We start from the raw sequence: 57,671 nt of genomic DNA on the forward strand, positions 1-57,671 counted from the left end.
GTCCCAGTGTGGCCGATCACCCTCTCAGGTCGGCTACGCATCGTTGCCTTGGTGAGCCGTTACCTCACCAACTAGCTAATGCGCCGCGGGCCCATCCCTAAGTGTTAGCCGAAGCCAACTTTCCTTCCAACACCATGAGGTGTTGGAAACTATTCGGTATTAGCACCGGTTTCCCGGAGTTATCCCAATCTTAGGGGCAGGTTGCCCACGTGTTACTCACCCGTCCGCCGCTAATCGTTGGGAGCAAGCTCCCTCAGATTCGCTCGACTTGCATGTATTAGGCACGCCGCCAGCGTTCGTCCTGAGCCAGGATCAAACTCTCCGAAAGATGTTTGATCTAGCTAAATTTTAAAGCAAATTGACGAGATTTTAAAAATCTCTTGTTTTTAGACTTGCTTGGCGTTTCGTTTTGTTTAGTTTTCAAAGAACAATCTGTTTTGTTGTCGTTTTGGCGACTTAACTATCATATCAAGTTAGCAACCTTTTGTCAACAACTTTTTTTTATTTAATGTTTGTGCATCCCGGTGTTTCCCGGTCAGCTAAATCAGTATATCAATTCCCAGGCAGGAATGCAACACTTTTTTATAAAAAACTATAAAACAAATATAATCAACTAATCGTATTAGCTTAAAGGTTTTAACTCTGCCTCTCTTATCATCTCCAATCTACAGATGAATGCTGTTATTAGCATGTATCAACTCCATATAAACAGCATAATATGATACGACCTCAAACCAATTTCTTTAAACAATCATTTATAAAAACAACACCTCTTTTAAAAAGAGGTGTTGTTAGTAAAAGCTATTTTGTATATACCAAATGTATTATCTCCTATTATTCTTCTTCAGGTGAATCCAGTGGTTCAACATCCGTGCCTTGTTCTGTTTGTTCTTCTGATTGTATTTCTGTTTGTTCTACTGTTTCTTCCTGCTCGTCATCCTCAGGAGAGTCTTCTTCTTTTTGTACCTTAGCTACTGTAGACACATATTGATCATCACCTGATTCAAGTCTGATCAATTTAACACCCATTGTATTTCTTCCTAAACGGGAGATCTGTCCAACATCCATACGAATAATAACACCCGCAGCAGTAATAACCATTAAATCTTCTTCACCTGTAACAGTTTTTACAGATACTAATGAACCAGTTTTATCGGTTATATTGCAGGTTTTAATTCCTTTACCGCCACGACTTTGAATTCTATATTCTTCTTCTCCGGTACGTTTTCCATACCCATTGCGAGTAACGATTAATATATCATCATTTTCTTCGAGTATATCCATACCTACTACTTCATCATTCTCGCTTAAAGTGATTCCTTTCACACCCGTTGCTGTACGTCCCATTGAACGCACATCAGTTTCTGGGAATCGGATCAATTGACCATCTTTTGTTCCAATGATGATGTTCCGGGTGCCATCTGTTAGTTTAACGGAAATCAATTCATCGTTATCACGCAAACCAACTGCAATCAATCCGTTATTTCTAATATTGGCAAAAGAAGATAATGGGGAACGTTTAGAAATCCCTTGTTTAGTAGTAAAGAATAAGAACCAATCGTCCACAAATTCTTCAACTGGGATAATTGCATTAATCCACTCATCTTTTTCAATTTCAAGTAAGTTTATAATTGGCAGACCTTTAGCTGTCCGTCCATATTCAGGTATTTCATACCCCTTCGAACGATATACTTTCCCTTTATTAGTAAAGAAGAGAATTGTATCATGCGTTGAAGTTGTTAGCAGATGCTCAACAAAGTCATCTTCATTGGTACCCATTCCCTGAATACCTCGTCCTCCACGACGCTGACTTCTGTATGTGGATGCTGGCAGTCGCTTGATATACCCTTTATTCGTTAAAGAGATAACGATATTCTCTTGAGGGATTAAGTCTTCATCCTCAATATGTTCCAGACCGGCCAAGACAATTTCTGTTCTTCTTTCGTCATTAAACCGTTCTTTAATTTCAGTTAACTCTTCACGAATTAAGTCAAGCAACTTTTCTTCATCAGCAAGAATGGCTCTTAACTCGCCAATCAATGTCATAAGCTCTTTATATTCGTTTTCGATTTTATCTCGTTCTAAGCCTGTTAACCTTTGCAGACGCATATCCAAGATCGCCTGAGCTTGCTTTTCAGTCAATTCGAATTTAGTCATTAATCCTTCTCTGGCAATATCAGTAGTTTGAGAGCCACGGATTAAGGCTATAATTTCATCAATATGATCAAGTGCAATTCGTAGTCCTTCTAAAATATGCGCTCTTGCTTCTGCTTTACGAAGTTCAAATTGCGTTCTTCTGCGAATAATTACCTTCTGATGTTCCAAATAGTAATAAAGCATTTGTTTCAGATTCAGAACCTTCGGCTGGTCATTAACAAGAGAGAGCATGTTGATGCCAAAGGTTGTTTGCATTGCTGTATGCTTATATAAATTATTTAAAAGTACGTTTGCATTCGTGTCTCTTCTTAATTCAATTACGATACGCATACCATTACGGTCTGACTCATCCCGTAAATCTGTAATACCTTCAATTTTCTTGTCACGTACCAAGTCTGCAATACGTTCAACCAGTTTGGCTTTGTTCACTTGGTATGGAAGTTCCGTTACAATAATGACCTGTTTACCGTTTTGTTTCTCTTCAATAAACGATCTTGCCCTTAACGTGATGGAACCACGGCCAGTTTCATAAGCTTTACGAATACCGCTTCTTCCTAAAATTTGACCTGCAGTTGGAAAGTCCGGACCCGGAATAATTTCCATCAATTCCTGTATGGAGATCTCAGGGTCTTTACTTAAAGCAAGCACACCATCAATGACCTCTCCTAACTGATGTGGAGGAATATTCGTAGCCATACCAACCGCAATTCCAGAAGAGCCATTTACAAGCAGGTTAGGAAAACGTGATGGAAGTACCACTGGTTCCTTTTCTGAACCATCGTAGTTGTCTCGGTAATCGATTGTATCCTTGTTTAAGTCTCTAACTAACTCCATTGATATTTTTGACATACGGGCTTCTGTATAACGCATTGCCGCAGCTGAATCACCATCAACAGATCCAAAGTTACCATGCCCCTCAACCAGCATATATCTAAGGTTGAAATCCTGAGCCATACGGACCATCGTGTCGTAGACTGCCGTATCACCATGAGGATGGTATTTACCGATAACTTCACCAACGATACGTGCCGATTTCTTAAATGCTTTATCCGACGTCATACCTAAATCATTCATAGCGTACAATACACGCCTATGCACAGGCTTCAACCCATCACGAACATCCGGAAGTGCTCTGGCTACGATAACACTCATAGCATAATCCAAGAATGATGTTCGCATTTCCTGACTTATATTTATTTCTTTAACCCTCGAGTTTTCCATTTCCGCCATGGAATTACCTCCTCTTATCCGCAAAATCCAGTTATACATGTAAAAAGACAGGATAGATGTTGTCTATCCTGCAGAAAAGATGTATGGATCGCTATTCCCCAATTCAATAACAATCCCATTGAAGTCATACTTAAAAATCAATCGAATTTATATATCTAGATTCTTAACTTGTAACGCATTTTCTTCAATGAAATTCCGACGCGGTTCGACTTTGTCGCCCATAAGCATTTCAAAGGTTTCATCTGCATCGATTGCATCTTCTAGACTAACCTGCAACAATGTTCTGTGCTCCGGATCCATCGTTGTATCCCATAACTGTGTTGCATTCATTTCACCCAAACCTTTATAACGCTGTAGACCAGGTTTTGGCTGGCTAGGGAGCTCACTCATAATACTTTCCAGCTCTCGATCATTATAAGCATACATTATACGCTTGCCTTGCTGTATTTTGTATAACGGTGGCTGAGCAATATAGATATAACCATTTTCAATAATCGGTCGCATATAACGATAGAAGAACGTCAACAATAAGGTTCTGATATGGGCACCGTCGACATCGGCATCAGTCATGATGACAACTTTATGATATCGTGCCTTCGTAATATCAAAATCCTCACCAATACCAGTTCCCAGAGCTGTTACAATCATTCTGATCTCTTGATTGCCAAGAATTCTATCCAGACGCGCTTTTTCCACGTTTAGTATTTTACCGCGTAAAGGCAAAATGGCCTGGAAGTGTCGATCACGGCCAGATTTTGCCGATCCGCCAGCAGAATCACCCTCAACGATGTAAATTTCGCTAATGGATGGATCTTTTGAAGAACAGTCAGCCAATTTCCCTGGTAAGTTGGAAATCTCCAATGCACTCTTTCTTCTTGTTAGCTCTCTAGCCTTTTTGGCTGCTGCTCTCGCTCTGGCAGCCATTAATCCTTTATCGATAATTTTTCTTGCGACACTAGGATTTTCAAGCATGAATTTCTCCATTTTTTCAGAGAAAATGGAGTCAGTAATCGTTCTTGCCTCAGAGTTACCAAGTTTAGTTTTCGTTTGTCCTTCGAACTGCGGATCAGGGTGTTTGATCGATACAATCGCAGTTAGGCCTTCGCGAACATCTTCACCGGTTAAATTTTGGTCATTTTCCTTGAAAATGCCGTATTTCCTTGCATAATCATTTATTACACGAGTTAAGGCTGTTTTAAATCCAGATTCGTGTGCTCCACCTTCATAGGTGTGGATATTATTGGCAAATGAATAAATATTACTTGTAAAACTATCATTGTATTGCAAAGCAACCTCAACAGAAATCCCATCTTTAGCACCCTCGACATAGATTGGTTCTTCGTGAAGTACCTCTCTCGTACGATTTAGATGTTCTACATAGGATTTAATGCCGCCTTCATAGTAATATTCATTTTCTTTACCATCTTCACGTTCATCCTTAATCGTGATTTTAATACCACGGTTTAAGAAGGCTAATTCCCTTAACCTTACCGCCAAAATCTCATATTCATATATAAGAGTTTCCGTAAAAATTTCACCATCAGGTTTAAATGTAATAGTTGTACCAGTACGATCGGATTCGCCTAAAATCTCAAGCTCGCCTTTTGGTGTACCTCTTTCAAAACGTTGAAGATGAATTTTCCCTTCACGTTCTACTTGGACAGACAATTCAGTAGACAGGGCATTAACAACTGAAGCACCCACACCATGAAGACCGCCGGAGACTTTGTAGCCTCCACCGCCAAATTTACCACCGGCATGTAAAGTTGTCATAATGACTTCTACTGCAGGACGGCCTACTTTTTCGTGTATACCAACAGGAATACCACGACCATTATCCTTAACCGTAATACTATTGTCTTTATTGATGAATACATTGATTTCATCACAATATCCTGCCAGTGCTTCATCAATACTGTTATCAACAATTTCCCAGACTAAATGGTGAAGCCCTCTGGAACTTGTGGAACCAATATACATACCAGGCCTTTTACGTACTGCCTCTAGCCCTTCAAGTATTTGTATCTGGTTTTCATCATAGGATTCTTTTTGTATTTCTTTTTGCTCCATTGTCAAACCATTTCACCTACACTTTTCATGCATTTATTTCGTATCTTATCGATTGTGTTACAACGTAGACATCTTTGCTGATTTTCTTTTCAAAGCAGTTAGTCCAATTGGTGAGAGATAGATGTGATGAACTGTAACCACAATTGATTTTGTATTACCTTCAGCCAGATCAATAACTTTATTTTCATCTAAAAATCTCTGTAATACAGGTGAATCTGTTAGCATTTTGGCATCAAGTGCCGTAACTAGTTCACTAGTCTTAATTACAGTATCATTTCCGACATGAAGATACATCTTAACCACCTCATTTCAATCTGGACATTGTTCCGCTTTTCACTTGAAAGGTTGCAGCTTCTCTCAATGTTTGATGATCGATTCCGTCTACACTTGTAGTCGTTACAAAGGTTTGTACCTTACCTTGAATGGTATTCAACAAATGCGATTGTCTGTAATCATCCAATTCAGATAGAACATCATCAAGCAAAAGAATTGGATATTCATTGATTTCTGAATGAATCAGCTCAATTTCAGCTAATTTTAAAGATAAGGCTGTTGTTCTTTGCTGGCCTTGCGACCCAAACGTTTGCACATCATGACCATTGACGAAGAATTGCAGGTCATCTCTATGTGGACCAATTAATGTTGTGCCTCGTTCTTTTTCTCTAGTACTTATTTTATCAAATTTTTCCTGAAATCTTTCTACTATTTTCGACAAGTCCATAGATTCTGATACCTCTATGGATGGTTTATATTGAATATCCAGCGTTTCTAGACCTCTAGAAATGCCTTTATGGATAGGTTTTGCCCAATTCTTAAGCAATTCAAGGAACTCAAACCTCTTTAAAAGAATTCTTGCAGCATAATGAATGAATTGGTCATTTAGAACCGCAAGCATAGCATCGTCAGCTCTTTTGCTCAGCTGTGCTTGCCTCAAAAACGCATTACGTTGATTGAGAATCTTTTGGTATTGGTTTATATCATGTAAATAAACAGGCGATACTTGTCCTATTTCCATATCTATAAAGCGTCTTCTGATTAAAGGGCTGCCCTTCACCAGGTTTAAGTCCTCCGGAGCAAACATAATCACATTCATATTGCCGATATACTGGCTCAAACGCTTTTGCTCCAAATGATTACTTTTAGCTTTTTTGCCTTTTTTGGAAATAATCAATTCCATAGGAAGAGGTCCTCTGTTTTTCAGTACTCTTCCCTCTATTTTAGCATATTCCTGGTCCCATCGAATAAGATCTTTATCATTGGAGGTGCGGTGAGATTTAGCCATGGCCAGTACATACATAGCTTCCATCACATTTGTTTTTCCTTGAGCATTTTCGCCCAGTATAACATTCACCTTATTTTCAAATTCGGCGGTCAGACTTTCATAGTTTCTATAATGTTGAAGACTAATCTTTTCAAGATACATATCTTTAGATCCTTTACTTTAATCCGTAATAATATAGGAACCGACATCCGGGATTTCAATACGGTCTCCAACCCGGAGCTTTCTGCCTCTGCGAACATCCAGTTCACCATTCACGTATACCTCATATTCTGAAAGAAACCATTTTGCGTTCCCGCCAGAGTCGATAATACTCGCTAATTTTAAAAATTGCCCGAGGGTAATATACTCGGTTTGAATACGTATTGATTCCATCATAATAATCCCACCTGTAAAAGTCTCTAAAAGTTTATTTTACTAAAAAATTTGGTTTTGCACAAAAAGAACCTGTTTCGATGCATATCCAAAAACAGGTTCTCAAAATTTTTAAATCAATATGTTCTAACAGGCAGTATTAACTGCAGCATACTATCGTCATCTACACCTTTAAGAACAAATGGTCTCATCGCTCCAGTAAAATTAATAGTCACTTCTGTTACATTCAAGGCTTTTAGGGCATCCATCATATATTTCGCACTAAAGGATATTTTTAATTCCTCTCCCTCAATCGTTTGAGTAACAATTTCCTCAGTTACTGTACCAACCTCTGGTGTATGAGAGGAAATTTCAATATAGGAATTTCCCATTGTAGAAAGCTTAACAACATTATTTCTGCTTTCTCTCGCTAATAAAGAAGCACGATCAATGGCATGAAGAAGTTCCTTTGTATTTATTCTAACATCTGTTTTGCTTTCATTCGGTATTAATCGAGAAGTGTCTGGATAATTACCCTCTAATAATCTGGAGAAGAATAATAAATTTTTTGATTTAAACAGTACCTGATTTTCTGTAAATATAATTTTTATTTCTTCATCCGTGTCATCGAGGATTTTACTTAATTCACTTAAGCTCTTTCCAGGGACGACTACACTGTAGCTATCACCATTCCCATTAATCACCGTTTTTCTCATAGCCAAACGATGGCTATCTGTTGCAATACAGATTAATTGCCCATCTTCTATGCGCCAGTTTACACCTGTCAACACAGGGCGTGTTTCTGAGGTGGACACTGCGAAAATAGTTTGACGGATAATATTTTTTAATAAATCGATTGGCATAGAATACATATGCTGTTCTTCCATTTGAGGAAGCTGTGGATAATCTTCAGCATTTAGTCCGTTTAGTTTATATTCAGCTTTTCCTGAACGAATAATTGTTTGCAGGTGTGCATATACTTCCAAATCAACTGTGCTCTCTGGAAGTTTTTTTACGATTTCAGCAAAGAAACGAGCCGGTAAAACGATTGATCCAGACTCTTTAATTTCAACTAGTTCATTGCCTTCTTCTTCTGCTGGAATGAATGATTCAATAGAGATATCAGAATCACTTCCTGTTAAAGTGACCCCTTCTTCATTTGCTTTAATTTTTATTCCAGTAAGAATTGGTATCGTTGTACGGGTTGATACCGCTTTAAGAACATCAGTAACACTTTGGACCAGACGGTCGCGCTGAATCGTAATTTTCATAAGTAATCCTCCCAGTATGATGATTGATTTTAGATACATATTTATTAATTTATTTATAAAAATAAAAGAAGAAGTAATAGTAGGGCCTGTGGAAATGTGGATAACTCAACTATTTGACCGAAAAACAGTCTATCCACATGTGGACAGACTGTGAGTAATCTTGATAGCAACTTAATTGATTATCAACAGTTAGTAACTGCTTCGTTGATCAGTGATTGTTAAGTTTTAAAGTAATTTCCTTAATATGATCCTGTAGCTGAGAATCGATTTGTAAAAGCTTAGATATTTTTTCATGTGCATGTATAACAGTTGTATGGTCACGTCCTCCAAATTCTTCACCTATTTTGGGCAATGAAGAGTCCGTAAGCTCTCTGGACAAATACATAGCAATCTGCCTAGGGAAGGCAACTGATTTTGTCCGTTTTTTAGCTTTAAAATCATCTAATTTTACATTAAAGTATTCTCCAACTGTCCTCTGAATATCCGATATAGCGATAATTTTTGGTTTCGAATTCGGAATGATATCCTTTAGAGCTTCGGCAGCTAAGTCTGCGTTAATATCCTTATTTATTAAGGAAGAATAGGCTACCACTCTTATTAGGGCTCCTTCGAGCTCACGAATGTTGGAATCGATTTGGTTGGCTATATAAATCATAACTTCATTCGAAATATCCAGTCGTTCAGCTTTTGCTTTCTTCCGCAGGATCGCAATCCTTGTTTCGAGATCTGGTGGTGTAATATCAGTAATCAGACCCCATTCAAAACGAGACCGCAACCGATCTTCAAGAGTCGGAATCTCTTTCGGAGGACGATCACTTGAGATAACGATTTGCTTACTTTCCTCGTGGAGTGCATTAAACGTATGGAAAAATTCCTCCTGAGTCGATTCTTTTCCAGCTAAAAATTGAATATCATCAATTAGCAGTACATCGACATTCCGGTATTTATTACGGAAATCTTCAGCACGGTTATCTCGGATTGAATTAATAAATTCATTTGTAAATTTCTCGGATGACAAATAAACCACTTTAGCTGATGGGTTGTGCTCCAATACATAATGGCCGATAGCATGCATTAAATGTGTTTTACCAAGTCCAACTCCCCCATAAATAAATAGAGGATTATAGGCTTTAGCCGGAGCTTCCGCTACAGCCAAGGATGCTGCATGGGCAAAACGGTTGCCGGAACCAATAACGAAAGTATCAAAAGTATACTTTGGTATTAATAAGGTTTGAGGTATCTCATGCTGATCGTCATCTGATTTTCTAACCCTTTTGGCCGGTGCTGGTAAATCATATTCTTCTTCCCTTTGGTTGTGAGGAATAATGAATTTAACTTCCAATTGTTCGCCTGTAGTTTCGTATAAAACCTCACCTATTACATCTGAGTAACGTTCCTCTAGCCAATCTCGGGCAAACTCGTTTGGCGCAATTACTGTGAGTGTATCCTTTTTTAAAGAATAAGCTTTTGTAGACTTCAGCCAGGTTTCAAAGCTTGGCTTGCTTATTTTCTTTTCTAATATTGATAATGAGTGCTTCCATAGCTCATCTATATTTTTCACTCGTCAATCCTCCTTCAAAGACAGCCAAACCACAATAAACTTGAATCAAAACAATATAAATAGGAAATGTATAAATATAAAAAACAATGTATAAGGAACATTATGGGGAATATAGGTTTTCGACAATATCCACTTCCTGTGGACAAAGTTATACGCTCCTGTGTAAAATCCTATCCACAGCTTATTAACAATCTGTGGATAATTATTTATGTGGATAAGTTATTAAGAATGAAAACAAAAAATATGATATCAAAAATTTGCTTGAGTTGCAACGTTTTTTGTTATTTATCCACAAGACTCAGTGAATGGGGATGAAAGTTTTCCACAAGAAGTGGGTTTGTGCAAAACCTGTCGAAAAGGGGTGTGGATTGTTAAATAGTGATAATTTAATTATCCACAACCTATCCATAGAGAACAAGGTAAATTTTAAAAATGAAATTTAAGCGATCCATATAAATTTATTTATTTGTAAATCAGAAGGTAGTTTTTAATGTTTGAAAGTATAAGTTGACAATTACGTATCACCATCTATATAATTGTAAAGACTGTCTTTAACTGTAATCCTCAGGGAGGTGTACTAATATGAAAAGAACGTACCAACCAAATAAACGTAAACACAGCAAAGTTCATGGGTTCCGTGCCCGCATGAGCACAAAAAACGGACGTCGTGTTCTTGCAGCTCGTCGTCGTAAAGGAAGAAAAGTATTATCTGCCTAGACCACTGACCATTTCAGTGGTCTTTTTTTAAGCTTATAGCGTTTTTTAATGATTAAGATGAGAAATAGATCAAAGTTATATACAGATTGGCGTTTTAATAATGCGTAAATTTGTTAATGATGTACAATGGAAATATAATGGGATTAGAAATAAATCGAAACCCATTTAAAAGTTGAACGTATGTGTTAGGTGCAGGTGGATATATGAACAAAGAGCGCAGGATTAAAAAGAATCAGGATTTCCAGGAAGTATTTAAAAAAGGTAAATCTTTTGCGAACAGGCAATTTGTTATTTACGTATTAAAGAAGGAACAGACAAACTTTCGTCTGGGTCTTTCAGTGAGTAAGAAAATTGGCAATGCAGTGACACGGAACCGTGTTAAACGTTATGTAAGGCAATCCTTTTTAGAGCTTGATGATCGAATCATGAAGGGGAATGATTACATCATTGTTGCAAGAAAACCGACCTCAGAAATGGACTTCCATGAATCGAAAGCGAGTCTAATCCATGTATTAAAGCGTGCTGGCGTCTTGAGAAAAATGTAGTGTAGGTTTTCTGTTATAAAAAAGCCTAAAACATTTAGGCGTAGACATCTAAAAGATGTTAAAATACATTCATTGGCATATAAGAGGTATTAATGCCTCTTAAGTAGTTAGGAGGAAATAAGGCTTGAAGAAGAAACATATGCTTCTCTTTGGTTCGGTTGTTTTTCTCATTGCTGTTCTATCAGGATGTAGTGAAGTCAATCAACCAATAGATTCAGAAAGTACTGGTATCTGGAATCAATACTTTGTTTATCCGCTTTCCTGGCTGATAATCAAAATGGCTGAGTTATTAGGTAATAAATATGGAATATCGATTATTCTGGTCACAATTTTGGTTAGATTATTGATTTTACCATTGATGATTAAACAAATTAAAAGTACAAAAGCGATGCAGGCTATTCAACCGGAAATGAATAGATTGAAAGAGAAATACAGCTCTAAGGATGCTGAAACTCAACAAAAACTGCAGCAGGAAACAATGGCTTTGTTCCAAAAACATGGGGTAAACCCATTGGCAGGATGTTTGCCGATTTTTGTTCAAATGCCGATTTTGATTGCGTTCTATCACGCAATTATGAGAACAACTGAAATTGCTAATCATAGTTTCCTATGGTTTGATTTAGGCGACAAGGATCCATACTTTATCCTTCCGCTAATTGCAGGTGCAACAACCTTTATTCAACAAAAAATATCCATGGTTGGACAGGATGATAATCCAACTATGCAAATGATGCTATATATTATGCCGATTATGATTATTGTGTTCGCAATTAACTTCCCGGCAGCACTATCTTTATACTGGGTTGTTGGTAATATTTTCTCGATTGCCCAAACTTACTTCATTAAAGGGCCTGATTTAAAGCAAGCAAAAGCCGATAAATCAAATGTAAAAGCCGGAGGTAAGAAAAAGTGAAACAAGTAACCGCTACAGCCCAAACAGTTAATGAAGCTGTTGAATCTGCTCTTAAGGAATTAAATACAACGAAGGAAAAGACTGAAATCCAAGTTGTAGATGAAGGGAAAAAAGGTTTTTTAGGCCTGTTTGGCTCAAGACCGGCTATCGTGAAGGTGACTGTAAAGCATGATCCGTTAGCAGAAGCAAAACAATTCATCGAGAATGTAGCAGAAAAAATGGGTGCAGAGGTACATGTTCATCATAAGCAAGAAGGCAAAGTTGTTACATTTGAGTTATCTGGTGAGAAAATAGCCATGCTGATTGGAAAAAGGGGACAAACATTAAATTCCCTTCAATACCTGACTCAGCTTGTAGTAAATAAGAACTCTACCCAATATCTAACGATCATGCTCGATGCAGAGGATTACCGGAGCCGAAGAAATGAAGCTTTAGTTAATCTTTCGGAAAAAATGGCTAATAAAGCTATCTATACAAAAAAAGAAGTTTCATTGGAGCCCATGCCATCATTTGAAAGAAAAGTGATTCATACGGCGCTGATGAATAATAAAAAAGTCAAAACGTACTCTGCTGGTACTGAACCACATCGTCATATCGTGATTTCGCCAAATAAATAGCGTGAACAAAATCTCCGAATGATTTCGGAGATTTTTTTTTGAATGCTTCCAGTTATAATTGATTGAATTTATCGGCTTTTAATAATTAAAAGAACTGGACTTTCTGATATCTAAACGAGTGTATTAGGGCAAAGTAGATATAAGGTGAAAAAAATATAAGAACAGAGTTCACAATTTAGCTGAATAATTTATATCTAAAAGGAAGATTGTGCTTAGATTCTTGTTATTCACATGTGGATAAGTTAAAATTATACGTACTGCATTTTAGTGGTTGTGGATAAGAGCGGCGGGTACAAATGGTATGTGTCGATTATTATAGATTTTTAATTTTGTTATGAAAGGAGTATAGGTCATGGATTTTGATACAATTGCTGCGATATCAACTCCGATGGGAGAGGGAGCAATCGGAATTGTTCGTATAAGCGGAGATGAGGCAATAAGTATCGCAGACTCTGTTTATCGGAGCCCTAAAGGGAAGAGATTGACTGATGTGCCAAGTCATACGATACACTATGGAAATATCATAGATCCTAAAACGAATACCATTATAGAAGAAGTAATGGTGACCGTTTTAAAAGCTCCAAATACATTTACTCGTGAAGATATCGTCGAAATTAATTGCCATGGCGGTTTAGTTTCCGTGAATAGAGTACTTCAGCTTATCTTAAGACAGGGAGCTACTTTAGCCGAGCCTGGAGAGTTTACAAAACGGGCGTTTTTAAATGGAAGAATTGATTTGTCTCAAGCGGAAGCTGTAATGGATTTAATCAGAGCGAAGACAGATAAAGCGATGAATGTAGCTTTAGGGCAAGTTGAAGGTAAACTGTCAAGATTGATAAAGAAATTGCGCCAGGATATCCTTGAAACACTAGCTCAGGTGGAGGTTAATATAGATTACCCTGAATATGATGATGTGGAGGAAATGACTCACCACTTATTTAAGGAACGCTGTGAATATGTCAGTGGGGAAATTGAAAAATTACTACAAACCAGTCATCAGGGGAAAATTTTAAGAGAAGGTATTTCAACCGTAATTGTCGGCAGACCTAACGTAGGAAAGTCTTCCTTATTAAATAGTTTGGTACAGGAAAATAAAGCAATTGTTACAGATATTCCAGGAACCACAAGGGATGTCATTGAAGAATATGTTAATGTAAGGGGAGTACCGCTTCGTTTGGTGGATACTGCCGGAATACGTGAAACAGAAGATATAGTAGAGCGTATCGGAGTGGAACGTTCCAGAGAGGTATTAAAGAAAGCAGATTTAATACTTCTTGTGCTAAATCATGCAGAAGAATTTACAGAAGAAGACCAACGTTTGTTTGAAGCTGTCAATGGGATGGATGTCATTGTGCTTATTAACAAAACAGATCTTCCTGGAAAGCTTGAAATTGATAAAGTTAAAGCTGTTGCAAAGAACTATTCGATTATTTTAACATCGCTAAAAGAGGATAAAGGTGTAGATGACTTAGAGGAAGCTATTTCTGGACTTTTCTTTGAGGGAAATTTAAATTCCGGCGATGCGACATATGTATCTAATTCACGTCATATAGCCCTTTTGAATAAAGCAAAACAGGCAATTGATGATGCACTGGATGGCATTAATGCCGGTGTACCAATTGATCTGGTTCAAATCGATTTAACAAAGTCATGGGAACTATTAGGGGAAGTTATTGGAGAAAGTGTCCATGAGAGTTTAATCAATCAGTTGTTTTCGCAGTTTTGTCTTGGGAAATAAGGAGGTAAAACAATGGCATATCATGCTGGTGAATATGATGTAATAGTAATAGGAGCAGGTCATGCGGGGAGTGAAGCAGGTCTTGCTGCTGCCAGACAAGGGGCTAAAACACTTGTATTAACAATTAATTTGGATATGGTTGCATTTATGCCCTGTAATCCATCAGTTGGTGGTCCTGCAAAAGGGATCGTAGTCAGAGAGATTGATGCTCTTGGTGGAGAAATGGGTAAAAATATTGATAAGACCCATATTCAAATGAGAATGCTCAATACAGGTAAGGGTCCGGCTGTGCGTGCGTTAAGAGCACAGGCAGATAAATTCGCCTATCAGAACGAAATGAAAAAAACGCTCGAAAATGAAAAGAATCTAACCCTCATGCAAGGGATGGTTGATCGCTTACTTATTGAGGATGGGGAATGTAAGGGCGTTATTACACAGACAGGGGCTATCTATCATTCAAAAGCAGTTGTTATTACAACAGGGACTTTTTTACGCGGAGAAATTATTTTAGGAGAATTAAAATACTCCAGCGGTCCAAATAATCAACAACCATCCATCAAGCTATCTGAACACCTTGAAGAGCTTGGATTAGATTTAGTCCGTTTTAAAACAGGTACACCGCCAAGAGTGAACGGTGATACAATTGATTACAATAAAACTGAAATACAACCTGGGGACGATGTACCAAGGGCATTTTCCTATGAGACAACGACCTATATTACGGATCAGTTGCCATGTTGGCTGACATACACAAATGAAGGAACACATACGATTATCGATAATAATTTACATCGATCTCCTATGTATTCTGGAATGATTAAGGGTACTGGACCGCGTTACTGTCCTTCAATAGAAGATAAAGTAGTTCGTTTTAATGATAAGCCACGCCATCAAATCTTCCTTGAACCGGAAGGCAGAGACACGAATGAAGTATATGTACAAGGGCTTTCAACAAGTTTGCCGGAAGATGTTCAAAAGGAAATCCTGGCAACCATACCGGGGCTCGAAAATGTACAGATGATGCGGGCTGGCTATGCAATTGAGTATGATGCTATCGTACCAACACAGCTCTGGCCGACATTAGAAACAAAAAATATTAAAAATTTATATACTGCTGGCCAAATTAATGGTACATCAGGTTATGAAGAAGCTGCTGGACAGGGGCTAATGGCTGGGATCAATGCAGGCCGCAGAGCTCTGAATGAAGAGGAGATTATTCTGAGCCGTTCGGATGCCTATATTGGGGTTCTGATTGATGACCTGGTTACGAAGGGAACGAATGAGCCTTATAGATTGCTTACATCCCGTGCTGAATATCGTTTATTGCTGAGACATGATAATGCAGACCTGAGATTAACAGAAATAGGCCATCGCATTGGATTGATCAGTGAGGACCGTTATGAACGCTTCTTGACTAAAAAGCAAGCTATTCAGAATGAAATCGAAAGGCTGGCTGCTACCATCATTAAACCAAATGAAACTACCCAATCTTATTTAAGAGAATGGGGAAGCAGTGAACTAAAGGATGGCATTCGCGGCAATGACCTGCTTAGAAGGACAGAATTATCGTACAAACATATCAGTCAATTAATTCCTGCAGAGAGTGAAGTTCCTGAGGATGTAGCAGAGCAGGTGGAAATACAGGTTAAATATGAGGGTTATATTGAAAAGTCGATTCAGCAAGTAGAAAAGCTGAAGAAAATGGAAAACAAAAGAATCCCTGATTTAATTGATTATGACGCTATTACAGGGCTTGCTTCTGAAGCACGTCAGAAATTAAAACAGGTTCGTCCATTATCTATGGCCCAAGCTTCACGTATATCAGGTGTTAACCCAGCTGATATTTCTATCTTGCTCGTTTATATTGAACAAGGGAAAATTGCAAAAATACCCCAAAATTAAGAGGTAAATAAATGAACATATCAGAATTTAAACATGCATTAGAGGAGAAGGGAATTGTTCTTTCTCCCTCTCAGCTTGACCAATTCGAAACGTATTTTAAGCTTTTGGTAGAATGGAATGAAAAAGTAAATCTGACAGCTATTACGGATAAAGAAGAGGTTTATTTGAAACATTTCTATGATTCCATCTCACCATCTTTCTTTATTGATTTTAATCAGGATCTTTCTTTATGTGATGTTGGAGCGGGAGCAGGGTTTCCCAGTATACCACTAAAGATTTGCTTTCCATCAATAAAATTGTCTATTGTAGATTCTTTAAATAAGCGGATTACCTTTTTAAAAACCTTAACAGATGAGCTGGGTTTACAGGATGTCAGTTTATATCATGATCGTGCAGAAACATTCGGGAAATTAGCAGCACACCGGGAACAATATGATTATGTTACGGCTAGAGCAGTTGCCAGATTATCGGTTTTAAGCGAGTTATGCCTTCCTTTAGTAAAAAAAGGAGGCAAATTTATCGCTTTAAAAGGTGCAGGTGCTGATGATGAAGTATTGGCAGGGAAAAAGGCGTTGACAATTTTAGGTGGTAAAATGGATCAGGACTTTTATTTCCAACTGCCAAAGGAAGACAGCAAACGTCATATTATCTTAATAGATAAAGTAAAAGAAACGCCAAAAAAATATCCACGAAAACCTGGAACACCAAATAAGCAGCCATTAGAGTAAACTTTATTGAGACGGATATTCTAAAAAACGGTATAATAAAGATAGTTATTACCAAAAAATGAGACAATCTGAACTTATTTAAATATGATTTTTGCCAATGATTAAGCTAGTTGGAAGTTTTTTAAAGGTGGTGTAGGGATGACAAAACATCCTTTTTCACGTTTTTTTGGACTTGGAGATAAAGAACAAAATGTTGACAGGGAATCGGAAATTGAGACGGAAAAAGAAGAAATAAACCATGACGAAATCCATAAATTACCTATTTCTTCAATTGTACCAAATCGTTTTCAACCAAGAAGTATTTTTGATGATGAGAAAATTGAAGAACTTGCTCTGACTATAGAAACGCATGGAATTATTCAACCCATTGTTGTCAGAGAAATCCATGATGGACAATTTGAAATAATTGCCGGTGAACGTCGATACCGAGCCATAAGTAAATTGGGTTGGGATAAAATTCCTGCCATTATTAATAATCTCTCAGACACTGAAACAGCATCTGTTGCTTTAATAGAGAACCTTCAACGTGAGGAATTATCTCCTATTGAAGAAGCTGTGGCATACAGTAAATTAATTGAACTGCATCAATTGACCCAGGAAGGTCTTGCAAACAGGCTTGGAATAGGACAATCTACGGTTGCCAATAAAATCCGTTTACTTAAATTGCCGCAGGTGGTTCAGAATGCGGTCATGCAAAAGGCAATCACAGAAAGACATGCACGCTCCTTAATCCCATTAAAAGATCCTGAAAAACAGGCGAAGCTTGTCGAAGAAATTATTGATAAAGGACTGAATGTGAAGCAGACAGAGGAACGAGTCAACAAACTGCTTTCAGCTGATGAAGACAAAAAGCCTCGTGCCATCCGAAAAGCATTCAGTAAGGATATGCGCATAGCGGTAAATACTATCCGTCAATCAATGAGCATGGTTAAGGATAATGGAATTAACTTAGACTCAGAGGAAACAGAGTTTGATGATTTTTATCAAATTACAATCCGTATTCCGAAAAAGAGGAAATAATAGTTTGATTAATTGATAACTTGGCAATCCGATAGGTTGCCAGTTTTTTTTATATAATCAAAACTTTTTACAAAAATCGATACTTTCTGTGTGATAATTTTAAATATATGAACTTTGAAAAATAGAAACATGTTAAAATAGAAACGTTATAAGTCTGAATGTAAAGTGAGGCAGGTGACAACATGGGAAAAGTAATATCTATTGCAAACCAAAAAGGAGGAGTTGGTAAAACAACAACCTCAGTTAATTTGGGGGCCTGCTTGGCGTACATAGGAAAGAAAGTTTTGCTAGTCGATGTTGATCCACAAGGAAATGCGACCAGTGGAGTAGGGATAGAGAAGGCTGATGTTGAACAATGCATTTATGATGTACTTATTGATGATGTGGATGTTGCTGATGTTATTAAGGCAACGAAAGTTGAAAACCTAGATGTCATACCGGCTACTATTCAACTTGCAGGTGCTGAAATAGAATTGGTTCCTACCATATCCAGAGAAGTACGCTTGAAAAGAGCGTTAGAAGCAGTCGTTAATGAGTATGATTATATTATTATTGATTGCCCTCCATCTTTAGGTTTATTAACTCTAAATTCCCTTACAGCATCTGATGCTGTGCTTATACCTGTGCAATGTGAATACTACGCCCTTGAAGGCCTCAGTCAATTACTTAATACGGTTAGATTAGTCCAGAAACATTTAAACCATGATTTAAAAATAGAGGGAGTATTATTAACCATGCTTGATGCCCGGACAAACCTGGGTATACAAGTCATAGATGAGGTTAAGAAGTACTTTCAGGATAAAGTATATAAAACGATCATTCCACGTACCGTACGTTTAAGTGAAGCACCAAGCCATGGTGAGCCGATTATTATTTATGATCCAAAGTCACGTGGAGCGGAAGTATATTTAGATTTGGCAAAGGAAGTGGTTGCAAATGGGTAAGGGATTGGGGAAAGGTCTTGATGCCCTTATTGCTAACATGGAAGTCAGCAAAGAAGAAGTGGTACAAGAGATTGCGATTAAAAATTTGCGGCCAAATCCATATCAACCAAGGAAATCTTTTCAGCCTGAAGCTATTGAAGAATTAAAGAACTCAATTCTTCAACATGGAATTTTACAGCCTCTGATTGTACGGAAAAGCAGTATTAAAGGCTATGAAATAGTGGCTGGAGAAAGGCGCTTTCGTGCTGCTAAAGAAGCAAAAATGAAAACTGTGCCTGCTGTAGTTCGTGAATTTGATGATCGACAAATGATGGAACTTGCTTTATTGGAAAATCTTCAAAGAGAAGATTTAAATCCAGTAGAGGAGGGTGCTGCTTATCAGTCATTATTGAGAAACCTTGATATCACTCAAGAAGAATTGGCGAAAAGAATGGGGAAAAGCCGACCTCATATAGCCAATCATATTCGATTGTTATCATTGCCTGCATTGATTCAGGATTATATTTCTCAAGGAAAATTATCAATGGGACATGGAAGAGCATTGTTAAGCCTGAAATCAAAAAAAGATATTAAACCTCTGGCTGATAAAGTAATTAAGGAAAATCTTAATGTTAGGCAATTAGAGGGGATCATTCAAGGTTTGAATGAAAGTGTTCCACGTGAAACAAAAAAAGTCCCTGCTAAGGATATATTTATTCAGGAAAGAGAAAATCAATTAAGAGAACGTTTCGGTACAACAGTTAATATTAAACAGAATAATAAGCGTGGGAAGATAGAAATAGAATTTTTCTCCAATGAGGATTTAGAGAGACTCCTTGAAATTTTAGAAAAATAAAAAACCATTTATATGGTTTTTTATTTTTCTCTATAAATTATTGTCATGTACCTTTTCTTCTTCGAAGTTCCAATTAAATGTTGTAGTTATGGAAGCGGCATGATTATAGGATAAACCGGCTAAATAAATACCTTTTGTAATAGCTTTAGCCATTTTTAAGACTAAATTTAAACGAGTATTTTGAAGCACAAAGTATTCCATAAATCCACTAACATTAACGATTCCTGTAATATGGGCTTCTCCCACATTGGGCAATTCTTTATTTACACCGGCACCAGGCTTTACAGGGCCTTTACCAACCTGGATAATTCCAACACTTTTAACTCTACCAAGACAAGCGTCTATTCCAATAATAAATGGATTTTCATGTATGCTATGAATATAATTAAGTTTTTCTTGTAAATTCACAGCATGGATTGGATCCTCTAATGTACCATATATATAAAAATTGGGCAGTGTTTTCTCACTTAACAATGTTCCAATTAAAGGACCAAGTGAATCACCAGTTGAACGGTCTGTACCGATACAAACAATGACAACAGGACGTACTTTATGAGAAGGGAGGATTGTGAGTAATTCTCTAGAGATAACATGGTGGGCATTCTCTTCCTCATATGATATTCGATTTGTTGTATTGCGTTGTTCAAAAAAAGAAGGCCTCATGTTCATAATTACCACTCCTCTGCAAAAGTACTATCAGTATACGGAAAATATAGGAATTTTATACACTGAACTTTGGAATATTTTGCAGACTTTCGAATCCTATATTCTTCCCATCCGGTTATCAGGTTGAAAATACTTGTCTTTTTATATACACTTTTTCCTTCCAAAGCTGAGATGTAGTAAAATGGTTAACGTTTCTTTTAAACAGATTGATTTATCATATGTATACCCAAGCATAAGGAATAAAGAAACATTGTCATTATTCATTTATATAGGTATTTAGATCCTAGTAGATTTGAATAAGTTATATTAAAAAAACATTTAGTTTCAATTCATATACCCAGGTAATAATAGTGAATGGTTCTTTATAGCGAATTTAGTGTGAAACGTTATTCTTATATGATGAAATGAAAGGAAAGAAATTAGAGAAACGGGAGTCTAGGTAGATTTCTGTTTATTCTGGATGTTGGTTTTAATTGGAGGTCTGGCCATATGCTGATATAATTCATGGATATAAAGGGAAAAGTTTAAATAATGGAGGATTAAAAAACTATGGATGATAAGGATTTTGGATTGAATGATGTTGTTGAAATGAAAAAGCCTCATCCATGTGGTATCAACCGCTGGAAGATTATTAGACTTGGTATGGACGTCCGAATTAAATGTGAAGGATGTGACCATAGTGTCATGTTGCCCCGTAAAGATTTTGTTAGGAAGATGAAAAAGATACTTCAGAAACACGAGGCATAATCTCAAAGCTTAATGTACAGCTTGTATGCTATCATAATAAAGTGTAATTCAAATACTAATTGAAAAATAATAGCGGCTTGTCTTTTAGATGACTTGTCACTATAATTGGTAAAGGTTTATCACATATAGATTATATAACATTTAATATGTTTTCACATAAGGAGTGAATGATGTGGCATTAACAGCTGGAATAGTAGGTCTGCCTAACGTAGGGAAGTCTACTCTCTTTAATGCAATAACACAGGCTGGAGCAGAATCTGCTAACTATCCATTTTGTACGATTGATCCTAATGTAGGGATTGTAGAGGTACCAGATCATAGATTGCAAAAGCTGACAGAGCTTGTAGTACCGAAGAAAACAGTACCGACTGCTTTTGAATTTACCGATATCGCAGGAATTGTAAAAGGGGCAAGTAAAGGAGAAGGCTTAGGCAATAAATTCCTTTCCCATATTCGCCAGGTAGATGCAATTTGCCATGTAGTAAGATGCTTTGCTGATGAAAATATTACCCACGTTTCAGGTAAGGTTAATCCAATCGATGATATTGAAACGATTAATCTCGAATTAATTCTCGCTGATATGGAAACGGTAGAGAAAAGAATTGACCGTGTAGGTAAATTAGCTAAACAAAAAGATAAGGAAGCAGTTGTTGAGTATGAAGTTCTTTCCTTATTAAAAGAAGCATTTGAAGCTGAAAAACCAGCCAGAGCAGTTGAATTCACGGAAGAACAGCTCAAAATCGTGAAAGGATTACATCTTCTCACGATTAAACCAGTTTTATATGTTGCTAATGTTGATGAAGATGAAGTAGCAGATGCGTCCGATAATGATTACGTGACTCAGGTTCGTGAATTTGCAGCGAAGGAAAATGCTGAGGTAATCGTGATTTGTGCCAAAATTGAATCGGAAATTGCAGAGCTTGAAGGCGAAGAAAAAGCGATGTTCCTTGAAGAACTAGGCATAGAAGAATCTGGGTTGGATCAATTAATTCGAGCGTCTTATCAATTGTTGGGCTTGGCAACATATTTCACGGCAGGTGTTCAAGAAGTACGTGCCTGGACTTTCCGTAAAGGGATGAAGGCGCCACAGTGTGCTGGAATTATTCACTCTGATTTTGAACGTGGATTTATTCGCGCAGAAATCGTTTCTTATGAAGATCTGATGGCAGCTGGTTCCATGAATGCTGCGAAAGAAGCGGGTAAAGTTAGATTAGAAGGTAAAGAATACGAAGTAAAAGACGGAGACATTATTCACTTCCGTTTCAATGTATAAACAAGAGGACCGGTCAGTATGATCGGTCTTTTTTATCAATTTGCAAACTTCTTATATGTATGCTATACTTTTAACTTGTGAGTAATTGTAATTAATTGCTCCTTGCCCATAAGGGCCGTTTAGACCAAAAGGAGGTGACAGTGATGACAAAATACGAAGTTATGTATATCATCCGTCCAAACATTGAGGAAGATGGAAAAAAAGCTTTAGTTGAGCGTTTTAACACAATTTTAGCTGACAAGGGTGCTGAAGTTCTTGAAACAAAAGAATGGGGCAAACGCCGTCTTGCTTATGAAATCAATGATTTCCGTGATGGATATTACATGATCAACAAAATCCAAGCTGAAACTGCAGAGGCTGTTCAAGAATTTGACCGTCTTGCTAAAATCAGCGAAGATATCATCCGTCATATTGTAGTTAAAGAAGAAGAGTAATTTTGATTGAACATAAATTGTTTCATGTGGAACAATTTTCTAATATTAGGAGTTGATTCTGTTGATAAACCGTGTCATTTTGGTAGGTCGTTTAACGAAGGATCCTGATCTCCGCTATACTCCGAATGGTGTTCCTGTTTCAACCTTCACATTAGCAGTGAATCGCCCATTTTCTAACCAACAAGGTGAACGGGAAACAGATTTTATTAACTGTGTTGTTTGGCGACGCCAGGCAGAAAATGCAGCTAATTATCTGAAAAAGGGTAATCTTGCTGGAGTTGATGGACGTATTCAAACTCGTAATTATGAAGGTCAGGATGGAAAACGTGTCTATGTAACAGAAGTGTTGGCAGAGAGCGTACAATTCCTAGAGCCTAAAGGTTCATCTGCCGGTGAAAAAAGCGGCGGAAGCCAATATGGTGGTCATGATACCAATCCATTTGGCCAGGGAAATAGCAACCAAAACCAGAATCAACGGAAGGACAGTAATTATACGAAGATTGATGATGATCCATTCAGTAGTAATGGACAAACTATCGATATTTCGGATGATGACCTTCCATTCTAACATTGATAATTCGAACGGACGTATATAATTATAATGAAAGGGAGTGAATAATATGGCAGGCGGACGCAGAGGCGGACGTGCAAAACGCCGTAAGGTTTGTTATTTCACAGCAAACGGCATTACGCACATCGACTATAAAGATGTAGATCTTCTTAAAAAGTTTATCTCTGAGCGTGGAAAAATTCTTCCACGTCGTGTAACTGGAACAAGCGCTAAGTACCAACGTAGATTGACTATTGCAATCAAACGTGCTCGTACTATGGCTCTTCTACCATTCGTAGCAGAGGAAAAATAAGATTTTACACATAAAAACGGAAAGGGAATCCTTTCCGTTTTTTAATTGTATTTAAGGAAACAGTATTGACATGAGGAATTATTAATAAAATTACAGACATCGAATTACATTATTTTTAAATATTATTTCAATATAACATTATGGTTCAATGTAATGTCTTGTTTTTTGGATATCATTTTATTTATGCTTTATAATATTCTTTGTATGTATTTATTGTTTTAAATAGGTACTAATGAAGGGTATTAATTATACGCCTCTGAACAGGTAATTAATTGCTCTGTTGGTCATAATGGAGTTTTATCAAGTATAATGATAAGTAATACATAAATTGATCCACATTATTTAGGAGCTGAATCTATGCCATCTTATTTAAACAGGCAAGCGATCCGTTATCCCATCTACGCATTATTGGGTGTATCTTTAGTAATCATCGGAGTTCTTGCTTATTATAATTGGATATTTGCAATAGTAGCTTCTTTGCTTTTTGGCATTCTCTTCTTTCTAATATTAAAAATTGAATATGGAATACAAAAAGAAACGGAAATCTATATTTCCACTCTATCCTATCGATTAAAAAAAGTGGGGGAAGAAGCTCTATTAGAAATGCCAATAGGTATACTGCTTTTCAACGAGGATTATGTAATTGAATGGACCAACCCATATATGGCTAAGTGTCTCCAGGAAGATACTTTGGTTGGAAAATACATTTCTGAGGTTGCAGAACCCTTAATACCTTTGGTGAAAAGAGAGGAAAGCGAAGATATTGTAGCAATTTATAATCGTAAGTTTCGAGTAGTCCATAAACCGGAGGAAAGATTGCTTTATTTCTTCGATGTTACAGAGCAAACAGAAATTGAAAAAATGTACGAAGAAGAGCGAACTGTCATTGGAATTATCTATCTAGATAACTATGACGATGTGACACAAGGAATGGACGACCAGCGAAAAAGCAGCTTAAATAGCTTTGTAACCTCCCTATTAAATAATTGGGCTAAAGAATATGGAGTCTTTTTAAAGAGAATTTCCTCGGATCGGTTTATCGCTATTTTTAGCGAAAGTATTCTTAACCACCTAGAAAAAACGAAATTTTCCATACTGGATGATGTACGGGAAACAACGGCCAAGCAAAATGTTCCGTTAACACTGAGTATAGGTGTGGGGAGCGGAGTTTCTGCATTACCTGAATTGGGCAGCATTGCTCAATCAAGTCTTGATCTGGCTCTGGGTAGAGGTGGAGATCAGGTTGCCATTAAACTCCCAAATGGAAAAGTGAAATTTTATGGTGGCAAAACGAATCCTATGGAGAAAAGAACTAGAGTTCGCGCACGGGTAATTTCACATGCACTGCGTGATTTGATAGTCGATAGTGATAAAGTTATTGTAATGGGACATAAGTTTCCCGATATGGATGCTATTGGTTCGTCCTTAGGGATATTAAAAATTGCCGAAATGAATAACCGTGAAGGATATATTATTCTAGACAGAAGTGAATTAGATTCAAGTGTTAAACGACTTCTATCTCAAGTGAAGCAAAAGCCTGAGTTGGACTCCAGATTTATATCACCTGAAATTGGTGTTGAGCTAATCACCGATAAAACATTACTTGTTATCGTAGATACTCATAAGCCAAGCATGGTCATTGAGGAAAAACTGGTTTCCCGGGCTGAAAAAATCGTGGTGATTGATCATCACAGGCGTGGCGAGGAATTTATAGATAATTCTATCCTGGTTTATATGGAGCCATATGCATCATCTACAGCCGAGTTAGTAACGGAGCTTATTGAATACCAGCCAAAGCGTGTTAAGGTAGGTATGCTGGAAGCAACTGCTTTGCTGGCTGGTATTATAGTGGATACAAAATCCTTTACATTTAGAACAGGATCCAGAACTTTCGATGCTGCTTCTTTTTTAAGAGGGCATGGTGCAGACACAGTCCTTGTACAAAAGCTTCTTAAGGAAGATGTAGATACTTACCTAAAGCGCGCAAAGCTGATTGAGGACGTTTATTTTTATCATAAAGGGATTGCTATTGCTCATGGTGATTTAAATGAATTTGCTGATCAGGTTTTGATTGCCCAGGCTGCAGACACATTGTTAGCAATGGATGAAGTGATCGCATCCTTTGTGTTATCACGAAAATCAGAAACTAGCATTGGCATAAGTGCAAGATCTCTTGGCGATATAAATGTTCAGGTTATTATGGAACGTTTGGGTGGCGGAGGGCATCTTACAAATGCGGCAACTCAACTGGATGACATTTCAATGGAAAAAGCAGAGCAAATGTTGAAAGATGCAATTGATGAGCTATATGAAGGAGGCACAAACACATGAGAGTAATATTTTTAAAAGATGTTAAAGGAAAAGGAAAAAAAGGTGAAATTAAAAATGTTGCAGATGGGTATGCACATAATTTCCTTTTGAAACAGGGATTAGCTGTAGAAGCAACCGGCAGCAATATGAAAACACTAGAAAATCAGAAAAATAAAGAAGTACAGCTTGCAGCTGAGGAACTAGAAAATGCAAAAAAATTAAAAGAGCAATTAGAAAAGCTTACAATTGAATTAAAAGCGAAGACTGGTGAGGGCGGCAGAATCTTTGGATCCATTACCAGCAAACAGATTGCTGACGAATTACAAAAACAGCATAAGCATAAAATTGATAAACGTAAAATTGAATTAGAAGACGCAATTCGCTCTCTCGGCTACACAAAAGTTCCGGTTAAGCTTCATCATGAGGTAACCGCTACTTTAAATGTTCATGTGAAAGAACAATAAAATATTTTCCCAGGAAATAATTTTCTTAAAAAAAGTGATGAAAAGCTTGTTAGCTGATTTCATCACTTTTTTTTAGTATGATAGAAGTTACTAATGCAAATGAAAGTTAAAATAAATAATTTCCTGTACCTATTCTCTTCATTTCCATATACAATAGAATAGCAATCCATTTTAATTGCTAATAAAAATATATAATTACGTTTAAATATATAAAGGGGGTTTGCCGAATGAATGAGCTCTTTACTGATTTGGTTCCACCACAAAATGTTGAGGCGGAACAAGCGGTTTTAGGAGCAATTTTTCTTGTGCCTTCCTCTTTAATACTTGCCTCTGAGATTTTGATACCTGAGGATTTTTATAGAAGTGCACACCAAAAAATCTTCCTGGTTATGCTGAAGCTAAACGACAAAGGAAAGGCTGTCGATTTAGTCACAGTAACAGAAGAACTAAGTGCAACAAAGCAGCTTGAAGAGGTAGGGGGAGTTCCCTATTTAACAGAACTGGCGTCATCAGTACCTACCGCGGCCAATATAGAATATTATGCCCGAATTGTTGAAGAAAAGTCCGTTCTTAGAAGATTAATTAATACAGCAACTGGCATTGTACAAGATGGGTATTCACGTGAAGATGAAGTAGAAAGTCTCTTGGGTGAAGCCGAAAAGAGCATTATGGAAGTTGCCTCCCGAAAAAATGCCGGAGCCTTTCACAACATTAAAGATGTTTTAGTTCGGACCTATGACAATATTGAGTTACTTCATAACCGCGTAGGAGATGTAACTGGAATACCTACAGGCTTTAATGACTTGGATCACATGACAGCAGGCTTTCAGCGTAATGATTTAATTATCGTTGCTGCCCGTCCATCTGTTGGTAAAACAGCCTTTGCACTTAATATTGCCCAAAACGTTGCAACAAAAACGGATGAAAATGTTGCGATTTTCAGTTTGGAGATGGGTGCAGAACAATTGGTCATGCGTATGCTTTGCGCAGAAGGTAATATAAATGCTCAAAACCTTAGAACAGGATCTCTGACAGACGAAGATTGGCGCAAATTAACACTGGCAATGGGAAGCTTATCAAATGCAGGTATATTTATAGATGATACTCCGGGTGTCCGAATTAGTGAAATCCGTTCAAAATGCCGTCGTTTAAAGCAAGAACATGGACTTGGCATGATCCTGATTGACTATCTCCAGCTTATTCAGGGAAATGGCAGATCAGGCGAAAACAGACAACAGGAAGTATCAGAAATTTCCCGTTCCCTTAAGGCCTTGGCAAGGGAGCTAGAAGTTCCGGTTATCGCTCTTTCCCAGCTCTCTCGTGGTGTTGAGCAACGTCAGGACAAGCGTCCGATGATGTCTGATATCCGTGAGTCAGGAAGTATTGAGCAAGATGCTGATATTGTAGCCTTCTTATACAGGGAAGATTATTATGATAAAGAAACAGAAAACCAAAATGTTATTGAAATTATCATTGCGAAACAGCGTAATGGCCCGGTTGGAACAGTTCAACTGGCATTTGTGAAGGAATACAATAAGTTTGTTAATTTAGAGAGAAGATTCCAGGATGATGCCATACCTTCTGGAGCATAATAGTTTATAGACCGACCCACCAAACAAAGGTGGGTTTATTTTTATTACATCAATACACGAACATATTTTACTATTTTCATATAAACGTTCGTGAATTCCTTGAAATTACTTCATGTAATTGATACACTTAATTTGTTTGTTAAGCCAAAGTGCAAGATGTTGGTAAATTAGTGGAGGTGTAAAGAATGTCTTCAGTCGTAGTAGTAGGTACACAATGGGGAGACGAAGGTAAAGGAAAGATTACAGATTTCCTTTCAGAAAACGCAGAAGTAATTGCCAGATATCAAGGTGGAAATAATGCGGGACATACAATAAAATTTAATGGTGAAACATATAAGCTTCATTTGATTCCCTCAGGCATATTCTATAAGGATAAGATATCGGTAATTGGAAATGGTATGGTCGTTGACCCTAAAGCACTTATTGAGGAGCTTACTTATCTGCACGATCGTGGGATTACCACAGATAATTTACGTATCAGCAATAGAGCCCATGTGATTCTTCCTTATCATCTGAAACTTGATGAAGTAGAGGAAGAGAGAAAAGGGAGTAATAAAATAGGTACTACTAAAAAGGGAATTGGCCCGGCTTATATGGATAAAGCAGCCCGTATAGGTATCAGGATTGCCGATTTATTAGATAAAGAAGTATTTGAAGAGAAGTTAACAAGAAACTTGGAAGAGAAAAACCGTATGCTGGAACGTTTTTATGAAACTGAAGGCTTTACGATGGATGACTTTTTCGAAGAATATTATGAATATGGACAGCAAATTAAACAATATGTATGTGATACCTCTGTTGTTTTAAATGATGCCTTGGATGAAGGACGCCGTGTTTTATTTGAAGGAGCGCAAGGGGTAATGCTTGATATTGATCAGGGAACATACCCATTCGTTACATCCTCCAACCCAGTTGCGGGCGGCGTGACAATCGGTTCCGGAGTTGGACCATCAAAAATCAATCATGTAGTGGGAGTATGTAAAGCCTACACGACACGTGTAGGAGATGGACCATTCCCTACCGAGCTTGATAACGAAATTGGTAATCAAATTCGTGAGGTAGGAAGAGAATATGGTACTACTACGGGACGTCCGCGAAGAGTAGGTTGGTTCGATAGCGTCGTTGTCCGCCATGCGCGCCGCGTTAGTGGAATCACCGATCTTTCTCTTAACTCTATCGATGTTTTAACAGGTATTGAAACATTAAAAATCTGTGTTGCTTATCGACACGATGGAAAAGTATTGGAGGAGTTCCCGGCGAGTCTGAAAATATTGGCTGAATGTGAACCAATCTATGAAGAACTGCCAGGCTGGACAGAAGATATCACGGGTGTGAAAACATTGTCTGAACTACCTGCTAATGCACGTACTTATCTAGAAAGAGTATCTCAGTTAACAGGTATTCCATTATCAATCTTTTCTGTAGGACCGGACCGTAATCAAACGAATATAATCCGCAATCCATACGGTATATAAAAAATAACTGGCTGACAGACAAAAACGTTTGTCAGCTTTTTGAATAAATTAATCATTAGTACTAGTATATTTCATAGAGAATTTGAGGGTTAGACACCAGTCTAATCCTTTTTGGTATTCACCCTTGTATATATTTGGAATTAAATTTTAAAAAGATGACCTGTTTCAATAGAAATGGTAAAGTAAGATTAGGATAGTTTAACAAAATTGTGACTCGCAGATGTCATTAATATAGACATTTTATTATATAAAAGGGAGAAATAGACGATGGATAAAAAGATACTGGTTGTTGATGATGAAAAGCCTATTGCAGATATATTACAGTTTAACTTGAAAAAAGAAGGATTTGATGTGTATTGTGCCTATGACGGTAATGATGCCATTAAACTGGTAGAAGAACTTCAGCCAGATTTGATTTTATTAGATATCATGCTACCGCAACAGGACGGAATGGAAGTATGCAGGGAAGTGCGGAAGAAATATGATATGCCAATTATTATGCTGACGGCAAAGGATTCCGAAATAGATAAAGTGCTTGGCCTGGAACTGGGCGCAGACGATTATGTGACAAAGCCGTTCAGTACTCGTGAATTAATTGCGCGCGTAAAAGCGAATTTACGCAGGCAAAAACATGCTGCAAATCAGCAGGAAGATAACGAGGAAACAAATGAAATTACGATTGGCAATCTAGTGATACATCCTGATTCTTATATGGTATCCAAAAGAGGTGACACCATTGAATTAACCCATAGGGAATTTGAGCTTCTCTTTTATCTCGCTAAACATATAGGCCAGGTAATGACAAGGGAGCATCTTCTGCAGACAGTATGGGGCTATGATTACTATGGAGATGTCAGAACAGTTGATGTAACCGTTCGACGCTTACGTGAAAAAATAGAAGATAATCCAAGCCATCCTGCATGGATTGTTACAAGAAGAGGAGTTGGGTACTACCTCCGTCATCCTGAACAGGAGTAAAAATTATGAGAAAAGTTGGTTTCTTTAAATCGATTTATTTTAAGTTTGTACTAATTTATGTGCTGCTTATTTTAGTTGCCATGCAAATTATCGGAGTTTATTTTGCACAGGGACTTGAACAGCAGCTATTGGAGAATTTTAAGAGCTCTATTCAAGAGCGGGTAACGATTCTTTCCTATAGTTTAGAAAAAGAAATAACGGAAACCCGCAAAGTTGAAGATCCCACCTTAATAGAAGACATTAAGACGACATTGGAGGGATATTCCTCTGGGGATATAACGGAAATACGGGTAATGGATCAGGATTCAAAAATTATTGGCACATCTGATCCGGAGAAACAAGATATAATAGGGAGCCGTTCAACTGAAAAGCTTGTTGATAGGGCAAATAACCAAGGAACGCCCCAAACAGAAATCAGAATCGATTCTCAGACGGGAAAAAGAATTCTCCTTTGGTCAGAACCGATTTTGAGTGATGGACAAATTATAGGGAATTTATATCTGAATACGAAAATAGAGAATGTCTATTCCCAATTAAAACAAATTAATACGATAATGGCGAAGGGAACGATTATTTCTCTTGCAGTGACAGCCTTTTTAGGAATATTGCTGGCACAAACCATTACAAGGCCAATATCTGACATGCGTAAGCAAGCTTTAGCGATGTCACGTGGTAACTTTTCGAGAAAAGTTAAGGTGTATGGATACGATGAAATTGGCCAGCTTGCTATTACATTCAATAGTTTAACTAAAAAGCTACAAGATGCACAGGCGACAACTGATGCAGAGAAAAGGAAGCTCTCTTCTGTATTGACTAATATGACAGATGGCGTGCTAACAACAGATCGCAGAGGCCGAGTCATTTTGATTAACGACACAGCACTATCAATGCTGAAAGTTTCACGTGAAACGTCATTATCTAAGCCGATTACAGAGGTATTAGGATTAGAGGACACGTTCACTTTTGATCAATTATTGAGTGAGAAAGATTCCATTATCCTTAATTACAGCAATGAAAAGAAACTGCTTTATTTAAGAGCGAATTTCTCTGTTATTCAAAGAGAAACAGGTTTTATTAATGGGTTAATTGTCGTTCTTCATGATATTACCGAGCAAGAAAAGATCGATGAAGAGAGAAGAGAATTTGTTGCGAATGTTTCCCATGAGCTTAGAACGCCGCTGACAACGATGAGAAGCTATCTTGAAGCTTTGGCAGATGGCGCTATGGAAGATAAAGAGCTTGCTCCGCGTTTTCTGAATATAGCTCAAACAGAAACAGAGCGGATGATCAGATTGGTCAATGATCTCTTGCAGCTTTCAAAGCTAGATAATACAGACTATAAGCTTTCTACAACCTGGGTCGATTTTGGCCGTTATTTCCACCGAATTATCGATCGTTTTGAAATGTCTAAATCGCGAAATGTAACTTTTAAGCGTTTAATCCCATCTGAGCCAATTGGTGTTGAAATAGATGAGGATAAAATTACTCAAGTACTCGATAATATTATTTCGAATGCATTGAAGTATTCACCTGAGGGTGGACAAGTTACCTTTAAGCTGCAAGTAATCGGACAATTTGTGGAAATTAGCATTAGAGATGAAGGAATGGGTATTCCAAAAGAAAATGTAGCTAAGATATTTGAAAGATTCTACCGTGTAGATAAAGCCAGATCAAGAAAGATGGGCGGTACAGGTTTAGGTCTCGCGATAGCGAAGGAAATGATTGAAGCACATAAGGGGCATATTTGGGCTTCTAGTGAGGAAGGGAAGGGGACAACCATTTTCTTTACTCTCCCTTATGAAACATTACAAGAGGATGATTGGGAATGAGCTGGGAAGGATTTAAAAATATCTTATTGGTGTCCCTCATTTTGATAAGTGGCCTTTTGACTTGGTCATATTGGTTTTATCAGCCAACCTATAACGAGACGGAGAATACAAACTATGTTCAGGAGAAAATCTTCAGTAATCTTGAACCCGATGAAGTCGTAAAGCCAACAAAAATGATTTATCATAAAGGTAATTTATCCTATGGAACTTACTCTGAGGAAATGATTACACAAGCAATCAACTCCATAAAAAAATGGAATATGTTTAACTTTCAGGATCAATCATCAAAGTATAAAAATACTGCTGCTATCAATAAGTTTAGTGAGAAGGATGGATTCATTGAATTAATATTTAATGATATCGTTCCGCTGTCTTTTTATAAAAATTATTTAAAAATAGAAGATAATGAGTTGCCAAATGTTAAATTTGACAGGGTTATTATTCATACCGATAATGATTCTATCTACTTTGTTTCTAGTGAAAAGAAAACAGTCATTGAAGCATCCGTAGATAAAAGTTTGATTGAAGACTTCACAAAAGAGTACGCGAGGGTTGAAAATCTAAAACCCTACACAAAGCTGAAATTATCAGAAACTAACTCAATCCTGGTTCCATCCGGCGAAATAAAAGTAAGTAAATATGATTTTCTAACAAAAGCTACTGATGTGAAAAGCTTTAAGGAAGCTCTGTTTATCAGACCAAGCACTGTTAAGCAGGAAGGGGATATCTATACCGATGGATTGAGTATAATGAAAAAGAACCCAAAGACATCAATGATTGAATACAAAAATCTTGTTGTCGGTGCCAAAGATGAGAAAAAGCTGGAAACTCATATATTGCAAAGCAGCATAGAATTTATCAATATTCATGCCGGTTGGGATACACGCCACCGGTATGCGTCATTAGATGAGTTTAGCAGAGAAGTCGCTTTCCGTTTATATATTGATGGACTTCCTGTATTTAATGAGGAAGGTATGACTGAAATTCACCTGGAATATGGAACTCAAAATGTGAAGAGATATGAACGTTCCTATTTTAATCTTGTGGATGAGCCCTTGGATCAAAGCGCAGTTACTCTTCCTTCTGCAAATGAAGCTTTAAAGTCCTTCAAAAACGGTATGGGTAAACAATATGATGCAAATAAACTTACGGATATGACTGTCGGCTATAAGCTAATTTATGATGATAATTCAGGCACCACTCTTTTGGAATTGAAACCTGTCTGGTACTATCAGTATGGTGGCAGCTGGATGGAGATTCCCGAAAAGGATTTAGGAGGACTTATGGATGGATTGGAATAAAACAAAAGGTTTATTTATTGTTGTGTTTCTAATTCTGGATGTATTCCTCCTATATCAGTTCCTGGATTTTAGGGCAGCAAAGCTTGAAATCAATAAGGATTCGGATTCAACCATTGAAGAAAGGCTAAAGGCTGAGGGAATCAAGTATCATGTAGGAACTCAGGAAAGAGTAAGTGAAAAGACGATAAGTGCTAAGCCTAAGGAATTCAGTAAAGAGGAATTAAATACCCTCAAAAATCAAACCTTAATTATTGATAATAAAAGAACCATTCGATCGACGCTGGATAAACCAATTAAAATTGGTACTGGTGAAGGGAAATATTTTGAGCTGGAAAGCTTCATTAACAAAAATGTATATTCGGGAGATGAGTATAAATTTTGGCGTAAAGAAGATGGGACAATAACATATTATCAAACCTACAAAAGCCGTTTACTTTTTAATAATAAAAACGGCGCCTTAATATTTACGCTTAATGAAAATGATGAAGTAATTTCGTATATACAAACACACCTCGATGATATTGAGGAATTTAATGAAAACCAAGAGATTAATCCGCCAATTCAAGCAGTAGAAAGTCTGTTGAATGGAGGATACTTGTCATCTGGAAGTGAAGTTTCAAAGGGAGAGCTTGGTTTTTATACCTTAATAGAAGTATCAGAATCAAAAGTGCTTGTCCTTGTACCAACATGGCATTTTACAGTAAATAAGCAAGAGGATTATTTCGTAAATGGTATTGAAGGACAAGTGCTGAATACAGAAGAAGGAAATGTAACGGAGTGAGGAAGAATGTCGATGAAATTTAGCGTTCTAGCCAGTGGAAGCACGGGGAATTCACTCTATGTGGAATCAGGAGAGCATTCATTTTTAGTGGACGCTGGTTTAAGCGGCAAAAAAATGACCGAGCTATTAAATAAAATTGATAAAAGGCCTGAGGATTTATCAGGAATTTTTGTGACACATGAGCACAGTGACCATATAAAAGGGCTTGGTATTATGGCTCGTAAATATCAGCTGCCTATTTATGCAAATGCCAACACATGGAGAGCAATGGATGGGTTAATTGGCGAAATTCCTACAGATTTAAAATTTGAATTTGGAATGGAGACCGTTAAGTCATTTGGCAACCTTGATGTAGAGTCCTTTGGTGTTTCGCACGATGCGGCAGAGCCGATGTTTTATGTATTTCACCAGGATGGTAAGAAACTGGTGACAATTACAGATACGGGGTATGTAAGTGATCGAATGAAGGGCATTATTAAAAATGCAGATGTGTACATCTTTGAGAGCAATCATGATGTAAGTATGCTCCGCATGGGTCGATATCCATGGAGTGTAAAGCGTCGGATACTAAGCGATGTAGGCCATGTTTGTAATGAGGATGCTGCTATAGCCATGAGTGAAGTTGCGGGTGACCGTACAAAACGGTTTTATCTGGCTCATTTAAGTAAGGACAATAATATGAAGGATCTGGCACGTATGTCTGTCAGTCAAACACTTGAAACAAAAGGGATCAGAGCGGGAGAGCAATTTAGCCTGTATGATACGGATCCTAACGAACCAACTGAATTAATACTTGTTTAACAGAGGAGGTTTCCTCTGTTATTTTTTTAGGTAATATATATAATGTTGGTAAAGGTTGGAGAATACTCACTAGTTATTAAACATATCATTAAACTCTGCAACAAGAATTTCCTTTCGATGCTGTTTTTGTTTATAAAATGGAAAACAACAAATACTAGACCTACATAAGTAAATAGTGAAGGGAATGTTGGCAAATGGGCTATTATGATCAAGATTATAATCAGTCAGAACAACAGCAAACTAAACGAAAAGGAAGTAAAGCAGGCTATTTTCTCTCTGGTTTAATTGGTGCTATTATTGGTGCATTATTAGTCCTTCTATTGACAGGCAACTTGAATAATAATGGATTAAATCAGAATACTAGTACAAATAACGGTAATGATGCATCCAAATTGACTCAAAATGTTTCTATGGATGTGACGACTGACGTTACTAAAGCTGTTGAAAAAACGGGAGACGCGGTAATCGGGATTACAAATATCCAAGGCTCTGATTTTTTTAATGAAACTCAGGAGGCAGGCACAGGCTCAGGAGTCATCTATAAAAAGGAGAATGGAAAAGCGTTTATCGTTACCAATAATCATGTGGTGGAGGGTGCATCTTCCTTAGAGGTTACTTTAGCTGATGGCACTAAAACAAAGGCAGAACTTTTAGGAAGCGACATATGGACAGATTTAGCTGTTATCCAAATAGATGATAAGGGTATTGATGTAGTTGCTGAATTTGGTAATTCTGATAAATTAAAAGCCGGAGAACCAGTTATTGCAATTGGTAATCCACTAGGTTTGAATTTCTCCGGATCCGTGACCCAAGGGATTATCTCGGGTTTGAACAGAACTATACCGATTGATGTGAATTCAGATGGTGTGGAGGACTGGAATGCAGAGGTTATTCAGACAGATGCAGCGATTAACCCAGGGAATAGTGGAGGTGCTTTAATTAATATAGGCGGCCAAGTGATTGGGATAAACTCCATGAAAATAGCCGAGTCATCCGTTGAGGGAATTGGATTATCGATTCCAAGCAATTATGCTATACCGATTATTGAGGATTTAGAGGCACATGGAAAAGTGAAACGGGCTTATATGGGAACTAGTCTTCGTTCCTTGAATGAAGTGACCAATTATCAGAGGCAGGAAACATTGAAATTACCTACTGGTGTGACAGAGGGTGTCGTCATTACAAGTATTGAACCAGGTTCTCCGGCTGCTAAAGCCGGGTTAAAGGAGTTCGATGTCATTGTGGAGCTGGATGGGAAGAAAATCGCTAATGTTCCGGAGCTCCGTAAGCATTTATATGTAAATAAGCAGATTGGCGATAAAATGAAAGTGACATACTATAGGAATGGACAAAAAGCGTCAACCGAAATGACATTGATTGAAGCCCAAATGTGATATAGTTAGGTACGAAAGCAGGGGATTCCAAATTCCCTGCTTTAAATATGCGGGCTTAAAATGAAGCAGATATTACAAAAGACAACAAGAAAAGGAGAATGAATATGAAAATTTATTGCTGTAAAGATCATGTAGAAGTTGGACTTGATACAATCGTGGATGAGACGGAAGTCCCTCCTTTTATAAATATGATTTCAGAGGAAGAAAATAAAGAAGTTACTAACAATTCTAATGAATTCACCTGTGAATACTGTGGACAACCTGCTGTATATATTGTGGCGAACTAATATTCGGGCACAATATGTGGACGGTGGTTGTGTATATGTGGATAACTTCTGTGGATAAAATGTTTGTAAAGTGAGGGTAACATGTGAATATCTCGATAATAACTGTAGGTAAATTGAAGGAGAAATATTTAAAACAGGGTATCGGAGAATATGTAAAAAGATTATCGGCCTATGCCAAAATAGACATAATTGAAATACCCGATGAGAAAGCACCTGAAACATTAAGTGAGATGGAGATGCTGCAAGTCAAGGCGAAAGAAGGAGAGCGAATCCTCGCAAAAATTTCTGACGATACTCATGTTATTGCTTTGGCGATTGAGGGGAAAATGAAATCATCTGAAGAACTTGCAGAAACAATAGATAAACTCGCCACCTACGGAAAAAGCAAGATAGCCTTTGTCATTGGCGGATCGCTTGGACTAAGTAAAGATGTAATGAAAAGAGCAAATGACACCCTGTCTTTTTCGAAAATGACCTTCCCTCACCAGCTGATGAGGCTGATTTTAGTGGAGCAGGTGTATCGCGCGTTTCGGATTAATCGAGGGGAACCATATCATAAGTAAGGTGTTTGTTTTATCTTAATATGTTTTTCTTGTGGAATGTATATGAAAAGAAGCAGTCATAGTTAAAGATCAATAACTTCCTTTAGTATGAAAAGATTGGTTGGCATATGGGAATTAAGGAATTAAGAAGGGTTACAAAAAGATGATTTACTTTTAATTGTTTTAGGTTATATTTCAGAAAATATAAATTATGTATTCTGTCCTGCTTTAATGTTATAGTAAAAAAATAAAATATAAGTTAGAGGGACAGAGTTATGAAGAGGAAATGGGTGTTACGCTGGTCTGTTTTTATTCTCGGATTATTGGTATTAGCATTTGGTATAGCACTAACAATTAAAGGAAAGTTTTTAGGGATTGGACCATGGGATGTTTTTCATTATGGACTATTTACTAAATTCGGATTCACTATAGGAACTTGGTCGATCATTAGTGGTCTATTGCTTTTGTTCATCAGTTCAATTTTCAATAAAGCATGGCCCCAAATAGGGTCCTTTCTGAATATGATGTTGCTTGGTTTATTTATTGATCTTTTTAATTGGATGTTACCTAGTATTGATAATTTAGCAGGAGCAACAATTGCCTTTATCATAGGTGTTATTTTAATGGGATATGGTATTGGATTATACGTTTCTGCCGATTTTGGAGCAGGCCCTAGAGACAGCTTTATGTTATTAATTGTTGAAAAAATGGGATGGAGTATCCCGTTGGTCAGAAATGGAATTGAAGTTATCGTTTTTCTCATTGGTTGGATGTTAGGAGGTCCTGTTGGGATTGGAACCTTGTTCATTGCGTTTGGATTGGGTCCCATTTTAGGCTTTTCCATTCCTCAATGTAAGAAGCTGATGGCCTATCTTCTTAAGCAAAAGGACCAATTAATAACGACTTGAGTATATAAATAGAAGATCTTTTCATAAGCGGAATTTCGCAACTTTAGCACCTGGCCTGGTTGTAAAAAGCTTACTTATATATTTTAAAGTGATATTCTTATAAAATACGAAAAACACATAGTCTTACGGAATTATAAATCAAGCAAAAAGGATGTCTGGCCTTAAGAGACATCCTTTTTGTATTAGATCTTATCTTATATAGTTATCGAAGTAACCTTGGATATAGACTATTGGCGTGTCTTTGCCTATACTAACCGAAGTCATATCAGATAAGGATAACGATAAGGGTCGAGGTCTTTATGACATCTGACAAAATAAATGTTAAATAACTCCCTGTGCAATCATGGCATCGGCTACTTTTTTAAAGCCCGCGATATTAGCGCCAACAACTAGATTGCCTGGGTGACCATAGTCCTCAGCAGCCTTGACGCTCTCCTTGTAAATGTTAGTCATAATATCCTGCAATTTTGCATCGACTTCTTCAAATGTCCAGGATAATCGAGCGCTGTTTTGTGCCATTTCTAAGGCAGAAACGGCTACACCACCTGCATTGGCAGCTTTTGCTGGACCAAAGAGGATATGGTTATCCATAAACACATCAATAGCTTCGGAGCTAGATGGCATATTAGCGCCTTCGCCGACGGCTTTTAGTCCATTTGCAACCAGAAGTTTCGCTGATTTTTCGCTAATTTCATTTTGGGTGGCACATGGCAAGGCAATATCGCATGGTATGGACCAAATTCCGTAGCAACCTTTCGTATATTGTGCATGTGGGTGTTCTTCTACATATGCTGAGATTCTTTTCCGCTCAACTTCCTTTAGACGTTTCACGGTTTCTAGGTTAATACCGTTTGGGTCGAAAATATAGCCGTCAGAATCACTGCAGGCGACAACTTTTGCTCCTAGTTGTGCAGCTTTTTCGATTGCATAGATGGAGACATTACCTGAACCGGATACTACCACTGTACTTCCCTTAAAGCTAAGGCCTTGTTCTTTAAGCATTTCTTGTACAAAGTAAACAGTGCCATATCCAGTAGCTTCGGTTCGAGTTAAGCTTCCGCCGTAACCAAGTCCTTTTCCTGTCAGAATACCGGCCTCATAGCCTCCGCGTATTCTCTTGTACTGTCCAAACAGAAATCCAATTTCTCGTGCTCCAACGCCAATATCACCAGCTGGTACATCTATATCCGGTCCGATATGTCTACTTAGTTCCGTCATAAAGCTTTGAGTGAATCGCATGATTTCTCCATCAGATTTCCCTTTAGGATCAAAGTCAGACCCACCTTTGCCTCCTCCAATCGGCTGACCGGTAAGAGCGTTTTTAAAAATCTGCTCAAAGCCGAGAAATTTAATTATACTTGCATTAACAGTAGAGTGGAATCTCAAGCCGCCTTTATAGGGACCGATGGCGCTGTTATACTGTACACGGAATCCACGGTTTATCTGTACCTTGCCTTGATCGTCGACCCAAGGAACTCGAAAGGTAATCAGTCTTTCTGGCTCTACAACTCTTTCAAGGATACTTTGCTCCATGTATTCTGGATGCCTAGTAAATAAAGGGACGAGTGAATCAAAGATTTCTTTAACAACCTGATGAAATTCTCTTTCATTAGGATTTCGCTTTTTGACTGTTTCAAATACTTCATTAACATAATTTTTTGCAGTGATTGTTTCTGTGTCTTTAAACTCTGTCAATACAGTCATGCTGTTATAAGCCCTCCCTTAGATGAACAGTAATTTAGTGTGTGTACTTTAGTCTAATAAAGAAATGATATACTAAATTATCTGATTCTTCAAATTTATAATAAAAATAAACCCAAACAATATAAAGATAAATTAAGAAAAATAAATCTAGAGGGTCATTTAGTATGCATGAAAAATAGATTTTAAATAGAGATTGGCATCTTATTAGATAGATTAGCGAAAGAAAGATATCCGAGTAGAAGTTACTGATAAAATTGTAGTATTTTGTAATTTACTATTAATAATTCTGAAATAATACAAATATGAAAATATAGAAAAAACCTAGATCCATTGGAATGTAGGTTTTTTGCATTAACTATTATTAGGAATACCTTTTCTCACAAAGAAAGAGAAAATCAATGTGAAGCAAATTTGAATGTTTTTGAGAACCGTCTGTCTAAAAAAGTATATCCAAATATTGGGCGTTATCATAAAAAATTAACCAAACATGCACGTAGCAGATTACGAAGTTTCGTGCGTGTAGTTAAAATAATATGAAGAAATAGATAGTTAGGAACGACTTTAGCACCAAACAATAATCCGATAGGGGGTCGTTTGGGCAGGGATGCTTTTTGTAGCTGGTCCATAGATGACAATGAGATTCCGATTTCCGATATTTTTTGAAAATGGCTGCCCATTTCTTAAAATGATAGGAGTGTAAGGGGAGGGGTTTAATTGTAATTGACCATCACGGCTTACCAGTTGGTTGTTAAAATAATCTGCTTTAACATTTTGATCGTTATATTCCTTAACAACGATAAGAGCCCGATATTGTGGCGGATAGATCAATGGTACTGGTACATCCCCATCATAATAACCAGTAATTTTATCACCGAGGCCCACAATTGCCTGTTCTACGAAGTAAGTAGTCGGTGATATGATGAAATTAACTATTCCGTTATTCCCATCTTCAACTGTAAGTTGTTTAAAACAGCCCTCTGATTCCCCGTTTTGTCCTATCATAAAATCATTCATGTCGGTTACAATACCTCGAAATGACATAAAATTCACGGCATTATTCCTTTCCTGAAAAACTAAGTTTTATAGTCTTTACGGTTAATCATAAATGATAAAATCATCATAAATAATCCTGACGCTTCCTATACAATTTATGTGTCATTGCCCAGAAAGGTGAATGCAAGAAATTCAAACTTTGGACTATGAGATTTGTCTTATTGATATAATTGGCGTTATAGGTAGGAAGCTCGGGTGCATACCTTTAGTCTTATTAACTGCTGCGTATTATACTGAGAAAGAGAACTTCAAGGTTGATTTGGAAAGGAGCTTCTAATTATGGCACAGACATTAAAGGGAAAGATTGCGTTTATCACTGGCGGAGCCAGAGGGATTGGTAGAGCGACAGCAATTGCACTGGCTAAAGAGGGTGTAAACGTTGGTTTGCTTGCAAGGTCAGAGGAAAATCTTAAAAAGGCAGCTGCTGAAATAGAAGGTTTAGGCGTAAAAGTATCTTATGCAACAGCTGATATTTCATCAAAGGAACAGGTAGAAGCAGCAATTGAAGTGTTAACCAAGAATTTAGGCACTGCTGATATTTTGATAAATAATGCAGGAATTGCAACATTCGGAACAGTTTCGGAGATGGATCCGGAGGAATGGAAAAGGATTATAGATATAAACCTAATGGGTACTTATTACGTGACACGAGCTGTACTTCCTCAACTAATAGAAAAAAATGGGGGAGATATTATCAATGTCTCTTCCACTAATGGATTAAATGGGGCAGCTACATCCAGTGCTTACAGTGCTTCAAAATTCGCGGTGATTGGCTTTACCGAATCACTTGCGCAGGAAGTTCGCCGGAATAATATTCGGGTATCAGCTTTGACACCAAGTACAGTTGCTACAGATTTGGCTCTCGACCTCGATTTAATTAAAGAGAATAACGATTCAAAATTCATTCAGCCTGAGGATCTTGCAGAATTTATAGTCGACCAATTAAAATTGAACCCTCGTGTTTACGTGAAAACGGCAAGTTTTATTGCAACAAATCCATTTTAAGGAATCGTAAACTGGTATAGATGAATGGAATGAAGAAAGAAGGCGTAAATCTGCCTTCTTTTTTCTCTTCTAACTAAGTTCTTTTACGGTTAGAGTATATCGATAAATCGTTTGAATGCTTGCTTTCCTTCATGGGTCCGTTTAAATACACCGGCATCCTCTAAACATCTCAGGAATTTGGAACCGACTGCCTGAGAGATAATCATTTTTACGGATTCAGGAGTGATTTCTTTCCCGTTAACTACTTTTAGATCTTCAGCCCAGGCTTGGTGATAATCTGCCACTTCATTGCGTTGATTGAGCAGATATTTTTCAACCTCAATAAGCTCCTTTTGTAAGCGGGCAGGTAATACAGCAAGACCCATAACTTCTATTAAACCAATATTCTCTTTTTTGATATGGTGAACATCCTGGTGAGGGTGAAAGATTCCTAATGGATGCTCTTCACTTGTTCGATTATTGCGAAGAACAAGATCAAGCTCAAATTGGCCATCTCGCATTCTTGCAATCGGTGTTATGGTGTTGTGACGGGTATCTCCGGAATAGGCTACAAGATTAACTGATGGATCACTATAGTGAATCCATTTTTTGAGTATCCGATCAGCTGCGCCTGCAACTTCCTCCAGACGAACTCCTTTTATACGAATTACGGACATAGGCCATTTCACGATATTTGCAGAAATAGAAGGGAACCCTTTAATTGAAAAAGTCCCTTCTTCCTTCGCTCGGGCCATTGCGAACTCATATCGTCCGCCTTGATAATGGTCATGGGTTAAAATAGATCCCCCTACAATAGGGATATCGGCATTAGATCCCAAGAAATAATGCGGAAACTTTTTAACAAACATCAGCAAATTGGTGAACGTATGGAAATTAATTTTCATATCACGATGTTGTTCCGATAACAGAATGCAATGCTCGTTATAATATACGTATGGTGAGTACTGTAAATACCATGATTCTTCCCCGAGTGGAATCTGGACCATACGATGGTTGGACCTGGCAGGATGATTTAACCGTCCTGCGTATCCTTCATTCTCAATACAAAGGAGACAAGTTGGATAATTAGATGTAGCAGGCTTCATCTCGCGCTCCAATGCGATTTGTTTAGGATCCTTTTCAGGCTTTGATAAATTAATTGTTATGTCCAGTTCCCCATAATCCGTATCAACCGTGTAGCTGATATTTTTCGCAATCTGTTTAGTTTGGATATAATTGCTATTCTGGCTTAACTCATAAAAATACTTGGTTGCTTCCTCAGGGCATTCTTTATACTTGTGATAAAAAGTGTAATTTAGCTCTGAAGGTCTTGGCATAAATACATTCATTATCTTGGCCTTTAAAATATCTTTATTGACTATTAAATCCTCAATAATGCTAGTTTTAACAGCATAATCAGCGATAACATCCAATAAATCTGGGATCGACAGCTCGTTCTTTACTGGATGTTTCGAAAAGCCATCTAAATGAAGCAGTGACAATATCTGATTTCTGGCGTATATTTCATCTGCTGAATCAAGCATTTGTAATCTTTTAGCCTGATTCAAAAGGTGTTGAACTGCTGCATAGATCTCCATGATATCTTCCCCTTTTAATCGATTTAACTAGGTTACTTATCTCCATAGCCGTTTGGATGGGCCTGATGCCATTTCCAGGCATCGGTAATAATATTTTGGATGGACGTCCGTTTTGGTCTCCAGCCCAAAATGCGCCCGGCTTTTTCAGAAGAGGCAATTAGCGTACTTGGATCACCGGATCTTTTAGGGGCGATTTTAGCGGGAAGCTCGTGGCCTGTTACAGCTCTGGCTGCTTCGACAATCTCCTTGACTGAAAATCCATTGCTGCTGCCAAGGTTAAAGATATTACTTTCTCCACCGTTTTGAAGATACTTCAATGCTAAAATATGAGCATCAATTAAGTCCTCAACATGGATATAATCACGGATACATGTGCCATCCTCCGTTGGATAATCATCTCCGAAAATGGAAATCGATTCTCGCTGTCCTAATGCTACTTGAAGTACTACTGGAATTAAATGTGTTTCCGGATGATGGTCTTCACCAATTTCCCCGGTTGAACGGGCACCGGCAACGTTAAAATAACGGAGCGACACATAATTCATGCCGTAGGCTGTATCACACCACTTCATCAATTTCTCCATCGTCAGTTTTGTTTCACCGTAGGCATTCGTTGGATTTGTCTGCATTTCTTCCGTAATCGGTGTTTGTTCCTGCTCTCCATATGTAGCTGCGGTAGAGGAGAAGACAATATGCTTAACATTGAACTCGTTCATCACTTCAAGCAGTACTTGTGTTCCATATACATTATTACGGAAATACTCGAGCGGCTTTTCCATAGATTCTCCAACAAGTGAATAGGCAGCAAAATGAAGTACAGCGTCTACCTTTTCCTTCGTAAAAACTTCGCGTAAAAAGTCCTTGTCTCGAATATCTCCTTGATAAAATCTTGCCTTTGGATGTATGGCTCCTTTATGGCCTGTTTGTAAATTATCAACCACCACTGTGTCGTAACCTTCGTCGAGTAGTTGGTATACGGCATGGGAACCAATATAACCAGCCCCACCAAGAACTAGTGTACTCATACAATCGCCTCCGTTATAATTTCCTTTGTTCCATCACCAATGCTGGCAACATAAAAGTCTGCCTCATAACCGATTGTTTGTTTGTACGCATCACCGACTTCCTGAATAAAACGTTCGATATGAGCTGATTGAACCAATGCAATCGCACAGCCGCCAAAACCGGCCCCCGTCATTCTAGAGCCAACGGTACCTTTTTGCTGCCAGGCTGCCTCCACTAATGCGTCGAGTTCCGGTCCGGTTACCTCGTAATCATCCCGAAGTGAAATATGGGACTCGTTCATATAGATACCGAATTGGACTAAATTACCATCCTGTAAGGCTTGAAAGGCTTTTTTTGTGCGTTCATTTTCATAAACTGCATGGCGTGCCCGTTTTTCAAGTGTGGAATCGGCAATGACAGCTTTATGTTGATCAAAAAGATCGATAGATAGTTCTCCAAGGGAGGATATATCAGTTGCTGTTTGCAGTCTTGCAAGCGCTGATTCACATTCGCTTCGCCGTTCATTATATTTTGAATCTGCCAGTTCTCTTCGTTTATTCGTATTCATGATGACAATCTGGTGATCTGCTATATCAAATGGGGCATATTCATAGCTTAAAGTCTGGCAATCAAGCAATATAGCTGATTTTGCTTTTCCCATTCCAATTGCAAACTGGTCCATAATACCGGAGTTTACTCCAATAAACTGGTTTTCCACCTTTTGACCAATTTTTACTAACTCGATACGGTCTATCTTTAATTGAAAGACTTCATTTACCATTACACCGATTAAAACTTCAAGTGAAGCAGAGGAAGAAAGGCCAGCTCCATTTGGAATATTGCCGTATATGAGAATATCAAGGCCGTTCGGCAGATTATTTCCATTCTCGGCTATATATCGAAGTACTCCCTTAGGATAGTTCGCCCATTGATGGGATGGGTCATAATCCAGATCATCTAAAGAAAATTCAATTATCCCGACCTCTTTGAAATTCAGTGAATATAGCCGAATAGTGCGGTCTCCACGCAGTCGTACTAACCCATATGTGCCATAGGTGATGGCAGATGGGAAAACATACCCACCATTGTAATCAGTATGCTCACCGATTAGGTTGATTCGGCCAGGTGAAAAAAAGGTACGAACCTTATCATTCATACTGCCTGAGAATATACTGTGAAATGCAGATAATAGTTTTTGATGGTCCATATTGGTCACTTCCCTCTAAATTTTAGGTAAAGCTTTTTATAATTAGTGAATCGAACAGTTTGCTTTTTAACGAGAGTATATTTCCTTTTTTTGAAAGCGTATCCAACTTTATTGTAATAAAAATTAGTAAAGTACGTCAATTAATTTTACTAAAATTTTTACTAATTAGTTTACCATACAAAAAAGCGCACATTTATTTGTGCGCTTTACTTGGAGCTTCCTCTTATTTTAAGTTGTGTAGCTATACTTACTTTCTTTGAGACTTGTCTTCCAGAAAACTGCTCAAGCAATAAATCTACTGCCGTTTCACCCATTAATTCGGTATAGACCTTAACCGTGCTTAAAGGGGGAGACATATATTTTGAAATGCTAATATCATTTACTCCAACAATACTAACTTGATCCGGTACGCGGACACCTGCATCTTGAAGGGCCCTTAATGCTCCAACAGCAATAGAGTCATTTCCGGCAAAAAAGGCTGTAGGAATTTCATCTTCGTGGTCCTTGACTGCTTGTTTCATCAGGTGGTATCCATCTTCAACAGAAAACTTGCCTTCATACACATAAGCTTCCTGATAGAGGCCCATGTCCGATAGAAATCGTTCAAAACTAGTTCTTCGAGGATCGTCAATTTTGGAAGTGTGATCCTTATAAATTTCCCGCCCACCTAAGTAGCCAATTTTAGTGTGTCCTTGATCCAGAAAATATTGAAGAATATTTCGTGTGGCTTTTTCGAAATCAACTATAACAGAATCGAATTGATCGTCATTAGGTGAACTATCTACAAAAACAAGGTTACTTGACACACTCTTTAGTTCCTCAGCCTGGTTTTCGCTGAATTTACCAATTGCGATAATTCCTTGAAATCCTTCATTTTGGAGGGAACGCAAATGCTCTATAGAAAAATTAGTGAACTTCATATTGTGGTATTCCAGGCGCTTTTCCACGCCAAGTCTGATTGCCATATAATAAAGATCGTCTAATTCCTCTTTTTCAGTATACCAATTCACGATTCCTACTTTATACATGATAGGTTTGCGTTTAGGTTTTTTTTGATAGTCTAATTCTTCAGCCGCTTCAAAAATCCTTTTTTTCGTCTCATCACTGACTGATAAAGAGTTGTCGTAATTAAGCACTCTTGAAACGGTCGCAATCGAAACTCCAACCATATTTGCGATATCTTTAATGGTGGCCATTGGACAGCTGCCCCCTTTCTTTTCTAAAAGTAAAATCCGGTTATTTTAGCGCTTTCAGTATACTATACTTTTTAGTAAATTTCTTTAGATTATTTTCGTTTTATTAAGGAAGGGTGTAAGGGATAGAAGTATGAAATACATAAAATATAGATAACCATTACGATAACCACTACCAATCACTCGTGTTAATAATTCCTTGATATTTTTTAGAAGATACAAAATTATTTTCTGTGTATTTAGTAAATAAATTGATTAATTTACTAAAATTTATTATGATACCCATGAAAACGTTTTTATAATAAGTCAACAGGGGGGAACCATTGTGCAGTGGTATATCATTCTTTCTTTTATTCTCTTTACGGGTGTAGTTGCCTACTATACATTTTCAAAATTGAGGAAAGAAAGGGTTAAAGGAAAAGTATCTAAGGATAATTATTTCTTAGGCGGAAGAAGTCTAACATGGGGCGTTATTGGGATGTCCCTGCTATTAACGAACCTAAATGCCACACAATTCGTTGGAATGAGCGGGCAATCCTTTGCGGGGAATATGAGTAACATGGCTTATGAAGTTACATCCGGATTCGTTTTAGCGTTAGTAGCTATTTATCTGCTTCCACGTTATTTAAAACAAGGAATCACAACTATTCCTGAATTTCTAGAAGATCGGTATGACAGTCAAGTTAAATCGTTTGTGTCGATATTATTCTTGTTGGGATATGTGTTAAATATGCTACCAACGACCCTTTATTCGGGCGCCATTGCATTAAGCCAAATGTTTGATATTGAAAGCACTTTTCATATCAGCTATGAGGCTGGCATTTGGATTATGGTGTGGTTAATCGGAATAATCGGCTTCTTCTATGCAGTATTGGGTGGATTGAAAGCGGTTGCGATTTCAGATACATTTAATGGAGTTGCTTTGGCCATTGGCGGTTTATTAGTCCCAATTTTTGCGTTGCTTACTTTAGGAGACGGCAGCATATCTCAAGGGTTTTCACAATTTGTTGCAGCGACTCCTGAAAAGTTTAATGCAATTGGTACCAATCATGATGTTGTTCCATTTGGAGCGGCTTTAACGGGCCTTTTACTAGTGAACTTTTATTATTGGGGAACTGATCAATCTATTATTCAACGTGCTTTGGCAGCCAAGGATTTAAAAGAAGGACAAAAGGGGATCATGTTTGTCGGTTTAATGAAAATCTTTACACCGATTATTGTTATTATCCCTGGGATTATGGCATTTCAGATTATCGGTAATACGGGAGCTAACCCAGACACAATGTATTCAGCTCTTGTAACAGAAGTAATGCCGAAACCGTTAATTGGCTTGTTTGCAGCTGCTATGTTTGGATCTGTATTAAGTGTCTTTAATGGAATCTTAAATAGCGCGTCAACTTTATTTGCGATCAATGTGTATGCGCCAACCTTTGGAAAAAATAAATCTGATGAGGAAATTGTCAGGAAAGGGAAATGGTTCGGTGTCTTCATTGCTCTGATCTCCATGTTTATCGCACCACTGATTATGTATGCACCAAGCGGGTTGTTCCAATACTTACAAGTTATAAACGGCTTTTTCAATGTACCGATTTTCACGATTATCTTTATTGGTTATGTGACAAAGAGAGTTCCAGCTATCGCAGCGAAAATAGCCATAACCTTCTTTATTGCAACGTATGCAATCCTTCAGCTGGTTGTTAAACCTGAGATGAGCTTCTTATATCAATTGGCTATTCTGTTTGTCATCAGCTGTCTGCTTATGTTGATAATCGGTAAAATCAAACCAAGAGAAGAGGCATACGTTCTTCCAAGCCGCAATCTTGTAAACCTGGATCCATGGAAATATCGTCAGGAAGCTGCCTGGGGAATGATCTTCTGTGTCACTGCTTTTTATATCGTATTCTCAAAACTCGGTCTCGCAAGTGAAATAGGCTTTGGTGTACATACTTGGGCTTGGCTTGCCGGAGCTGCTCTAATTTGTCTAATCGGTTTATACATAACCAAGAAAAATGGAAGTAGGGCAAATATAACTAAACCTATAGAAAAAACCAATCTTAATAAAAATGTATTGTAGTAAATTTACAATATAGTAATCTAAAATCACTTTCCTGAGTAAGGAAGGTGATTTTTTTCGGAGAATAAATCAATCGTCTTTAATAGTTTTTCAGCAGGGATTATATGTGTTGGTTAGTAGGGTGTCGGTTACTTTAGAATACTAAATACTTTCGTAAGCAGGTGTTATACATAAATAATCCCTATAACTAAAGAGAAAGACATAAATTCTTCTTCCAATTATTATACTTTTTATTGGAAGTATTTAGTAAAATATAACGAAAGAGGGATTGAGGTGAGATGATTGAATAAAACCAAAAAAATCATGATTGGTGTGACTGTAACTGCGTTGACCATTGGTTTGGTCGGGTGTGGGACATCAAATGCAGATCTTCCTCCAAAACCCACAGATTCAGACTGCGGAGATTGGAAATGGGATGATGATGATGGTGTTTGGGAGTGTGATGATGACAACTCGAGGTATCACGGCCATTATTATTATGGCGGTTATTTTTATGGAAATCGAAGCATGCTTCTGAACAATAAGGGCTACCAATCCTATAAAAATAGTTCTTCTTTTAAGGGGGGGATTAAGGCTAGTTCGGGATTTGGCAGCGGAACAAAATCTTTTGGAGGTTAAGCCTTTGAAAAAGGAGGATTTATATGAATTTATATCTTAATTTTCTTTCATATTTAGGAGTAGCCTTGTTATTGCTTGCTGCAGGGATTGCTTTATTTACTATAAGTACGCCAAAGCTGAGGGAATTCAAGCTGATTTCTGAGAAGAACTCTACAGCAGCCATGTCACTCGGCGGTAAGATCGTTGGGCTCTCAATCGTACTTGGGGCAGCAATTGAATATTCCGTATCACTTAGAGATATGGTGATATGGGGAGTTATCGGGATTGTCTCACAGATTGTTGTGTTCTTGCTTGCCGAGGTTCTTACGATAAGGTTTAGCATTCATCAAGCAATCGAGGAAGATAATCATGCTGTTGGAATCATGTTAGTCTCGTTGTCACTGGCTGTGGGGTTAATTTTAGCGAAATGTCTATCCTATTAAATAAGGCAGGTAAGTGGAGTGAAGCAATTAACGTATTATTTAGATAAAGGAAATGAGCGGTTTGAGCCCTTTTATCAATACAATCTCCCAACTGTTGGGGTGGATGAGTGCTATGCCAGACAGCTTTGTACGTATTTTATTGTAAGAGGAACACAATATGAGCTAATATCGAATGAAATGTCTGCTGAAGAGGAAATCCTTGTGGTTAAGGAAACAGGGAGGAATTTGCAGGGGGAGAAAGAAAAAAACTACCGTGGTCAAGGGATTCATATTGAATTTCGAAACCATGAATTACGGGAAAACTATCGGCTGCTTTCTTGCACTCCTTACGAGAATCATTATGAAGTACTCCGCTATCTCTTGAAGGATGTAGTTGATGTACCGGGCGCCGGACAGATGTTAGTGACGTCCACTGAGATTGATGAAGACCGGGGTGTTTATGTGATTTATGTTAAGGAGTTAGATGATGTTGATGGATAAGTACCATGAAAGAAGAAGCAAATTTTATGATCATATAGAGGGCTTTTGGGCTAATCTTTATGGTGAGGAATATGCCTTATATGATATGAAGCTGATAGGCAGGCAAGAGGCAGCACATATACGCCTAGCTACTGAACGAATTGGCAGGGTATACTCAAAAATGGCTTCGCTATTACGTAAAGTTCCATATGAAACTTTTCTTGAGATGGGTTATCCAGAAGAGACCATTTCTTTTTTAAGACTTAAAGTTCACCCGGCTGAAAGTGTGATTGCGCGCCTGGATCTAATTCCATACGGAGATGGTTATAAGTGTATCGAGATTAATTCAGATACTCCTACATTTATTAAAGAATTATTTCATATAAATGGACGTATTTGCAAAGAGTTTGGGGCAGGGAATCCAAATGATGGCTTGGAGGTGCAGTTGTATAAGGCAGTTCAGGAAAGTATCCAGCAAGTCAGTAAGGGAAAAGCTCCGCATATCGTGTTTACGGCTCATGAGGATCATATTGAGGACAGAGAAACCGTTCAGTATCTTAAACAGGCTGTACCCTCATCCAAGTTCACTCCCTTGCATAAGCTGCAAATTCAAAGAGGCGTAGGCTTATTCGATGAGAATGGAGTCAGGATTGATATCCTTTATCGGCAGACTTTTCCGATTGAAAATATTATTATGGATCAGGACAAAGATGGGAATACAATTGGCTTATGGTTGCTAGAGTTAGTGGAAGAGGGGAAGCTATCCATCCTGAATCCACCATCGGCATTTTTACTGCAAAATAAAGCAGTTCAGGCTGTCATTTGGGGATTGCATGAAGAGGGGCATCCTTTTTTTACGGAGGAGGAACATAAGTGGGTAGAGGATTATTTTCTGCCGACATACCTTGAAGCTGAGCCCTTTTTGAAAAAACAACTGCCTTATGTGAAAAAACCAGCCTTTGGGCGTGAGGGCGACACAGTTGAAATCTTTAGTGAAAATGGCCGATTAATGTACGCAGATAGCCAAAAGTCATATTCTGAGTACACCTCAGTTTATCAACTTTATATGGAACAGCCGACTGTACAATATCTAAGTGAAAAGGGGCTTCAGGAAGGCCGGTTGCTCTTGGGAAGCTTCCTGCTTAACGGAAAATCATCTGCCTTCGGCTACAGGGTTGGCGGAATGATTACCAATAATCTATCCTATTACTTGCCTGTTGGTATAGGTGATTGATAGATTGCTTGTTTTACCTTTACTATCATCCAAGGAAGGCCCTATAATAGGTTCCCTTGGTTTCCTAATCCCAATAGTTAAAAATAATCTCTCCAACTATATTAGGTTTCCAATACTTAATTTTCTCTAATTCAGCGAGAGTTAAATCATGTTCGTTTTGTAAAAAATCATGCTTTAAATGATTTTTAATAATGACAGTCTCGTTCAGCTCACTTGTATGCAATACTTTATAAAAAGAGGAAAATGTCTCGACAAGATGGGGGAGATCAATGAATTCAATGTATTCATACTCAACACTTGAGGCAAAAGCAAGCAAGGGATAATGCTTATTCAGTAAAATATGTAATTCCTCATTATTAAATGATATGTGTGCATGATAAAAACTCGTTGGATATGCAGGATCTCTCCATTTATTAAGCGTTCCGCCATTGTAATTAACAATAGAATAACAGAGCTGCTTGAACTGCCTTTCGTCCATTGGTGTCAGTTGATTATCTGCTGAATCGAAGAATCCGGTTATCCCATTAGGAAGCCTCATCTGTTCACCGCCATAGATATCTGATATTTTGGTATTATTACCCAATAAGGGAAAGTGTAACATACAACTAGTTAAGCCGATAGCTCTTTAGTTACTAAACTATGTAATCCTATTAAAATTCTTCTTTTATAGCATTGCCATACCAATATGTAGGGCAATAAAGGTAAAATAAGAGAGAGGAGGGGTTAAAGTGGAATACATAAAATATGAAAAAAGGAAAAACTGGACTTTTAGAGTAGTTCTGCTATTACTCGCGATATCAGTCATTTATGCTATATACATGTTAATCAATGCCCCATCAGGCGTTGCCCAAAATGAATATGAACGTGTGAAAAGTGATTATGTATTAATGATTTTGCAATGTTTAACAGGATGTATAGTTATTTTCCTGCCATCCCAACTTGAACATCGCTTCCGCATTGATATACCGGATATCATGGAAATTATGTATTTTATCTTTTTATTTTGTGCGATCTATCTTGGTGAGGTTCGAAACTTTTATTATAAAGTTCCTTACTGGGATTTAATTCTACATTGCTTTAGTGCAGCTATGCTGGGAGCGTTAGGATTCATTATTGTGAATTTCCTTAACAATACCAAGAAAACAATTGATTTAAGTCCCTTTTTTGTGGCTCTATTCGCCTTTTGTTTTGCAATAACCTGTGGAACCGTTTGGGAAATTTATGAGTTTCTTGCTGATGGTGTCTTAGGAACAAACATGCAAAAATTCATTACAGGAGAGGGAGTTGTCTTGATTGGGCGAGACGCTGTAATGGATACGATGGGAGATATTATTGTAGATGCTCTCGGTGCGTTCACTGTCACAGCAATTGGCTATATTAATTTAAAAAAGCAACAAAAAAGTAGAATCGTAGAGGAAGAAGAACAGAAGATGTGGATTGAATCCGAAAAGACTGGTTCATAATTATGACAAAAAGAAGTTGCACCTGCAGCCATTAACCCAACCAAAGGATAATGTGCTCAGATTTATATGCATATTGAATTGAAAAAATCTTTAGCTACTCATTTTAGTAAGGAGTGATTTGGTGATAAAGATGATTGAAAAAGCAATCCAGGATATTTATCCAGATGATTTTGCTTGGTGCTATGGCTGTGGGCGACTGAATAAAGATGGACATCATTTTCGAACTGGCTGGGATGGTAATAAGACTAAAACCGTATATGAGCCAAAATCTGATCACATGGCAATACCAGGGTTTGTCTATGGAGGAGTCATTGCATCCTTAATTGATTGCCATGGGACTGGCTCTGCCTCTCTGGCTCTCCATCGAAAAAACGGATTTGATGTGGGAGATGATGCAATTCCACCTCGATTCGTAACTGCTTCATTACATGTTGATTTTATGAAACCGACACCTGAGGGAGTCCCATTAATTGCAATCGGTTCTTTAACTGAAATCCACCCGAAAAAGTGGAAAGTGGAAACAGAGGTTTATGCTGATGAAATACTTTGTGCCAGGGGAGTTGTCGAAGCAGTCGTTATGCCTGGTACATTTAAAAAATAAATGAATTAAAGGGGCAGTGTTAAACAAAGGGTAATGAGACCTTTTGTTTGCACTGCCTTTATTATTGCCTTAATATAAAACCATTTAGAGCAGCCTTTTTACTTGAGGGATAAGATACATAGTAGGAATCATTTTTATTGTTTATATAAATACGCATATGAGTTTGAATACGATAGAAGTAGGGTTGGAAAAGATAGTAGGGTTGATTACCCAAAATAATGATAGTGGGGTGTATACTGAATGGATCATCAGTTGGAACTGGCAACATTTGCGGGCGGCTGTTTTTGGTGTATGGTATCACCATTTGACGAGCAGCCGGGAATTATAAAAGTCGTATCCGGTTATACGGGTGGACATACGGAGAATCCAACATATGAAGAGGTTTGCAGTGATACAACAGGCCATTATGAAGCTGTTCAAATTACTTATGACCCTGAAAAAATGTCATATGAAACATTGCTTAAACAATATTGGCAGCAAATTGACCCGACAGATGCCGGAGGGCAATTTAATGATCGGGGCGATTCTTATCGAACAGCCATTTTTTATCATAATGAAGAGCAGCATCGTTTAGCCGAGGATTCTAAGAAGGAACTAGCCAACAGTGGACGATTTCAGGAGGAAATTGTAACGAAGATACTCCCGGCTGGTCCGTTTTACAGAGCGGAAGAGAAGCACCAGCATTATTATAAGAAGAATCCTTTTCACTATAATCTTTATAAAGAGGGATCTGGCCGTGCTCGTTTTATAAGAGATAATTGGAAGAATACAAAAAGTGATGAGCAGCTTCGAGCGGAATTAACACCGCTCCAATACGAGGTGACAAGGAATAATGCAACAGAGCCACCATTTCAAAATGAATATTGGGACAATAAGGAAGAGGGAATCTATGTAGATATCATTTCGGGTGAACCTTTATTTAGTTCACTTGACCAATATGATGCCGGCTGTGGCTGGCCGAGTTTTACGAAACCAATACAGCGACATGAAATGGAAGAAAAGCTTGATACTTCATATGGGATGCGAAGAATTGAAGTAAGGTCCAAAACATCAGACTCTCATCTGGGGCATGTTTTTGATGATGGGCCAGGCCCGGATCGAGCACGTTATTGTATTAACTCCGCCGCCCTCCGATTTATCCCTCTAGATCAGTTAGAGGAAAAGGGATACGGTCAATATTTAAGTTTATTTAATAAGTAAAACTAAGAAAGGACTGCCTATTATGAAATTGGCAGTCCTTTAATCACTTGTTAATCTATTTTTTGAATTCTACCCTCTGCCTTATACTCAAACGGGGAAGGCAAGGTTTTTACAAACTCAACAGTTGCATCTATATCAACTGGTCCGACTTCCATATCTGTTGATAGCTTACCAAAGCTCGTACTGATATTTCCATACATATAGTTGTTGATTACGGCTGTGTATTCTTTATTCGGATCGACTTTACTGCCATCCGGTAAAAGGATATCGACTACTTTACCAGTTTTCGCTTGGTCGTCATATGTGTACGTATATTTAAAACCGGACACGTGGTAATCTAAACCTCTTGCGGTGATTTGTTCATTTAAAATAACTTCTAAATCAGCTCCGCTAAGCTTTACTTTGTTTAATACGTTACCAAAGGGCTGGATGGCGAATAAATCTCCAAATGTCACCTCGCCTGTGTCTAATGGAGAGCGTACACCGCCACCATTCATTAAGGCGAAATCTGAATCCATGGCTGCCTTCATACCATCTGCAATTAAATTACCGAGGGCAATATCACTGAATTCTCTTGCTGTAGTTGGATAGCTTTTTTCAAGAGAAGCCGTATTATTGCCTATTATTTGCGCCTTAATGGGTTCTACGCGATCAGAGTATTTTTTTAGAATAGATGAGACTTCTGAATCTGGAGCATAGTCCTTTTGGTAAACGGTGTTTATTTCCCCTGTTTTGCTGACGATATCACCTGTTAGTGGGTCAATGGTGATATCTACATCAGAAAAAGCATTTCCATAGGAGTAAGCTTGAACAATTAATTTTTCATCAACAACACGGTTCACGTTTACATGGTTATGTGCCGCAAAAATCACATCGACTTCATCATTAATCTGCTCTGCAATCCGGCTTGCATCGAAGGAATCGGTATAGCCAGTTTGCGTTGCGGGATTATGGGCTAGCACGATAATAGCCTCAATTCCTTGTTTCTTAAGTTCATCTGTATATTTGTTGATGGCAGCTACTTCATCTGTGATTTTTAATGATTCATTTCCTTTTGTTACGATCATAGTAGGCGTTTCCTGAGTTACAACGCCAATAACACCAATTTTTTCGCCCTCAGCTTCTAAAACTGTATAGGGCTGGGTGATTAAATTCCCATCTCTAGTGTCAAAAGCATTGGCAGCTACTAATGGAAAGTTCATTCCGTCATAGTCAGCGTTGCCTTTAGGATGGTCGCCGCCATTCATCATACGCTTTAGTTCATCAATGCCCTCATCAAACTCATGGTTGCCAAATGTTCCGACATCAAATCCGATTGCTTCTAATATTTCAACGGTAGGCTCGTCCTGGAATAAAGCGGAGACTAACGGACTTCCTCCAATCATATCCCCGGCATGCACTAGAAATGTATTGGGATTTGTAGCTTCTTCCTTCTTTAATGCTGCCGCTGTATATGAAATAGGTCCTGTTGGTAAATCTCCAACAGTAGTGACAGTATCTAACTGTCCGTGTAAATCATTTAATCCCAGTAACTGAACATTGACTCCACGATTTAGATTGATATTGAAGATTCCGAAGCCTTTAGAGTCTGTTTTTCCTGTGTACGTGAATGGTGTTTCATCTGTAATATACTCTTCTGCCTTTGGTGAAGTTGTAAATGTGACATTCGCATTTCCTGATATTGGAGCAATAGACCAGTTGCGGTCAGCAGTTGGTGTGATTTCTTTTACTTCAGAAATGTAATCCATTAGAACTTGGCGGTTTTCATCTGCTGAATCAATGACCAGTTCACTGCCTTTTAATCCAGGGAAGTTACCTCCGCCACCGGCACGATAGTTGTTTGTCACAACGATAAATTCCTGATCTGGATCAATTGGACTTCCATTGTACTCCAGATTAATTACTCGGCTTGATTCTGGGTTTATAAGAGTACCGTTTGGTGCATATTTTGGAGCCTTCGTCACATCAATTTGATAATTGACACCATCGATGACATCAAAATTATATACTGCAAAGGAAGGGTTCAATAGTTCTTGTTCACTTTCTTTGGCAGGGTCTATCATATTAAACTTACCTGCCGACATTTCAATCCATTCTTTTACTACGGAGCCTTTGATTTTAACGGCTTTCAATGTATTGTCGTAGAGATATAAATCACCGGCGCTTCGAATGGTTAAATCGCCCTTTTTAATATCGGTGAACTCATCAACACCGTTTCGGCCAGCTTTAAACGGAGCACCAACAGACAATATAGGCAAATCCTTTAATTCCGGTTTATTTAATTCAATGTACTTTTCTGCATACCATTTTTGTGCATTCGTAACGACCTG

53 protein-coding genes and 1 rRNA gene (1 of these 54 running past the window's edge) are annotated in these 57,671 nt (G+C 37.8%); 37 read left to right on the top strand and 17 right to left on the bottom strand.

The window, feature by feature from the left end:
• The 8 genes from AC4G3N_RS09435 to dnaA all read right to left on the bottom strand — a co-directional run.
• A 16S ribosomal RNA gene (locus tag AC4G3N_RS09435) occupies positions 1–328 on the bottom strand; the annotation flags it as partial.
• 506 nt (positions 329–834) lie between these two features.
• A complete protein-coding gene (gene gyrA, locus AC4G3N_RS09440) occupies positions 835–3,387 on the bottom strand; it encodes a DNA gyrase subunit A (protein WP_491090093.1) in 2,553 nt (850 codons plus the stop codon).
• 147 nt (positions 3,388–3,534) lie between these two features.
• A complete protein-coding gene (gyrB, locus tag AC4G3N_RS09445; protein ID WP_066109747.1) occupies positions 3,535–5,457 on the bottom strand; it encodes a DNA topoisomerase (ATP-hydrolyzing) subunit B in 1,923 nt (640 codons plus the stop codon).
• 57 nt (positions 5,458–5,514) lie between these two features.
• Positions 5,515–5,751 (bottom strand): extracellular matrix regulator RemB, encoded by a 237-nt coding sequence (gene remB, locus AC4G3N_RS09450; RefSeq protein ID WP_066109744.1) that lies wholly within the window; start codon positions 5,749–5,751, stop codon positions 5,515–5,517.
• Positions 5,752–5,761: 10 nt separating this feature from the next.
• Positions 5,762–6,880: a DNA replication/repair protein RecF gene (gene recF / locus AC4G3N_RS09455; protein WP_066109741.1), complete on the bottom strand. Its 1,119-nt coding sequence runs from the start codon at positions 6,878–6,880 to the stop codon at positions 5,762–5,764.
• Positions 6,881–6,898: 18 nt separating this feature from the next.
• Positions 6,899–7,114, bottom strand: a complete 216-nt coding sequence (gene yaaA / locus AC4G3N_RS09460; protein ID WP_066109738.1) for a S4 domain-containing protein YaaA — start codon at positions 7,112–7,114, stop codon at positions 6,899–6,901.
• 113 nt (positions 7,115–7,227) lie between these two features.
• Positions 7,228–8,361, bottom strand: a complete 1,134-nt coding sequence (gene dnaN, locus AC4G3N_RS09465; RefSeq protein ID WP_066109733.1) for a DNA polymerase III subunit beta — start codon at positions 8,359–8,361, stop codon at positions 7,228–7,230.
• A gap of 208 nt (positions 8,362–8,569) precedes the next feature.
• On the bottom strand, positions 8,570–9,922 hold the full coding sequence (dnaA, locus tag AC4G3N_RS09470) for a chromosomal replication initiator protein DnaA (RefSeq protein WP_066109730.1): 1,353 nt from the start codon (positions 9,920–9,922) through the stop codon (positions 8,570–8,572).
• Between the two features lie 582 nt (positions 9,923–10,504).
• Between dnaA and rpmH the strand changes: the two genes are divergently transcribed.
• The 10 genes from rpmH (at position 10,505) to AC4G3N_RS09520 (ending at position 19,881) form a co-directional block, all read left to right on the top strand.
• On the top strand, positions 10,505–10,639 hold the full coding sequence (gene rpmH / locus AC4G3N_RS09475) for a 50S ribosomal protein L34 (RefSeq protein ID WP_066109727.1): 135 nt from the start codon (positions 10,505–10,507) through the stop codon (positions 10,637–10,639).
• 203 nt (positions 10,640–10,842) lie between these two features.
• Positions 10,843–11,184, top strand: a complete 342-nt coding sequence (gene rnpA, locus AC4G3N_RS09480) for a ribonuclease P protein component (protein WP_066109724.1) — start codon at positions 10,843–10,845, stop codon at positions 11,182–11,184.
• 139 nt (positions 11,185–11,323) lie between these two features.
• Positions 11,324–12,097: a YidC family membrane integrase SpoIIIJ gene (gene spoIIIJ / locus AC4G3N_RS09485; RefSeq protein WP_066109790.1), complete on the top strand. Its 774-nt coding sequence runs from the start codon at positions 11,324–11,326 to the stop codon at positions 12,095–12,097.
• A complete protein-coding gene (jag, locus tag AC4G3N_RS09490; protein ID WP_066109723.1) occupies positions 12,094–12,714 on the top strand; it encodes an RNA-binding cell elongation regulator Jag/EloR in 621 nt (206 codons plus the stop codon). The genes spoIIIJ and jag overlap by 4 nt, the downstream gene beginning before the upstream one ends.
• A gap of 352 nt (positions 12,715–13,066) precedes the next feature.
• Positions 13,067–14,452: a tRNA uridine-5-carboxymethylaminomethyl(34) synthesis GTPase MnmE gene (gene mnmE, locus AC4G3N_RS09495; protein WP_066109720.1), complete on the top strand. Its 1,386-nt coding sequence runs from the start codon at positions 13,067–13,069 to the stop codon at positions 14,450–14,452.
• Positions 14,453–14,464: 12 nt separating this feature from the next.
• Positions 14,465–16,354 carry a tRNA uridine-5-carboxymethylaminomethyl(34) synthesis enzyme MnmG gene (gene mnmG / locus AC4G3N_RS09500; RefSeq protein ID WP_066109717.1) on the top strand — a complete coding sequence of 630 codons (1,890 nt, stop codon included), beginning with the start codon at positions 14,465–14,467 and terminating at the stop codon, positions 16,352–16,354.
• Between the two features lie 11 nt (positions 16,355–16,365).
• Positions 16,366–17,082, top strand: coding sequence for a 16S rRNA (guanine(527)-N(7))-methyltransferase RsmG (gene rsmG / locus AC4G3N_RS09505; RefSeq protein WP_490995183.1), 717 nt, complete (start codon positions 16,366–16,368; stop codon positions 17,080–17,082).
• Between the two features lie 138 nt (positions 17,083–17,220).
• Complete coding sequence (gene noc, locus AC4G3N_RS09510) at positions 17,221–18,102, top strand: nucleoid occlusion protein (RefSeq protein WP_066109711.1); 882 nt, start codon at positions 17,221–17,223, stop codon at positions 18,100–18,102.
• A 182-nt stretch (positions 18,103–18,284) separates the two neighbouring features.
• The gene (locus AC4G3N_RS09515; protein ID WP_066109709.1) at positions 18,285–19,046 is read left to right on the top strand and encodes a ParA family protein; all 762 of its coding nucleotides are present in this window, start codon (positions 18,285–18,287) and stop codon (positions 19,044–19,046) included.
• The gene (locus tag AC4G3N_RS09520; RefSeq protein WP_066109707.1) at positions 19,039–19,881 is read left to right on the top strand and encodes a ParB/RepB/Spo0J family partition protein; all 843 of its coding nucleotides are present in this window, start codon (positions 19,039–19,041) and stop codon (positions 19,879–19,881) included. Before AC4G3N_RS09515 ends, AC4G3N_RS09520 begins: the two co-directional genes overlap by 8 nt.
• A gap of 30 nt (positions 19,882–19,911) precedes the next feature.
• On the opposite strand, the gene yyaC is transcribed toward AC4G3N_RS09520, so the two are convergent.
• The gene (gene yyaC / locus AC4G3N_RS09525) at positions 19,912–20,550 is read right to left on the bottom strand and encodes a spore protease YyaC (RefSeq protein ID WP_066109705.1); all 639 of its coding nucleotides are present in this window, start codon (positions 20,548–20,550) and stop codon (positions 19,912–19,914) included.
• Between the two features lie 546 nt (positions 20,551–21,096).
• Between yyaC and AC4G3N_RS09530 the strand changes: the two genes are divergently transcribed.
• From AC4G3N_RS09530 to AC4G3N_RS09615, 18 genes are all read left to right on the top strand, one after another.
• Positions 21,097–21,294, top strand: a complete 198-nt coding sequence (locus AC4G3N_RS09530; RefSeq protein ID WP_066109702.1) for a DUF951 domain-containing protein — start codon at positions 21,097–21,099, stop codon at positions 21,292–21,294.
• Between the two features lie 172 nt (positions 21,295–21,466).
• A complete protein-coding gene (ychF, locus tag AC4G3N_RS09535; RefSeq protein WP_066109696.1) occupies positions 21,467–22,567 on the top strand; it encodes a redox-regulated ATPase YchF in 1,101 nt (366 codons plus the stop codon).
• 140 nt (positions 22,568–22,707) lie between these two features.
• The gene (gene rpsF / locus AC4G3N_RS09540) at positions 22,708–23,001 is read left to right on the top strand and encodes a 30S ribosomal protein S6 (protein ID WP_302621348.1); all 294 of its coding nucleotides are present in this window, start codon (positions 22,708–22,710) and stop codon (positions 22,999–23,001) included.
• Between the two features lie 61 nt (positions 23,002–23,062).
• Positions 23,063–23,569, top strand: a complete 507-nt coding sequence (ssb, locus tag AC4G3N_RS09545; protein WP_066109692.1) for a single-stranded DNA-binding protein — start codon at positions 23,063–23,065, stop codon at positions 23,567–23,569.
• A 52-nt stretch (positions 23,570–23,621) separates the two neighbouring features.
• Entirely contained in the window at positions 23,622–23,864 is a 243-nt protein-coding gene (rpsR, locus tag AC4G3N_RS09550; protein WP_066109691.1) for a 30S ribosomal protein S18, read from the top strand.
• A gap of 357 nt (positions 23,865–24,221) precedes the next feature.
• Positions 24,222–26,195, top strand: a complete 1,974-nt coding sequence (locus AC4G3N_RS09555; protein WP_139892025.1) for a DHH family phosphoesterase — start codon at positions 24,222–24,224, stop codon at positions 26,193–26,195.
• Positions 26,192–26,638 carry a 50S ribosomal protein L9 gene (rplI, locus tag AC4G3N_RS09560; RefSeq protein WP_066109684.1) on the top strand — a complete coding sequence of 149 codons (447 nt, stop codon included), beginning with the start codon at positions 26,192–26,194 and terminating at the stop codon, positions 26,636–26,638. Before AC4G3N_RS09555 ends, rplI begins: the two co-directional genes overlap by 4 nt.
• A gap of 227 nt (positions 26,639–26,865) precedes the next feature.
• Entirely contained in the window at positions 26,866–28,230 is a 1,365-nt protein-coding gene (gene dnaB, locus AC4G3N_RS09565) for a replicative DNA helicase (protein WP_066109682.1), read from the top strand.
• Between the two features lie 185 nt (positions 28,231–28,415).
• Positions 28,416–29,705, top strand: coding sequence for an adenylosuccinate synthase (locus AC4G3N_RS09570; protein ID WP_148630326.1), 1,290 nt, complete (start codon positions 28,416–28,418; stop codon positions 29,703–29,705).
• A 267-nt stretch (positions 29,706–29,972) separates the two neighbouring features.
• Complete coding sequence (gene yycF / locus AC4G3N_RS09575; RefSeq protein WP_066109676.1) at positions 29,973–30,683, top strand: response regulator YycF; 711 nt, start codon at positions 29,973–29,975, stop codon at positions 30,681–30,683.
• A 5-nt stretch (positions 30,684–30,688) separates the two neighbouring features.
• A complete protein-coding gene (gene walK, locus AC4G3N_RS09580; RefSeq protein WP_066109673.1) occupies positions 30,689–32,512 on the top strand; it encodes a cell wall metabolism sensor histidine kinase WalK in 1,824 nt (607 codons plus the stop codon).
• Positions 32,509–33,813, top strand: a complete 1,305-nt coding sequence (locus tag AC4G3N_RS09585; protein WP_066109672.1) for a YycH family regulatory protein — start codon at positions 32,509–32,511, stop codon at positions 33,811–33,813. Before walK ends, AC4G3N_RS09585 begins: the two co-directional genes overlap by 4 nt.
• Positions 33,800–34,594 carry a two-component system regulatory protein YycI gene (locus AC4G3N_RS09590; protein WP_066109666.1) on the top strand — a complete coding sequence of 265 codons (795 nt, stop codon included), beginning with the start codon at positions 33,800–33,802 and terminating at the stop codon, positions 34,592–34,594. The genes AC4G3N_RS09585 and AC4G3N_RS09590 overlap by 14 nt, the downstream gene beginning before the upstream one ends.
• 6 nt (positions 34,595–34,600) lie before the next feature.
• Positions 34,601–35,395, top strand: a complete 795-nt coding sequence (locus AC4G3N_RS09595) for an MBL fold metallo-hydrolase (RefSeq protein WP_066109662.1) — start codon at positions 34,601–34,603, stop codon at positions 35,393–35,395.
• A 194-nt stretch (positions 35,396–35,589) separates the two neighbouring features.
• Positions 35,590–36,789, top strand: a complete 1,200-nt coding sequence (locus AC4G3N_RS09600) for a S1C family serine protease (RefSeq protein ID WP_066109658.1) — start codon at positions 35,590–35,592, stop codon at positions 36,787–36,789.
• A gap of 104 nt (positions 36,790–36,893) precedes the next feature.
• Complete coding sequence (locus tag AC4G3N_RS09605) at positions 36,894–37,076, top strand: CxxH/CxxC protein (RefSeq protein ID WP_066109653.1); 183 nt, start codon at positions 36,894–36,896, stop codon at positions 37,074–37,076.
• Positions 37,077–37,159: 83 nt separating this feature from the next.
• A complete protein-coding gene (gene rlmH, locus AC4G3N_RS09610) occupies positions 37,160–37,639 on the top strand; it encodes a 23S rRNA (pseudouridine(1915)-N(3))-methyltransferase RlmH (protein ID WP_066109652.1) in 480 nt (159 codons plus the stop codon).
• Between the two features lie 254 nt (positions 37,640–37,893).
• On the top strand, positions 37,894–38,526 hold the full coding sequence (locus AC4G3N_RS09615; protein WP_139892031.1) for a YczE/YyaS/YitT family protein: 633 nt from the start codon (positions 37,894–37,896) through the stop codon (positions 38,524–38,526).
• 321 nt (positions 38,527–38,847) lie between these two features.
• Here the strand turns inward: AC4G3N_RS09615 and gdhA are convergent, their stop codons facing one another.
• Both gdhA and AC4G3N_RS09625 read right to left on the bottom strand, forming a co-directional pair.
• Entirely contained in the window at positions 38,848–40,230 is a 1,383-nt protein-coding gene (gene gdhA / locus AC4G3N_RS09620) for an NADP-specific glutamate dehydrogenase (protein ID WP_491090096.1), read from the bottom strand.
• A gap of 561 nt (positions 40,231–40,791) precedes the next feature.
• Positions 40,792–41,271, bottom strand: a complete 480-nt coding sequence (locus AC4G3N_RS09625; protein WP_066109785.1) for a hypothetical protein — start codon at positions 41,269–41,271, stop codon at positions 40,792–40,794.
• A 291-nt stretch (positions 41,272–41,562) separates the two neighbouring features.
• On the opposite strand from AC4G3N_RS09625, the gene AC4G3N_RS09630 reads away from it, so the two are divergent.
• The gene (locus tag AC4G3N_RS09630; protein ID WP_066109638.1) at positions 41,563–42,288 is read left to right on the top strand and encodes a 3-ketoacyl-ACP reductase; all 726 of its coding nucleotides are present in this window, start codon (positions 41,563–41,565) and stop codon (positions 42,286–42,288) included.
• Positions 42,289–42,377: 89 nt separating this feature from the next.
• Here the strand turns inward: AC4G3N_RS09630 and galT are convergent, their stop codons facing one another.
• From galT to AC4G3N_RS09650, 4 genes are all read right to left on the bottom strand, one after another.
• The gene (gene galT / locus AC4G3N_RS09635; protein ID WP_491090097.1) at positions 42,378–43,865 is read right to left on the bottom strand and encodes a UDP-glucose--hexose-1-phosphate uridylyltransferase; all 1,488 of its coding nucleotides are present in this window, start codon (positions 43,863–43,865) and stop codon (positions 42,378–42,380) included.
• A 32-nt stretch (positions 43,866–43,897) separates the two neighbouring features.
• A complete protein-coding gene (gene galE, locus AC4G3N_RS09640; protein WP_139892033.1) occupies positions 43,898–44,890 on the bottom strand; it encodes a UDP-glucose 4-epimerase GalE in 993 nt (330 codons plus the stop codon).
• Positions 44,887–46,077: a galactokinase gene (locus AC4G3N_RS09645; RefSeq protein WP_491090098.1), complete on the bottom strand. Its 1,191-nt coding sequence runs from the start codon at positions 46,075–46,077 to the stop codon at positions 44,887–44,889. The genes galE and AC4G3N_RS09645 overlap by 4 nt, the downstream gene beginning before the upstream one ends.
• Before the next feature lie 206 nt (positions 46,078–46,283).
• On the bottom strand, positions 46,284–47,273 hold the full coding sequence (locus tag AC4G3N_RS09650; protein ID WP_066109631.1) for a LacI family DNA-binding transcriptional regulator: 990 nt from the start codon (positions 47,271–47,273) through the stop codon (positions 46,284–46,286).
• Positions 47,274–47,595: 322 nt separating this feature from the next.
• Here AC4G3N_RS09650 and AC4G3N_RS09655 point away from each other — a divergent pair, with 322 nt between their 5' ends.
• The 5 genes from AC4G3N_RS09655 to AC4G3N_RS09675 all read left to right on the top strand — a co-directional run bounded on the left by AC4G3N_RS09655 (position 47,596) and on the right by AC4G3N_RS09675 (position 52,077).
• The gene (locus tag AC4G3N_RS09655; RefSeq protein ID WP_491090099.1) at positions 47,596–49,344 is read left to right on the top strand and encodes a solute:sodium symporter family transporter; all 1,749 of its coding nucleotides are present in this window, start codon (positions 47,596–47,598) and stop codon (positions 49,342–49,344) included.
• A 282-nt stretch (positions 49,345–49,626) separates the two neighbouring features.
• A complete protein-coding gene (locus AC4G3N_RS09660) occupies positions 49,627–49,962 on the top strand; it encodes an aminotransferase yhxA (protein WP_066109628.1) in 336 nt (111 codons plus the stop codon).
• 23 nt (positions 49,963–49,985) lie between these two features.
• Positions 49,986–50,384 carry a DUF350 domain-containing protein gene (locus AC4G3N_RS09665; protein WP_066109625.1) on the top strand — a complete coding sequence of 133 codons (399 nt, stop codon included), beginning with the start codon at positions 49,986–49,988 and terminating at the stop codon, positions 50,382–50,384.
• 18 nt (positions 50,385–50,402) lie between these two features.
• Positions 50,403–50,864 (top strand): RNA helicase, encoded by a 462-nt coding sequence (locus AC4G3N_RS09670; RefSeq protein WP_066109622.1) that lies wholly within the window; start codon positions 50,403–50,405, stop codon positions 50,862–50,864.
• On the top strand, positions 50,857–52,077 hold the full coding sequence (locus AC4G3N_RS09675; RefSeq protein ID WP_491090290.1) for a glutathionylspermidine synthase family protein: 1,221 nt from the start codon (positions 50,857–50,859) through the stop codon (positions 52,075–52,077). Before AC4G3N_RS09670 ends, AC4G3N_RS09675 begins: the two co-directional genes overlap by 8 nt.
• 64 nt (positions 52,078–52,141) lie before the next feature.
• On the opposite strand, the gene AC4G3N_RS09680 is transcribed toward AC4G3N_RS09675, so the two are convergent.
• The gene (locus AC4G3N_RS09680) at positions 52,142–52,615 is read right to left on the bottom strand and encodes a hypothetical protein (RefSeq protein WP_491090101.1); all 474 of its coding nucleotides are present in this window, start codon (positions 52,613–52,615) and stop codon (positions 52,142–52,144) included.
• A gap of 190 nt (positions 52,616–52,805) precedes the next feature.
• Between AC4G3N_RS09680 and AC4G3N_RS09685 the strand changes: the two genes are divergently transcribed.
• From AC4G3N_RS09685 to msrA, 3 genes are all read left to right on the top strand, one after another.
• On the top strand, positions 52,806–53,540 hold the full coding sequence (locus tag AC4G3N_RS09685; RefSeq protein ID WP_066109620.1) for a DUF2238 domain-containing protein: 735 nt from the start codon (positions 52,806–52,808) through the stop codon (positions 53,538–53,540).
• 130 nt (positions 53,541–53,670) lie between these two features.
• The gene (locus AC4G3N_RS09690; RefSeq protein WP_139063886.1) at positions 53,671–54,141 is read left to right on the top strand and encodes a PaaI family thioesterase; all 471 of its coding nucleotides are present in this window, start codon (positions 53,671–53,673) and stop codon (positions 54,139–54,141) included.
• Between the two features lie 240 nt (positions 54,142–54,381).
• Positions 54,382–55,341, top strand: coding sequence for a peptide-methionine (S)-S-oxide reductase MsrA (gene msrA / locus AC4G3N_RS09695; protein WP_491090102.1), 960 nt, complete (start codon positions 54,382–54,384; stop codon positions 55,339–55,341).
• 50 nt (positions 55,342–55,391) lie between these two features.
• Here msrA and AC4G3N_RS09700 read toward each other — a convergent pair whose 3' ends face one another.
• A protein-coding gene (locus tag AC4G3N_RS09700; protein ID WP_148630344.1) for a bifunctional 2',3'-cyclic-nucleotide 2'-phosphodiesterase/3'-nucleotidase crosses the window boundary here: on the bottom strand, positions 55,392–57,671 show its 3' portion. It continues 1,236 nt past the right edge of the window; only the last 2,280 of its 3,516 coding nucleotides appear in the window; its start codon lies beyond the right edge, outside the window — the gene reads right to left on this strand; its stop codon occupies positions 55,392–55,394.

Source organism: Bacillus sp. z50 (genome assembly GCF_058313585.1).

Excerpts from the sequence above, each read along its gene's own strand:
- msrA (WP_491090102.1), top strand. The coding sequence starts at position 54,382 with ATGGATCATCAGTTGGAACTGGCAACATTTGCGGGCGGCTGTTTTTGG.
- galT (WP_491090097.1), bottom strand. The coding sequence starts at position 43,865 with ATGGAGATCTATGCAGCAGTTCAACACCTTTTGAATCAGGCTAAAAGA.
- rplI (WP_066109684.1), top strand. The coding sequence starts at position 26,192 with ATGAGAGTAATATTTTTAAAAGATGTTAAAGGAAAAGGAAAAAAAGGT.
- gyrA (WP_491090093.1), bottom strand. The coding sequence starts at position 3,387 with ATGGCGGAAATGGAAAACTCGAGGGTTAAAGAAATAAATATAAGTCAG.
- AC4G3N_RS09690 (WP_139063886.1), top strand. The coding sequence starts at position 53,671 with ATGATTGAAAAAGCAATCCAGGATATTTATCCAGATGATTTTGCTTGG.
- AC4G3N_RS09590 (WP_066109666.1), top strand. The coding sequence starts at position 33,800 with ATGGATTGGAATAAAACAAAAGGTTTATTTATTGTTGTGTTTCTAATT.
- mnmE (WP_066109720.1), top strand. The coding sequence starts at position 13,067 with ATGGATTTTGATACAATTGCTGCGATATCAACTCCGATGGGAGAGGGA.
- AC4G3N_RS09570 (WP_148630326.1), top strand. The coding sequence starts at position 28,416 with ATGTCTTCAGTCGTAGTAGTAGGTACACAATGGGGAGACGAAGGTAAA.
- AC4G3N_RS09665 (WP_066109625.1), top strand. The coding sequence starts at position 49,986 with ATGAATTTATATCTTAATTTTCTTTCATATTTAGGAGTAGCCTTGTTA.
- rsmG (WP_490995183.1), top strand. The coding sequence starts at position 16,366 with ATGAACATATCAGAATTTAAACATGCATTAGAGGAGAAGGGAATTGTT.
- AC4G3N_RS09625 (WP_066109785.1), bottom strand. The coding sequence starts at position 41,271 with ATGTCATTTCGAGGTATTGTAACCGACATGAATGATTTTATGATAGGA.
- rpmH (WP_066109727.1), top strand. The coding sequence starts at position 10,505 with ATGAAAAGAACGTACCAACCAAATAAACGTAAACACAGCAAAGTTCAT.
- dnaB (WP_066109682.1), top strand. The coding sequence starts at position 26,866 with ATGAATGAGCTCTTTACTGATTTGGTTCCACCACAAAATGTTGAGGCG.
- AC4G3N_RS09615 (WP_139892031.1), top strand. The coding sequence starts at position 37,894 with ATGAAGAGGAAATGGGTGTTACGCTGGTCTGTTTTTATTCTCGGATTA.
- gdhA (WP_491090096.1), bottom strand. The coding sequence starts at position 40,230 with ATGACTGTATTGACAGAGTTTAAAGACACAGAAACAATCACTGCAAAA.
- spoIIIJ (WP_066109790.1), top strand. The coding sequence starts at position 11,324 with ATGCTTCTCTTTGGTTCGGTTGTTTTTCTCATTGCTGTTCTATCAGGA.
- AC4G3N_RS09645 (WP_491090098.1), bottom strand. The coding sequence starts at position 46,077 with ATGGACCATCAAAAACTATTATCTGCATTTCACAGTATATTCTCAGGC.
- gyrB (WP_066109747.1), bottom strand. The coding sequence starts at position 5,457 with ATGGAGCAAAAAGAAATACAAAAAGAATCCTATGATGAAAACCAGATA.
- yyaC (WP_066109705.1), bottom strand. The coding sequence starts at position 20,550 with ATGAACATGAGGCCTTCTTTTTTTGAACAACGCAATACAACAAATCGA.
- AC4G3N_RS09650 (WP_066109631.1), bottom strand. The coding sequence starts at position 47,273 with ATGGCCACCATTAAAGATATCGCAAATATGGTTGGAGTTTCGATTGCG.
- AC4G3N_RS09520 (WP_066109707.1), top strand. The coding sequence starts at position 19,039 with ATGGGTAAGGGATTGGGGAAAGGTCTTGATGCCCTTATTGCTAACATG.
- AC4G3N_RS09605 (WP_066109653.1), top strand. The coding sequence starts at position 36,894 with ATGAAAATTTATTGCTGTAAAGATCATGTAGAAGTTGGACTTGATACA.
- recF (WP_066109741.1), bottom strand. The coding sequence starts at position 6,880 with ATGTATCTTGAAAAGATTAGTCTTCAACATTATAGAAACTATGAAAGT.
- AC4G3N_RS09585 (WP_066109672.1), top strand. The coding sequence starts at position 32,509 with ATGAGCTGGGAAGGATTTAAAAATATCTTATTGGTGTCCCTCATTTTG.
- mnmG (WP_066109717.1), top strand. The coding sequence starts at position 14,465 with ATGGCATATCATGCTGGTGAATATGATGTAATAGTAATAGGAGCAGGT.
- rpsR (WP_066109691.1), top strand. The coding sequence starts at position 23,622 with ATGGCAGGCGGACGCAGAGGCGGACGTGCAAAACGCCGTAAGGTTTGT.
- AC4G3N_RS09515 (WP_066109709.1), top strand. The coding sequence starts at position 18,285 with ATGGGAAAAGTAATATCTATTGCAAACCAAAAAGGAGGAGTTGGTAAA.
- rnpA (WP_066109724.1), top strand. The coding sequence starts at position 10,843 with ATGAACAAAGAGCGCAGGATTAAAAAGAATCAGGATTTCCAGGAAGTA.
- AC4G3N_RS09630 (WP_066109638.1), top strand. The coding sequence starts at position 41,563 with ATGGCACAGACATTAAAGGGAAAGATTGCGTTTATCACTGGCGGAGCC.
- AC4G3N_RS09680 (WP_491090101.1), bottom strand. The coding sequence starts at position 52,615 with ATGAGGCTTCCTAATGGGATAACCGGATTCTTCGATTCAGCAGATAAT.
- walK (WP_066109673.1), top strand. The coding sequence starts at position 30,689 with ATGAGAAAAGTTGGTTTCTTTAAATCGATTTATTTTAAGTTTGTACTA.
- AC4G3N_RS09595 (WP_066109662.1), top strand. The coding sequence starts at position 34,601 with ATGTCGATGAAATTTAGCGTTCTAGCCAGTGGAAGCACGGGGAATTCA.
- noc (WP_066109711.1), top strand. The coding sequence starts at position 17,221 with ATGACAAAACATCCTTTTTCACGTTTTTTTGGACTTGGAGATAAAGAA.
- AC4G3N_RS09600 (WP_066109658.1), top strand. The coding sequence starts at position 35,590 with ATGGGCTATTATGATCAAGATTATAATCAGTCAGAACAACAGCAAACT.
- AC4G3N_RS09675 (WP_491090290.1), top strand. The coding sequence starts at position 50,857 with ATGGATAAGTACCATGAAAGAAGAAGCAAATTTTATGATCATATAGAG.
- yaaA (WP_066109738.1), bottom strand. The coding sequence starts at position 7,114 with ATGATGGAATCAATACGTATTCAAACCGAGTATATTACCCTCGGGCAA.
- yycF (WP_066109676.1), top strand. The coding sequence starts at position 29,973 with ATGGATAAAAAGATACTGGTTGTTGATGATGAAAAGCCTATTGCAGAT.
- remB (WP_066109744.1), bottom strand. The coding sequence starts at position 5,751 with ATGTATCTTCATGTCGGAAATGATACTGTAATTAAGACTAGTGAACTA.
- AC4G3N_RS09555 (WP_139892025.1), top strand. The coding sequence starts at position 24,222 with ATGCCATCTTATTTAAACAGGCAAGCGATCCGTTATCCCATCTACGCA.
- galE (WP_139892033.1), bottom strand. The coding sequence starts at position 44,890 with ATGAGTACACTAGTTCTTGGTGGGGCTGGTTATATTGGTTCCCATGCC.
- dnaN (WP_066109733.1), bottom strand. The coding sequence starts at position 8,361 with ATGAAAATTACGATTCAGCGCGACCGTCTGGTCCAAAGTGTTACTGAT.
- AC4G3N_RS09530 (WP_066109702.1), top strand. The coding sequence starts at position 21,097 with ATGGATGATAAGGATTTTGGATTGAATGATGTTGTTGAAATGAAAAAG.